40 protein-coding genes, 2 tRNA genes and 2 pseudogenes (2 of these 44 cut by a window edge) are annotated in these 57,671 nt (G+C 60.1%); 19 read left to right on the top strand and 25 right to left on the bottom strand.

The window, feature by feature from the left end; translation table 11 throughout:
* The 5 genes from ABEB25_RS15800 to ABEB25_RS15780 all read left to right on the top strand — a co-directional run.
* Positions 1-264, top strand: the 3' end of a protein-coding gene (locus ABEB25_RS15800; RefSeq protein WP_345737385.1) for a hypothetical protein. It extends 690 nt beyond the left edge of the window; only the last 264 of its 954 coding nucleotides appear in the window; its start codon lies off the left edge, out of view; it ends in the stop codon at positions 262-264.
* Positions 265-364: 100 nt separating this feature from the next.
* Entirely contained in the window at positions 365-1,111 is a 747-nt protein-coding gene (locus ABEB25_RS15795; RefSeq protein WP_345737384.1) for an RraA family protein, read from the top strand.
* Between the two features lie 77 nt (positions 1,112-1,188).
* Positions 1,189-1,518 carry a cupin domain-containing protein gene (locus ABEB25_RS15790; protein WP_345737383.1) on the top strand — a complete coding sequence of 110 codons (330 nt, stop codon included), beginning with the start codon at positions 1,189-1,191 and terminating at the stop codon, positions 1,516-1,518.
* Positions 1,519-1,548: 30 nt separating this feature from the next.
* Positions 1,549-2,844: a hypothetical protein gene (locus ABEB25_RS15785; protein WP_345737382.1), complete on the top strand. Its 1,296-nt coding sequence runs from the start codon at positions 1,549-1,551 to the stop codon at positions 2,842-2,844.
* 53 nt (positions 2,845-2,897) lie between these two features.
* Positions 2,898-3,809 carry a hypothetical protein gene (locus tag ABEB25_RS15780; RefSeq protein WP_345737381.1) on the top strand — a complete coding sequence of 304 codons (912 nt, stop codon included), beginning with the start codon at positions 2,898-2,900 and terminating at the stop codon, positions 3,807-3,809.
* Positions 3,810-3,819: 10 nt separating this feature from the next.
* On the opposite strand, the gene ABEB25_RS15775 is transcribed toward ABEB25_RS15780, so the two are convergent.
* Positions 3,820-4,824: a mevalonate kinase family protein gene (locus ABEB25_RS15775; protein WP_345737380.1), complete on the bottom strand. Its 1,005-nt coding sequence runs from the start codon at positions 4,822-4,824 to the stop codon at positions 3,820-3,822.
* Between the two features lie 272 nt (positions 4,825-5,096).
* Here ABEB25_RS15775 and rpmI point away from each other — a divergent pair, with 272 nt between their 5' ends.
* Complete coding sequence (rpmI, locus tag ABEB25_RS15770) at positions 5,097-5,315, top strand: 50S ribosomal protein L35 (protein ID WP_133795685.1); 219 nt, start codon at positions 5,097-5,099, stop codon at positions 5,313-5,315.
* A 118-nt stretch (positions 5,316-5,433) separates the two neighbouring features.
* Positions 5,434-5,820: a 50S ribosomal protein L20 gene (rplT, locus tag ABEB25_RS15765; protein WP_345737379.1), complete on the top strand. Its 387-nt coding sequence runs from the start codon at positions 5,434-5,436 to the stop codon at positions 5,818-5,820.
* Positions 5,821-6,116: 296 nt separating this feature from the next.
* Here rplT and ABEB25_RS15760 read toward each other — a convergent pair whose 3' ends face one another.
* From ABEB25_RS15760 to ABEB25_RS15750, 3 genes are read right to left on the bottom strand one after another with little or no spacing between them, the layout of a single operon-like run.
* Positions 6,117-7,151, bottom strand: coding sequence for an aldo/keto reductase (locus tag ABEB25_RS15760; RefSeq protein ID WP_345737378.1), 1,035 nt, complete (start codon positions 7,149-7,151; stop codon positions 6,117-6,119).
* Between the two features lie 33 nt (positions 7,152-7,184).
* Positions 7,185-8,204 (bottom strand): LLM class flavin-dependent oxidoreductase, encoded by a 1,020-nt coding sequence (locus ABEB25_RS15755; RefSeq protein WP_345737377.1) that lies wholly within the window; start codon positions 8,202-8,204, stop codon positions 7,185-7,187.
* Positions 8,201-9,250, bottom strand: coding sequence for an alkene reductase (locus tag ABEB25_RS15750; protein ID WP_345737376.1), 1,050 nt, complete (start codon positions 9,248-9,250; stop codon positions 8,201-8,203). The genes ABEB25_RS15755 and ABEB25_RS15750 overlap by 4 nt, the downstream gene beginning before the upstream one ends.
* A gap of 148 nt (positions 9,251-9,398) precedes the next feature.
* Here ABEB25_RS15750 and ABEB25_RS15745 point away from each other — a divergent pair, with 148 nt between their 5' ends.
* Positions 9,399-9,659, top strand: a complete 261-nt coding sequence (locus ABEB25_RS15745; RefSeq protein WP_345737375.1) for an ArsR/SmtB family transcription factor — start codon at positions 9,399-9,401, stop codon at positions 9,657-9,659.
* A 6-nt stretch (positions 9,660-9,665) separates the two neighbouring features.
* Positions 9,666-11,120 carry a DHA2 family efflux MFS transporter permease subunit gene (locus tag ABEB25_RS15740; RefSeq protein ID WP_345737374.1) on the top strand — a complete coding sequence of 485 codons (1,455 nt, stop codon included), beginning with the start codon at positions 9,666-9,668 and terminating at the stop codon, positions 11,118-11,120.
* A 217-nt stretch (positions 11,121-11,337) separates the two neighbouring features.
* On the opposite strand, the gene ABEB25_RS15735 is transcribed toward ABEB25_RS15740, so the two are convergent.
* From ABEB25_RS15735 to ABEB25_RS15725, 3 genes are all read right to left on the bottom strand, one after another.
* Positions 11,338-12,375 (bottom strand): Gfo/Idh/MocA family protein, encoded by a 1,038-nt coding sequence (locus tag ABEB25_RS15735; RefSeq protein WP_345737373.1) that lies wholly within the window; start codon positions 12,373-12,375, stop codon positions 11,338-11,340.
* A gap of 189 nt (positions 12,376-12,564) precedes the next feature.
* On the bottom strand, positions 12,565-14,280 hold the full coding sequence (gene lnt / locus ABEB25_RS15730) for an apolipoprotein N-acyltransferase (protein ID WP_345737372.1): 1,716 nt from the start codon (positions 14,278-14,280) through the stop codon (positions 12,565-12,567).
* Between the two features lie 742 nt (positions 14,281-15,022).
* Positions 15,023-16,660 (bottom strand): S10 family peptidase, encoded by a 1,638-nt coding sequence (locus ABEB25_RS15725; protein ID WP_345737371.1) that lies wholly within the window; start codon positions 16,658-16,660, stop codon positions 15,023-15,025.
* Between the two features lie 120 nt (positions 16,661-16,780).
* On the opposite strand from ABEB25_RS15725, the gene ABEB25_RS15720 reads away from it, so the two are divergent.
* A tRNA-Val gene (locus tag ABEB25_RS15720) sits at positions 16,781-16,855 on the top strand.
* A 218-nt stretch (positions 16,856-17,073) separates the two neighbouring features.
* Here ABEB25_RS15720 and ABEB25_RS24525 read toward each other — a convergent pair.
* The 6 genes and pseudogenes from ABEB25_RS24525 to ABEB25_RS15695 form a co-directional block, all read right to left on the bottom strand.
* A pseudogene (locus ABEB25_RS24525) lies at positions 17,074-17,904 on the bottom strand (tyrosine-type recombinase/integrase); the annotation flags it as partial.
* A 171-nt stretch (positions 17,905-18,075) separates the two neighbouring features.
* Positions 18,076-18,261, bottom strand: a complete 186-nt coding sequence (locus ABEB25_RS15715) for a helix-turn-helix domain-containing protein (protein WP_345737370.1) — start codon at positions 18,259-18,261, stop codon at positions 18,076-18,078.
* Between the two features lie 474 nt (positions 18,262-18,735).
* Positions 18,736-19,362 (bottom strand): DUF4145 domain-containing protein, encoded by a 627-nt coding sequence (locus tag ABEB25_RS15710; RefSeq protein WP_345737369.1) that lies wholly within the window; start codon positions 19,360-19,362, stop codon positions 18,736-18,738.
* Between the two features lie 61 nt (positions 19,363-19,423).
* On the bottom strand, positions 19,424-20,659 hold the full coding sequence (locus ABEB25_RS15705; RefSeq protein WP_345737368.1) for a rolling circle replication-associated protein: 1,236 nt from the start codon (positions 20,657-20,659) through the stop codon (positions 19,424-19,426).
* A 338-nt stretch (positions 20,660-20,997) separates the two neighbouring features.
* The gene (locus ABEB25_RS15700) at positions 20,998-21,438 is read right to left on the bottom strand and encodes a hypothetical protein (RefSeq protein ID WP_345737367.1); all 441 of its coding nucleotides are present in this window, start codon (positions 21,436-21,438) and stop codon (positions 20,998-21,000) included.
* Between the two features lie 226 nt (positions 21,439-21,664).
* Positions 21,665-22,399, bottom strand: a complete 735-nt coding sequence (locus ABEB25_RS15695) for a DUF695 domain-containing protein (protein WP_345737366.1) — start codon at positions 22,397-22,399, stop codon at positions 21,665-21,667.
* Between the two features lie 431 nt (positions 22,400-22,830).
* Between ABEB25_RS15695 and ABEB25_RS15690 the strand changes: the two genes are divergently transcribed.
* Positions 22,831-28,941: a fibronectin type III domain-containing protein gene (locus ABEB25_RS15690; RefSeq protein ID WP_345737365.1), complete on the top strand. Its 6,111-nt coding sequence runs from the start codon at positions 22,831-22,833 to the stop codon at positions 28,939-28,941.
* A 591-nt stretch (positions 28,942-29,532) separates the two neighbouring features.
* Here the strand turns inward: ABEB25_RS15690 and ABEB25_RS15685 are convergent.
* Entirely contained in the window at positions 29,533-30,066 is a 534-nt protein-coding gene (locus ABEB25_RS15685) for a hypothetical protein (RefSeq protein ID WP_345737364.1), read from the bottom strand.
* A gap of 273 nt (positions 30,067-30,339) precedes the next feature.
* Positions 30,340-31,119 carry an SDR family oxidoreductase gene (locus ABEB25_RS15680; protein ID WP_345737363.1) on the bottom strand — a complete coding sequence of 260 codons (780 nt, stop codon included), beginning with the start codon at positions 31,117-31,119 and terminating at the stop codon, positions 30,340-30,342.
* Positions 31,120-31,260: 141 nt separating this feature from the next.
* On the opposite strand from ABEB25_RS15680, the gene ABEB25_RS15675 reads away from it, so the two are divergent.
* The 4 genes from ABEB25_RS15675 (at position 31,261) to ABEB25_RS15660 (ending at position 34,789) form a co-directional block, all read left to right on the top strand.
* The gene (locus ABEB25_RS15675; RefSeq protein ID WP_345737362.1) at positions 31,261-31,632 is read left to right on the top strand and encodes a hypothetical protein; all 372 of its coding nucleotides are present in this window, start codon (positions 31,261-31,263) and stop codon (positions 31,630-31,632) included.
* Positions 31,629-32,321, top strand: a complete 693-nt coding sequence (locus tag ABEB25_RS15670; RefSeq protein ID WP_345737361.1) for a hypothetical protein — start codon at positions 31,629-31,631, stop codon at positions 32,319-32,321. The genes ABEB25_RS15675 and ABEB25_RS15670 overlap by 4 nt, the downstream gene beginning before the upstream one ends.
* Before the next feature lie 28 nt (positions 32,322-32,349).
* Positions 32,350-33,939, top strand: coding sequence for an ammonium transporter (locus tag ABEB25_RS15665; protein WP_345737360.1), 1,590 nt, complete (start codon positions 32,350-32,352; stop codon positions 33,937-33,939).
* Between the two features lie 541 nt (positions 33,940-34,480).
* Complete coding sequence (locus ABEB25_RS15660) at positions 34,481-34,789, top strand: hypothetical protein (RefSeq protein WP_345737359.1); 309 nt, start codon at positions 34,481-34,483, stop codon at positions 34,787-34,789.
* Between the two features lie 1,023 nt (positions 34,790-35,812).
* Here the strand turns inward: ABEB25_RS15660 and tnpA are convergent.
* From tnpA to ABEB25_RS15645, 3 genes are all read right to left on the bottom strand, one after another.
* The gene (tnpA, locus tag ABEB25_RS15655) at positions 35,813-36,265 is read right to left on the bottom strand and encodes an IS200/IS605 family transposase (RefSeq protein ID WP_345737358.1); all 453 of its coding nucleotides are present in this window, start codon (positions 36,263-36,265) and stop codon (positions 35,813-35,815) included.
* A 671-nt stretch (positions 36,266-36,936) separates the two neighbouring features.
* Positions 36,937-40,476, bottom strand: coding sequence for a pyruvate carboxylase (locus ABEB25_RS15650; protein ID WP_345737357.1), 3,540 nt, complete (start codon positions 40,474-40,476; stop codon positions 36,937-36,939).
* A gap of 298 nt (positions 40,477-40,774) precedes the next feature.
* The gene (locus ABEB25_RS15645) at positions 40,775-42,244 is read right to left on the bottom strand and encodes a sulfatase family protein (RefSeq protein WP_345737356.1); all 1,470 of its coding nucleotides are present in this window, start codon (positions 42,242-42,244) and stop codon (positions 40,775-40,777) included.
* 441 nt (positions 42,245-42,685) lie between these two features.
* Here ABEB25_RS15645 and ABEB25_RS15640 point away from each other — a divergent pair, with 441 nt between their 5' ends.
* Positions 42,686-43,477 (top strand): PIG-L deacetylase family protein, encoded by a 792-nt coding sequence (locus ABEB25_RS15640; protein ID WP_345737355.1) that lies wholly within the window; start codon positions 42,686-42,688, stop codon positions 43,475-43,477.
* Between the two features lie 45 nt (positions 43,478-43,522).
* Here ABEB25_RS15640 and ABEB25_RS15635 read toward each other — a convergent pair whose 3' ends face one another.
* The 3 genes from ABEB25_RS15635 to ABEB25_RS15625 form a co-directional block, all read right to left on the bottom strand.
* Positions 43,523-43,963, bottom strand: a complete 441-nt coding sequence (locus ABEB25_RS15635; protein ID WP_345737354.1) for a host attachment protein — start codon at positions 43,961-43,963, stop codon at positions 43,523-43,525.
* 81 nt (positions 43,964-44,044) lie between these two features.
* Positions 44,045-49,996, bottom strand: coding sequence for an Ig-like domain-containing protein (locus ABEB25_RS15630; RefSeq protein WP_345737353.1), 5,952 nt, complete (start codon positions 49,994-49,996; stop codon positions 44,045-44,047).
* A gap of 39 nt (positions 49,997-50,035) precedes the next feature.
* Positions 50,036-50,935 carry a tetratricopeptide repeat protein gene (locus ABEB25_RS15625; protein ID WP_345737352.1) on the bottom strand — a complete coding sequence of 300 codons (900 nt, stop codon included), beginning with the start codon at positions 50,933-50,935 and terminating at the stop codon, positions 50,036-50,038.
* 396 nt (positions 50,936-51,331) lie between these two features.
* Here ABEB25_RS15625 and ABEB25_RS15620 point away from each other — a divergent pair, with 396 nt between their 5' ends.
* Positions 51,332-52,489: a hypothetical protein gene (locus ABEB25_RS15620; protein ID WP_345737351.1), complete on the top strand. Its 1,158-nt coding sequence runs from the start codon at positions 51,332-51,334 to the stop codon at positions 52,487-52,489.
* A gap of 183 nt (positions 52,490-52,672) precedes the next feature.
* On the opposite strand, the pseudogene ABEB25_RS15615 reads toward ABEB25_RS15620, so the two are convergent.
* A pseudogene (locus ABEB25_RS15615) lies at positions 52,673-52,978 on the bottom strand (GNAT family N-acetyltransferase); the annotation flags it as partial.
* Between the two features lie 801 nt (positions 52,979-53,779).
* Positions 53,780-53,869: transfer RNA gene (locus ABEB25_RS15610), tRNA-Ser, on the bottom strand.
* A 134-nt stretch (positions 53,870-54,003) separates the two neighbouring features.
* Here ABEB25_RS15610 and ABEB25_RS15605 point away from each other — a divergent pair.
* Positions 54,004-55,413, top strand: a complete 1,410-nt coding sequence (locus ABEB25_RS15605; RefSeq protein ID WP_345737350.1) for a TonB-dependent receptor — start codon at positions 54,004-54,006, stop codon at positions 55,411-55,413.
* A gap of 70 nt (positions 55,414-55,483) precedes the next feature.
* Here ABEB25_RS15605 and ABEB25_RS15600 read toward each other — a convergent pair whose 3' ends face one another.
* Positions 55,484-56,365: a peptidylprolyl isomerase gene (locus ABEB25_RS15600; protein WP_345737349.1), complete on the bottom strand. Its 882-nt coding sequence runs from the start codon at positions 56,363-56,365 to the stop codon at positions 55,484-55,486.
* Positions 56,362-57,468 carry an aminopeptidase gene (locus tag ABEB25_RS15595; protein WP_345737348.1) on the bottom strand — a complete coding sequence of 369 codons (1,107 nt, stop codon included), beginning with the start codon at positions 57,466-57,468 and terminating at the stop codon, positions 56,362-56,364. Before ABEB25_RS15595 ends, ABEB25_RS15600 begins: the two co-directional genes overlap by 4 nt.
* A gap of 51 nt (positions 57,469-57,519) precedes the next feature.
* On the opposite strand from ABEB25_RS15595, the gene uxaC reads away from it, so the two are divergent.
* Positions 57,520-57,671 carry the start of a glucuronate isomerase gene (gene uxaC / locus ABEB25_RS15590; protein ID WP_345737347.1) on the top strand. Its footprint extends 1,261 nt past the window's final position, so 152 of the gene's 1,413 nt are visible here — the first part of the coding sequence; the start codon lies at positions 57,520-57,522; the stop codon falls past the right edge of the window.

Genomic DNA, 57,671 nt, shown 5'->3' with positions numbered 1-57,671 from the left:
GCGGCCGGCCAGAGACTCGGGCTGTCTATGGGCACCTATACCGGTGGGGGCAGCAGTGGCCGATACGCCGTTTCGCCTGGGCCGCTGCTGGTCTTCCCGCCCAAAGGTGAAGCTGGCCAAACCCCATCCTCCATCTTTTCTCCCGCAAAGGACATTCGCTATCCCGTCACCCTCAGCCTGAAGCTGCCCCGGAAGTATGAGAGCGAGCAGGTCATCTTCGAGTTTCAGGATGTGCCTCTCCCGGCCTTCAATCCACGGGGCTGAAAAAAGTGCAGAACTGAAAGCGGTCAGCAAATGTGACCAGTGACAGCTCGGCTGTCGCAAGCGTTAACTGCGCACTGCCTCTAACACCCACCTCATTCCCATGCCCATCTCCCACGCCGACATCCTGCAACTGAAACGCTGGAACACCCCCACGATCTACAATGGCTGGGAGCACATCACCCAGGCTGATGTCGCCGCCGATGCCTTCAATCTCGAAGAAACCCGCGACTTCATGCCGCAGATGGGGCCGATGGTGGGTTACGCCGTCACCGTCGTGATCCAGCCTTCAGACAAAAGCCACCGCGAGTCGAATCCCAATGCCTGGGCCGAATATCGTCGCTATGTGGCCAGCGTGCCCGGGCCCAAGATCGTGGTGGTGCAGGACCTGGACAAACCGCGCGTCATTGGCTCCTTTTGGGGCGAGGTGAACAGCAACGCCCACCGCGCCCTGGGCTGCGTGGGCAGCATTGTGGATGGGGCCATCCGCGATGTGGATGAGATGACCAATGCGGGCTTCAAGGCCCTGGCACGGCGCTTTTGTGTGGGCCATGCCCACGTGCATCCCATCCGCTGGGGCTGCGAGGTGGAGGTCTTTGGCCGCAAGATCCAGCCCGGCCAGCTCATCCATGCCGACAAGCACGGCTTTCTCGCCATTCCTTTCGGCGATGAGGACCGCCTGCTCGACGCCTCCCGTTTCATGGATGCCAATGAATGCGAGACCGTCATCCCCGCCGCGCGCGGCAGCGTGGGCCTGCCGCTGGAGCAGGTGATCGACAACCTCAGCGCTGCAGGCCAACAGTTCGGTGAAAACGTCCGCCGCAAATTCCAGCGGGAAGGGGAATGGTGAGTAAGAGGTTGAGCGGTGGTTGAGCGGTGGTTGACCGTCCTTGACTCACCTTGACCATTCCCCCACCCTTACCCTCCATGTTCCAATACATCGCCCTCGCGGAAGACAAGCCCTGGCAGCCCGGCCCCTATGCAGGGGTGGAGCTGAAGATCCTGCATAAAAACGAAGCGACGGGCGGAGTGGTGGTGCTGCGCAAATTCCACGCGGGCATGACCATCCCGGCCCACACCCACCCCGCTGCCAATGAATGGGCCTGGGTGCTTTCCGGTGAGTGGGAGGAGGATGGCGTCACTTACACAGCGGGGACTCTGTTTCATGCCCCCAAAGGCCAGCCACATGGGCCACACATCGCGAAGACGGAAGTCATCAGTCTGACGATGTTCGACGGTCCGCTGACTGTGGCCTGAGTCGTGGGATTTTCTCATTAAACATACTTTATGTTAGTCCGATTCGTGTGTCTCTTCACTGTCGCCCTGTTACTGGGCTGCATCCTCCCTGGTCATGCCCAGGAGGCCGGACGTGCCGCACGAAAGTTCCCGGACGGGGAGGTGTCTTCTCGTTCCTTTGTGGACCAGGCCGCCCTCATCAGCCAGTTCACGGTGGAGCAGTACGCACACCAGTCCTCCCTGCGCATCGTGCAGGGCATCGGTTACGCGGTTTACCAGTGCAATGAAAAGACCCCGGATGAAAACAAGGCCGGGCAGGTGGCGCGCATGGCCGTCTTTAACATCCTGAATCCCACTGCCACCGCCCGCTGGGTGGATATCGCCGCTGCGGAGGAAGCCTCCAATGGCATCACCCTCGGCGGCACCTTTGTCTCTGCACCGATGCTGCATGCGAGGGATGACAAGACGCTGCGCATCTTTTTCACGGCGCGGTTGGCGGAGGACAAGGTGCCCGCCTATCGCGCCTTCTACAAAGATTACGACATCGCCACGGGCAAGCTCTCCGGCCTGCACGCCCTGCGCTGCACCATCGCCAAAGACCCCGCGCAGATGATGGACCTGGCCGTGCCCGCGATCCAAAAGCATCTCGATTTCCTCCACGGTCCAGGCTTCGGAGCCCAGTTCGCCAAGGGCATCAGCACTGCCGGGGATTTTCTCGAGTTCGACGGCCAGCTCTACAGCACCATCCAGATCAAAAACTCCACCGAGGGAGTCACCCGCCTGCTCACCAACGTGCTCATGCGCAGCGCCGATGGCGGGGCCACGTGGGAACTCCTGGGCGCACCGGACCCGCGCCTGCTGACCACGGAGGTCAAAATCCTGGCCGAGCCTGCCATGACGCAGGATAGCAAGCATGTGTATCTGCACCTCCGCACCAATGTTGTGGAGGGTGGCTACGTCCTCTGCAAAGCCAAAAAGTCCGATCTCTACAGCTTCGATGCCCCGGTGAAAAAATGGACCTATGGCATCGGCCGTCCTACCATCGTGGATTATGGCAAGCCCATCGGCACCGTGGCGATGTTCACCGCCCCCAGCGTGAGCATGGGCGGCACGCAGATGTCCCGGAACAAGTGCGATGTGGTGCTCATTGATCCCAGCTACAGCCGCTACACCCGCGCCTTTTCCATCGTGGATTACAATGCCGTCAACACCCCCTTCCTCTGCCTTTACCGGGATGAAGTCTATGTCACCTACTCCACAGGGCGGCGTCGTCTCTTGCCGAAGTTTGGCACCTCGGAAATCGTCTTTAGCAAACTGCGGCGGGAGTTCTTCGTGCCGGGGCAGTGAGCCATCTCTGCAAGGCGCTGACCGAATTGATAAAGCGCGGAGTCGCCCACAGTATGCCCTCTATGCCGCCACCCATCTCCGACTATGAACGGCAGGAGACCTACCGCCACAAGCGGGGTTGCCTGATTACCTTGGGGCTTTGGATTTTATCCCTGGTCTGGATCTTCGGGTTTTCCAGGCAGCCAGGTGTCGAAGAGGGAGCCTGGAAATGGCTGACGATGCTGGCCTGGGTGCTACTTATTTTTGTGGTGCCCAGCCTTGGGTTTTTGCAGGGGATCGAGCTCAAGCACTACCTGGACTGGAAAAACGAACGGACAGCAGGCTCGTGGTTCTTTCGCACCCTCATTTGGCTGGGCTGCTGGTTGCTGGCCCTGGTCTCGGGTTTCGTGGGGGCTTTCATGAGTGCCGCGACCCTGAAAGCTTCTGGGGGCAGCAATGCACCTTCATGGATGGAATCCGCGGGAATGTGGGGCTTTGGTCTGGGCTTTTTGGTCCTGGCAGTCATTCTTTTGTGGCTGCCTTTCAGGCGTCTTTCCACCCCCACCGAAGCGGAGGAGCAGGCCCTGGAAAATCTGCGGGCCGAGCAACTGGCGCAGCCGGATTTTGATGTCATCGAGCAGCAGACCGGCAAAAAAGTGCCTGAGGATTATCGCAACCTGTTCCGCCCTGGTTCCATCTGGATGGACCGTTCTTGGACGCTGTATCCCCGGGGATTGGAGGACGATGAGACGGTGCATGAGTTCACCCGGCTGATGCCGGCAGGAGCCAGTGCCCTGCGGAAGCATCCGGCGCAGACGGGCGAGTGGGTGTGCTTTGCCGAGGGCGATGAAACGGAGTTTTGGTTCCAACTGGGGGCGGAAGATCCTGCGGTCTTCGAATGCCTCGGGGATGCCGGTTCGCCGTCGCTGGTTCAGATCAGCCCACACCTGTCGGAATTTTTGGCCTGGCCCCGGGAGGAGTCATGAGCTTTGCGGCTTAGGCCGTGGCCACAATCTGCGGCTTGATCACGGCCACATTCATGGGCTCGAGGGCTGCTTGCAGGCGCTGAAACATGGCCTCGTCCTCGTAGGTGCCCACGATGGCTCCGCCACTGCCGGTGAACTTGGCACTGGCGCCGCAGTCGCGGGCGGCCTCCACCATGTCCAGATTGCCCTGGCCCAGTTTGTACAGGCGGCGGCGCAGGTCGAAGTTCTCATTCAGCAGTGGGCCGATCTCATGGCCGCGTTTTGCCAGCAGCATGTCGCGCACCCGCTGGGCGAGATTGGCCCACTGGTACATAGCGCTCACGATTTCCCGCTCGCCCCGGTTCCAGCGGCCGCGGATGTCATTGTGAAAGACCTCCGTGCCCTCGCTCAGCTTGGCCGTGTAGGCCACATACACGGGTGGTAGCAGGGCGGGATCGATCTCTTCATAGATGCCGTAGCCAAGTTTTTCGATGGAGGCCCGGTTGAAGTCCATGTACACCACGCCCTCATAGGCCTGGATCACGCGGTCCTGCAGGCCCGCCGGGATGCACAGCTCATCATTTTCCACGCTCAGGACTAGGCTGGGCAGCACGTGCTTCGGGATCTCCACATTATAAAAGGCCATCAGTGCCCGCCAGCAGGCCGTGATGATGGCGCTGCTGCCCGCCATGCCCACCTGCGGTGGCACGTTGCTGTGGTAGCGCAGGGTAAAGTTCCGCCCATGCAGCGGCAGGCCCTGCTTGGTGCAGTAGTCAAAAAAACGCTTCACGCTCGCCTTCAGCAGGCGGATACCACCGTAGTAGCCGTTTTGGCGCACATCGCGGGCCAGTTCCTCGATGCTGCCAAACACGGAATGGTCCCGCTGGTTCGGCTCGATGGTCAGCTCCGGCGTCTCGAACAAGGTGATCTCCGCCGCAAAATTGCGGATGATGAAGGAGATGGTCTTGCCAAAGTAGCCGTCCGAAGGGTTGCCCACCAAACCGGCGCGGGCATAGGCTTTCGTGGTGATGAGCATGAGGTCGGGAGAAAAAAGAAGGTCTGAAAGCTAAGAGGCGGCAGCGAAACTGGCAACCTGAATGGCATTCTTTCCGTAAACGACCCGGTATTTTGGTCCAAAGCACTTTCTGGCAGCCCGGTCCTTTGGGGGGCCCTTTTGCCAATGGGGTGGGGTTTTGAGGGCGGCGAAGCCGGAATGTTCCTGGAAATCGCCTAAATCTGCGCCCTTATTCACATCTCGGCTAAAAAAACCTTGCCGTTTGTGCATTTGCCGCCACCTTCGCGGCCCCTATGTCCAAAAACGCTGGTATAGCAAAAACGAGAAAAGCTTACTCTAAACGGTTCAAAGTAACTGCAACAGGTAAGGTGCTCCGCCGTAAACAAGGCAAGCGCCACATCTTGCAGAACAAGAGCCGCAAACGTAAGCGCAACCTCGGTAAAGTCGCCCTCGTGGCAGAAGTGGATAAAGCAGGTGTGCTGGCAAATATGCCATTCTCACATCGCGGTTAATCCACGGTCCCCTAGCGGGACCACGATGCTCCGGTCTGGTTTCACGCGTGTGAAAGCCTCAGATCAGGTGAGGCCGGTCATCGAATCCATAACAACAGCCTGTTCAGAGAAATAGAAAATGCCAAGAGCCACAAACGCCCCCGCTAGCCGCAAACGCCGCAAGCGCACACTCGCGAAAGCCAAAGGCTTCCGCGGTTTCCGTTCCACCCACTTCCGTTATGCCAAGGACGCTGTCCGCAAGGCCATGACGTATTCCTACCGTGACCGTAAGGTGCGTAAGCGTACCTTCCGCAACCTGTGGATCCAGCGTATCAACGCCGCTGCGCGTAACGTTGGCATCACCTACAGCCGTCTCATGGAAGGTCTGAAGTTTGCCGGAATCGAAATCGACCGCAAAGTGCTGTCCGACATCGCCATCAAGGATGAGGCCGCCTTTGTCGCCCTCGCCAACCAGGCGAAAGCAGCGATCGAGAAGAAGAACGAGCAGGTCAAAGCTGCCGCTTAATTCTCAATCCACGATTCTTTAACCAACGCAGCCGGAGCTCACGCTCCGGCTGTTTTGTTTTGGTGGGGCACAAGTGGCGCAGTGCACCCCTCGATGGGCAGCCATGCTCCGCAAGCTCTGCTGGTGTCTAGCCTTTAGGCGACTCTGGAAACATCGAAGCTACCCAAGCCTCGCCTAAAGGCTAGACACCAGCAGAGCGAATCAGGCGCTGGGATTTCCCGAAATCTATTTTGAGATTCGCTATAAAAAAGCCACGCCCTTTCAGGCGTGGCTGGGGAGGAGCCAAAGCTCCTGACTCACTTCACGGGAAACGGGTTCCGCTCTTCAAAGCCGACCTGGTGCCAGTAGGGGTAGGTCTTGGGTTTGTCGCTGGCGGCGTCCAGTTTCGCCACCTGCTCGGTGGTGAGGTTCCAACCGACGGCACCCAGGTTCTGGCGCAGTTGTTCCTCATTGCGGGCACCGATGATGACGGTGGAGACGGTGGGGCGCTGCAGCAGCCAGTTCAGCGCCACCTGGGGCACTGACTTGCCGGTTTCCTCGGCCACTTCGTCCAGTGCATCCACCACTTTGTAAAGGTACTCATCATCCACCTGCGGACCATACTGGTTGCTCAGCGTGTGGTTCAGGCGGCTCGTCTCAGGCCGTGGCTGGTTGCGGCGGATCTTGCCTGTCAGGCGTCCCCAGCCTAGGGGACTCCAGACAACGGCGCCGATCTTCTGGTCCAGGCCCAGGGGCATCAACTCCCACTCGTAATCGCGGCCGATCAGCGAGTAGTAGGTCTGGTTTGCCACATGGCGGGAAAGGTTGAACTTCTCCGCATAAGCCTGCGCCTTCATGAGCTGCCAGCCGGAGAAATTGGAGGCCCCGATGTAGCGGATCTTGCCCGCGCGCACCAGATCATCCAGCGTGTTCATCACCTCTTCCACCGGAGTCATGGCATCAAAGCCGTGGAGCTGGTAGAGGTCGATGTAGTCGGTGCCCAGGCGCTTCAGGCTGTTTTCCACGGAGCGGATTAGGTGCCAGCGGGAGGAGCCGACGTTGTTTGGCCCTTCGCCCAGGCGGAAGGTACCTTTGGTGGAGATCAGCACTTGGTCTCGTCGTCCCTTGATGGCGGCCCCCAGGATCTCTTCTGCCATGCCGTCGGAGTAGATGTCCGCCGTGTCAAACATGGTTAGGCCGTTTTCCAGGCTGATGTCAATGAGGCGGGAGGCTTCGGCCACATCGGAGGCACCCCACTCCTTGAAGAATTCCGTGCCGCCGCCGAAGGTGCCTGTGCCGAGGGTAAGGGCGGGGACTTTGAAGCCGGAGCCGCCGAGTTGTCTGTATTCCATAATTGTCTTGTTGTGTTTTTAGTTAGGGGAAAGTCAGGCGCGTGCTTTTTGCAGATCTTGGAAGACCTGGGCCGCGATTTCAAACGAACGCAGCCGGGCCTGCGGATCGTGAATGTGGGCCGTTGCTACGATTTCATCGGCTCCGGTTTCGTCCAGCAGGGATTCGATTTGCGCGCGCAGGGATTTCGGGCTGCCCACGGCGGAGCAGCGGGTCATCCGGCTCACCTGCGCCTCCTCCACCGGATTCCACAGGGCATCAATGTCATCCACCGGCGGTTGCAGTTGCTTCGGCCAGCCCCGGATCAGGTGCAGAAAGACCTGTTGCAGGGAGCTGAACAGCCGGGTAGCCTCCTCATCCGTATCGGCGGCAAAGACATTCAGCCCCACCATCACATGCGGTTTGGCCAGGGCGGCCGAGGGGCGAAAATGGGTGCGATAGATGCCAATGGCCTGGTGCAGCATCTCGGGTGCGAAGTGGGAGGCAAAGGCAAACGGCAGGCCCAGCTCTGCCGCCAAACTGGCGCTGAAGGTGCTGCTGCCTAACAAATAAAGCGGCACGTTCAATCCCTGGCCCGGAATGGCCCGCACCTTTTGTCCAGGCAGGGCAGGGGAGAAGAAGCCTTGCAGCTCCTGCACATCTCCAGGGAACGTATCGCCACTGCTACCCAGGCCCCGGCGCAGGGCGCGGGCGGTGGTCTGGTCCCCACCGGGCGCACGGCCCAGCCCCAGGTCAATGCGCCCCGGATACAGCGACTCCAGCGTGCCAAACTGCTCGGCAATCACCAGCGGCGCATGGTTCGGCAGCATGATGCCGCCGGAGCCCACCCGGATGGTGGATGTGCCGCCTGCGATGAAGCCAATAACCACCGAGGTGGCCGCGCTGGCCACGCCGGGGATGTTGTGATGCTCCGCCAACCAAAAGCGGTGATAGCCCCATTTTTCCACCTGCTGCGCCAGCTCCAGCGAATGGCGGAACGAGTCTGCCGCTGTCTCGCCCTGCAAAATGGGGGCGAGATCCAGAACGGAGTAAAGCAGGCGGGAAGGAGTCTTCATAACGCAGGGTAATCGGTGTAGCCCACCGGACCGTCCGCATAGAACGTCGTCGGGTCGGCGGGATTCAGGGCGGTTCCTTGGGCAAAACGTTCCGGCAGGTCTGGATTGGCAATATAGGGGACTCCGTAGGCCACGGCATCCGCATCACCTGTGGTCAGGATCGCATTGCCGGATTCCAGGGTGAACTTTTCATTCGCCACATAGAGGCCGCCAAAGGCCTTCTTCAGCTCCGGCCCGATGCTGTCTGGGCCCTGACGCTCGCGCGCACAGATGAAGGCGATTTTCCGCCGTCCCAGCTCCCGGGCGACATAACCAAAAGTTTCGAGCGGATTCGCATCGCCCATGTCATGCGCATCGCAGCGCGGGGCCAGGTGCATGCCCACACGGTCTGCGCCCCATACCGAGATCACCGCATCGGTCACTTCCAGCATCAGCCGCGCCCGGTTTTCCAACGGACCGCCATACTCGTCCGTGCGCTGGTTGGTGCTGGTTTGTAGAAACTGGTCGAGAAGGTAGCCATTGGCCCCGTGAATCTCCACGCCGTCAAAACCGGCCTCCAGGGCATTTTGTGCGCCTTTGCGATAGGCTTCGATGATGCCTGGCAGCTCGGCCAGCTCCAGCGCACGCGGCGTTACAAAGGGCTTTTCAGGACGTACCAAGCTCACGTGGCCTGCAGGGCGCACAGCGCTCGGGGCCACAGGCAGCGCCCCGTCCAGAAAGAGCGGGTCCGAGACACGGCCCACATGCCAGAGCTGCAAAAAGATGCGGCCACCTGCCTCATGCACCGCCTGGGTCACCAGCTTCCATCCAGCCACCTGGGCTGCGGACCAGATGCCCGGTGTGTTGGCATAGCCCACGCCCATCGGCGTCACCGAGGTGGCCTCGCTGAGGATCAGGCCGGCAGTAGCACGCTGGCGGTAATATTTGGCCATCAGCGCATTCGGCACACGCTGGCTTCCAGCCCGGCTGCGGGTGAGGGGAGCCATAAAAATGCGATTGGGCAGGAGCAGGGGACCGACTTGGAGCGAATCAAAAAGTGTGGGCATGAGGTTTGTTCCTTTGTTCATAAATACGGAACTAAAGAATCATTGAACTGCAAGCAAAATTGTGTAGAATGTTTTTATCAGACCGCTCCACCATCCTCCCGTCGAAAGCATCACCGTCGCAGGCGTCCTTCATGCCCTGTCGGATCCGGTGCGTCTCAGCATCGTGGCGGAGCTTCGCAAAGCCGAGGACGGCCTGAACTGTGTAGAGACCACCAGCCGTCTGAAGTGCCCCATGCCCAAGTCCACCTGCTCCCAGCACTATCGCATCCTGCGGGAATCGGGCGTGATCCACAGCGAGCGGCGCGGGGTGGAACTGACCAGCCGTGTGCGGCGTAAGGAACTCGACAGCCGCTTTCCTGGCCTGCTGGACTCCATCCTGAAGGCTTGGAAAAAAGAGAACGAAGTCTGACGCCCCATGACACCCGAGACCGCGCCTCCTGCTGCCTCACCGGCCGCTCCTTCGCCGTCTCTGGCCATTCTGCCCTGGCTCGTCGCCGTGGCCCTGTTCATGGAAAACCTGGATGCCACCATCCTGAACACGGCCGTGCCCACCATGTCCGCCAGCCTCGGGGTGGAACCGTTGAGCCTGAAGTCCGTCCTCACCAGCTACACCCTCAGCCTCGCCGTCTTCATTCCCGTCAGCGGCTGGATGGCGGACCGTTTTGGCACCAAACGGGTTTTCTCCCTGGCCATCGTCCTCTTCACCATCGGCTCACTGCTGTGCGCCGTGGCCTACAATCCGCCCATGCTGGTGGTCTCCCGCATCATCCAGGGCATGGGCGGTGCCATGATGATGCCGGTGGGCCGCATCGCCCTCGTGCGCTCCTTTCCTCGGTCGGAGATGCTGCGCATCACCACCTACGTCATCATTCCTGCGCTCATCGGTCCCTTGATTGGTCCCTCGCTCGGTGGGGCCATCATCCACTGGTTTTCCTGGCGCATCATCTTCCTGCTGAATGTGCCCTTTGCCATCATCGGCCTCTGGCTGGCCCATCGCCACATGCCGGATTTCAAGGACACCCAGGCCCCGCCCTTGGACCGTGCCGGCTTCCTGCTCTTCGGCGCAGGCATCGCCCTGCTTTCCTATGTGCTGGAGGTCTTTGGCGAGCACTCGCAGCCGCCCCTGGTGCTCGCAGGTATGACGCTCGTCTCGGTCATCCTTCTCACGGCCTACTGCCGTCATTCCCGCCATGTGGCCCGGCCCCTCTTGGCCGTGCATCTTTTTGCTATCCGCACCTTTCGCCTCTCCGTGCTCGGCGGATTCATCACCCGCCTGGGCGTGGGCGGCATGCCGTTTTTACTGCCCTTGCTCTACCAAATCGGCCTCGGCTTTCCTCCCTGGCAGGCCGGTTTGCTCACCATCCCTCTGGCCCTGGCTGCCATTGGCATGAAGGTCATCAGCCGCCCGCTGCTGGCCCGTTTTGGCCATCGCACCGTGCTCATCGTGAACACCGTTTTGTTAGGTCTCACGATCACTATTTTTACCCAGGTGGGCCCTGGCACTTCCATCGCGATGATCATCCCGCTCAGCTTCGCCCAGGGCTTCTTTTCCTCGCTCCAGTTCACCAGCATGAACACCCTCATCTTTGCGGATGTGGATGACCGCGAAGCCAGCAAGGCCAGCAGCCTCGCCAGCACCGGCCAGCAAATGTCCGCCAGCTTTGGTGTTGCCCTCGCCTCCATGCTCACCGCCTGGTTCCTCGGCGGGCTGAATCAGACCGACCCTGCGCAAACGGTGCCCGCCCTCCATCATGCGTTCCTGACCATGGGCATCCTCACGGTGCTCTCCTCATTCACCTTCTGGGGGCTGAAGAGCAGCGACGGCGATAACGTCAGCCTGCATCATTCCCCCTCTCAGCCTGAGGCCTAACAGGAGGTGTTGTTAAGCGCAGTCCACCATCACCCCAAGGAGCGGGACTTGGGTCTCTTCATCATCCCAATCTTTTTATTCCCCTTCCTGTCAATCCTGCCAATTATGGAATCCTGTCTAAAATCCCAGCATTTGCTGAACCGCGTCCCGTTCTCGCCTAACAAAAAAGGCAGGAAAGGCCTGGGCCCTTCCTGCCTTTGTGGGATCAGTCTTTCGCTCAGCCCAGGTCGGCGATCGTCACCGGCTTGCCGCCTTGTTCCGCGCTCTTGTCGGAGGCAAAGATCACCTCAAAGGTGCGCAGGGATTCGGTGAAGCTTGTCAGCGGCATGTCCTTGCCCTCATCCAGCGCATCAAAGAAGGCCTGGAACTGCGTCTGGTACGGATGGTCGTTCACATCGCCGGAGTCCAGCATGTGCATGGAAAGATTTCCCCAGGCCTTCTTGTCAGACTTCAGCTTGTTTGAGTGCAGCTTGTTGTCCAGCAGGCTGCCTTCGCTGCCCACCAGATGCGTGTGGAAGTAGTAGGGCTGCAGGCAGTCAACCACGGCCGCCGTTTTGCCCACGGCACCGTTCTTGAACTTCACCAGTGTCACGCTCGTGGTGTCATACTCATAGGGGGCAAAGATCTCGCTCTTCGACTTCGTGCTGAAGCTCGTCACGCTCTCCACCTCGCCTGGCATCACCATCAGCAGGGCATCCAGCGCATGGCAGCCCGCCGTCAGCAGCGCACTGCCGCCATCCTTTTTGCCGATGTTCCAGCGGAACTGGCCGTACCAGGGCCCGATGCCGTGATAGTAGTCCACCTCACCGTAGTGTACCTCCCCCAGCAGACCCTCGTCCAGGATCGCCTTGGTGGACTGGAACTGGCCGGAGAAGCGGCACTCAAAGCACACGCAGCCCTTCACGCCATTGGCCTTCGCCGCCGCCACGATTTCCCGTACTTCCTGCAGGGAATTCGCCATCGGCTTTTCCAAAATCACATGCTTCTTTGCATTCGCCGCCGCCACCGCCTGGTTGCGGTGCTGGCTCGGGTAGCTGGTGATGTCCACCACGTGGATGTCCGGGTTGGCCAGCATCGCATCCAGATCCTGATAGGCCGTGATGGTGCCGCCGTGCTTTGCGCTCAGTTCCGCACTGTCCAGAGGGCGGGAGGAGTAGATGGCCGTCACTTGCGCCTGCTTGCTGGCATTGATCGCATCAATGTGCGCCGTCGCCGCCCAACCGTAACCGATGATACCAACATTGTATTTTTTCATGGGGAAGAAGTCACATAGCTCCAAAAGACCGGAGCCGTGTCAAATCAATACCCACGCTGGTGAGGAAGACTTTCACCCACGCATGTCAGAAACACGTACTTCTGTGGTGTTTGGGGGGCAGGGGAGGGGGAAGTCAAGCGGTCAACAGTCAAGAGGGTCAATGGTCAAGAGGGGGACACCGAGCTGCCCTCACGCCCTTGACTCTTTCAGCGTTGACCTTTGACTCCTTGACCCTGTGACTCCTGCCCCCAACGCCAGCAGCAGACATCCCGCAGAAAACACATCTCCATAGCGGGCATACAGCGTCATTTCGCCGACCTTGGGCACCTTCACCTCGCCCGGCAGGCAGCCTTCGATGAAGGTGTTGCCCGTTTCCGGCGCATCCAGTCGTGACTTCACCTGGCCGTTGCTGTCAATGAAGCAGCTCACCCCCGTATTCGCCGCACGCACCATGGGCCGGCGCAGCTCCACCGCGCGGAATTTTGCATTCGCCAGGTGCACCTCTGTCTCCACACTGTCGAGGAACCAGCCGTCGTTCGTGATGTTCACCAGGATCTGCGGCCCCGGCCTTACAAAGCGCCGCACCAGCCGCCCCACCGTGTCCTCAAAGCAGATCATCGGGATCAGGTCCACCTCGGGCTTGGCCAGCCGCAGTGGCTCCGTCGCCACCCCCGGCTGAAAGTCCCCCTGAAGCACCCCTTGCAGGAAGGAAAACGGCGGCACATTCCGGTAGGGCAGGTACTCGCCAAAGGGCACCAGATGCACCTTGTGGTACTCCTGCCGCTGCTCATACCCGCCGCGAAATAGCACGGCGGAGACATGCCCCACCCGTGGTGTCTCGTAGATTTCCGTCCCCGTCAGCAGGCTGTAGTCGCCCGCGCCTAACAAATCATTGAAAAAATCCGGGTGCCCCGGCAGCCCATTCACCGCCTCCGGCAGCCCGTGCAGATGAACTGGCAGCGCGCTCTCCGGCCAGATGACGAGGTCCGTGTGCGACACCCCGTCGCGGGCCTCCGCGTAGAGCCGGGTAAAGTCATGCAGCCGCTTGTAAACCTGCGGCCCCAGCGCGCCAGACCACGCATCCACCTGCGCCACATTCGGCTGGACCAGCACCGTGCGCACCGTCACCAGGTCCGCTTCGGCTTTCGGCACCAGCCGCATCATCCCGTAGCCCGCAACCCCTAGCAGAAGCACCATCGCCAACGTGAAGTCCAGGCGGGACCGGCACGTGCCCTCACCGCGATACACCCACACCACCCGCGTCACCGCATTCCACGCCGCGCACACCACAAAGACCGGCAGGAAGGACAGCCCCATCACCCCCACCACATCCGCCACCTGCATCAGCACCGCGTTCTGGTGCAGCCCCACGCCCAGCCCATTCCAGCCAAAGCCAGAGAACAGCAAAAAGCTACGCACCCACTCCAGCCCCGCCCACGCCGCCGCCGCCATCAGCGCACAGCGCAGCGAATGCAGCGTGCTCGCCTGCCACGTCCCCGTTGCCAGCAGTCGCGCATCGGGCCGGGCAAACCGGGCCACAAACCAGGCCCACACGCCAAAGTACAGTGCGCAATACAGCGCCAGCCCCACCACCGCTGCCACGCCCAGCAGCTCCGCCTCCCAGCCGCACCACGTCCCGTCCCGCGCCCCTGCCCGCACGCGCGACGAATGCCGCAACCAGCTCAGGTTAGGCACCCAAAAGGCCACACCCGCCAGATAGCCCCACAGGAAAGGCCGCCGCCGTCCCTCCGTCCCTGGGCGTGCCACGGGCCAAAGCAAAAACAGCAGCGGCAGCAGCCAGGCCCACACCATCACCTCCAGGTTCCACCCCGGATACGCCAGCGACAACGCCGCACCGCTGAGCAGCGGCAAAACAACAGAAAGAACACGCGAAAAAGCAGCCATGAAAAGATACCTGCAAGACATGTCCACCCCCGCGCCCCTGTCCACGCCTTATTCCTGACAAAGCAGCCTTCCTGGTCAGCAACTATTCTGCTAAAAAGGCTATCTAAAATCCTTCTTGTCTGCGGTAGCTGCGCCCGCCAGTGCGTGGGGTTTGGGGGCGGACGAAGGTGGATAAGCTGTCGAAAAACTCTATTGTCCACGCTGGCCAGCCCAAGGAGCGGGACTTGGCAAGTCCCGTGGTTTGGGGGGGAGGCGGATGCAGATCAGACGAAAAGTGCGGACTTTTTTACAGGATTAACAATCCCGCAGTCGCGGGAAGGATTTACAAGAACTGAGGCAAAGGAGCGAACGAAGGCGGGTGAGCTTTCGGCCCCTCCACCCGCTGGCGCGGGCAGCTACAGACTGTGGCTGCGCCCGCCAGGGCGTGGGGTTTGGGAGCTAGCGAAGGCGGATGAGCCTACGCAAAGCTCTGTCGCCCCGCAGGCCAACCCAAGGAGCGGGACTTGCCAAGTCCCGTGGTTTGGGAAGCCCGATGCGGTCATGAATGCGGCATGATGAGACTACACACCTTTTTGTTAGGCTGAATGCCCCGTCTTTTACCTGACATCTTTTTGCCATCCTCTGGGAAGGCTGCTCTTGAAGGCATTCGCAGGTCCAGAGACCGGGACTTGGCAAGTCCCGCTCCTTGGAAAAACTTGATGCTCGCGACCTCCCTCGCGATTACTGGGTATCCTGGCGCGCCCTACTTCTGCGAAGCGGAGCGGATGAACTTGGCGAGGTCTTCCTTCTGCTTTTTCAGGTCGGGGAGGTTCAGGTACATCATGTGCCCGGCAGTGTAGTCATCCTGGGTGATGTTCTTCATCAGCTCGGGGTGGATGTTGAGGTGGGAGAAGGTGTAACGGGCCGCGTAGTAGGGCGTGGCCATGTCGTAGAAGCCGTTGGAAACATGGACCTTCAGGAAGGGGTTGGCGGTCATGCTTTCAGCCAGGATTTCGGAGACGTTGGCAAACTGGTTCTCGGCATCCCAGTTCCATTTGCCCACACCGCCGAGGATGTTGTAGGGGCGGTCGTCTTCGAATTTCAGGTCGTGGCGGACATAGTGATTGAAGGTGGAGGCGAAGGCGCTGAAGACAGCATCCGCGCTCGGGTCGCGCTCGGCCTCATTGCCCAGGCGGTCGCGCATGTAGCTGGTGTAGCGGCTGTCGAAACGGCCGGTGACGAGGCGCTGATCCCGCAGCAGTTCGGCATTGAAGCGGCTGAGGGTCACGCGCAGGTCTGAGGCGGCCACGAAGGCGTCCGAAAGGCCAGTGAGACGGGCCATCTGCTTCACCACAGCGGCGCGCTGCGGGGCTGGCAGGGCGGCTCCCAGGAGGAGCGCCTGGTTGTAATCGCCACTGGTGAATTTCTCGGATTCCTTCAGGACCTCGACCAACGGTTTCTTCTGCAGGTCGGCAGGCAGTTTTTGATGATACCAGGCAGTGGCGGTGAAGCTGGGCAGGAAGAGGACGAAGGGCAGGTCATTGCCCTCCGCGCCCCAGATGGTTTGGAAGTTCAGCACGGTGGAGACCAGCATGATGCCATTGAGGTTCATGCGATGGCTGCGCAGCAGCTCACCGCTGAGGGCGGCGGCGCGGGTGGTGCCGTAGCTTTCGCCGATGAGAAACTTGGGCGAGGGCCAGCGGGTGTTCTTGGTGATGTAGAGGCGAATGAATTCGGCGATGCTGCGCGCATCTTCATTCACGCCGTAAAAGTTTTTGGCCTCGTCCGGCTTGCTGGCGCGGCTGTAGCCGGTGCCCACAGGGTCAATGAAAACGAGGTCGGTTTCATCGAGCAGGGAGAACTCATTCTCGACGAGCTGGTAGGGCGGCGGTACCGCAAAGCCATCGTCGCGCAGTTTCACGCGCTTCGGTCCCAGCAGGCCCAGGTGCATCCAGACCGAGGAGGAACCAGGGCCGCCATTGAAGGAAAAGGTGAGCGGACGGCTGGCGGGATCGGCGACGTCTTTCTTGGTGTAGGCGATGTAAAAGATGTCGGCGGTGACCTTGCCTTCCGCATCCTTCAGGCTCAGCATCCCCGCCGTGGCGGTGAAGTCCACCTTCTGGCCGTTGATCACCAGGCTGTGGTCCGTGCTGGTCTTTTTCTCGGACTTGTCCTCCGGCTTATCACCCTTGGGCTTCTCCTCCTTACCGGCCTCAGGCTTGCTAGCGGCCTCCTTTTTGTCAGCCTTCTCCTCCTTGGCGGACTTGCCGCCAGGAGCTTCGTCGCTCTTGGCTTCTGGGGCCGCAGCCTTGGCCGGATCTGCATGGGGCTGAGCTGCCTGGGCCAGGGCCGAGGCAGTGGTGAGAGCGATGAGGGAAAGGATCCGCAGAGAGGTGGGCATCTGGAACATGGTCAAAGCATAGACGGATACGTGAGGGACTCCTTTGAAACCTTCATTTCTTGAAAAAAAGAACTGGCAAAGGTTTCATATCATGATTAACTCCGCGTCCCCCACCACAACGCGCGGTTAGCTCAGTGGTAGAGCATTGCCTTCACACGGCAAGGGTCGCAGGTTCGAACCCTGCACCGCGCACCATTTGCCTCTTTCGCCACGTCGCGACATTCTGAGACAAACGGTTCACTTTCAAGGTGTTGAGTCGAATTACCTGCATCACCCCTCGGGACATCTCGCGACACGTTTTGACAGCTTTCGCCGACTTTTTGACACGTATTTTGACCGGGTGATTTCAGGCCTGGAAGCCCAGGCAATGAGGCCACGGTTTCAGCAAGAGGAAGCTGGCCCGCATCGGTGTAAACCTTCGCGGTCAATCGCATGTCGCTATGCCTCATCAGCTCCATGATTTCACGCTGAGGCTTGCCGTTGAGAGTCAGGATCGTGGCAAAGGTATTGCGCAGCGAATGAAAGTCCACCACACGGCCCTGGGCATCTTCTGGGGCGATGCCGGCTGCCTTCAAGTCTGCATTGAACCGCGGCATGCGAGGAAGCAGGCCCTTAAACACCTTGTCCCCTTTAGCGACGGCTGCAGGCCGGATGGATTGCAGCACCTGGACCACGTTTGGATGTAGGGGCAGCAACGCCTCCTTTCCGTTCTTCGTGGTCGAAGCTCGGGCGCGAATCAGAGGGTTCACGGCATCAAGCTCGATGTCTCGCCATTCGAGCTTCTGCAATTCACCCCGACGCAGGCCCGTGAAGGCCGCAGCCACATAGACCACCCCACGGTTGCCGGATACGTGCCGGAGCCGTTCCAACTCATCCAGGGTGAAGGCACGACGCTTTCTCGATTCGGCGCCCTTGGTGGTCACCTTCGAAATATAGGCCAGAGGATTCACAGAGATGCGGCCACTACGCAGCAGCCAATTCACAAAGGCCGAGAGCGACCAAAGATATTCGTTCAACGTCTTCGGGTGATGGCTTTGCCGCCCGCGCCAGGCTTCGAAATCATCGCGGCGAATGTCCCGGATCAACTGCCACCCACAATCGAGAAACAACGTCTTGAGCTGCTTTTCCAGGCCTTTCACATACTTCAAGGCCCGCCCCTCTTTCTCGCGTGAATCCAAGAATTCATTGAGGTGCAGCAGGAGCCCTTTCTTGCTGGCCTCTCGCTCTGCCTTGGATGGCCCCATGCCATCACGTTCAAGCAAGGCCTCGTCAAAGAGCTGCTTGGCCACCTTCAAAGCGGCTTCCTTCGTGGTCCTTCGGGTTGATCCCCGGACACGGTCAGAGGAGTCGTCGAAGTAGTAATAGAAACGGAAATACCGTTCTCCCTTTGGGCGATGGACTGAGAAAGGCATGGCTCAAAAATTGGAAGGGAGTTTCTTCAAAAAACGGTCCAGGTTTTCAGGTGTCACCACCCACCGCCCGCGCAACTGATGTGCCTTCAGTTGATGGTCATGGATCAGACGGAGAACGGTGCGGCTGCTGCGGTCAATGACGGCACCAACTTCATGGAGATTGAGGAATGATTTGTTAGGCGATTGCATGTTATCACGATTCTAGGTGACGCATGCCCCGAGCACATTCGAACGATGTGGGCATGCATAGCCCCACTTCGTTTCCGTGCTCTGGGGTATGCTGTGCATCACACCAGTTGCTCTGGGTCGCAGACTACTCACTGCTCATCACAGCTTCGACGTTCGAATTTCCCAGATGTCCTACAACCGTGCTCAGAGACTTTTCCTTTTCAGGATCGGCGAGTGATAACTGCAACCGTGACACTATCCCGTAAGAGTCGTGTTTCTCCGCTGGTCAAAGAAAGCCATATTCACCTGAACACGTCAAACAAAAAATCACCTGAAAGAATTTCGGGCGTTCAGGGAGGTCAGGAGGTGGGGGGCGGATGGCCTAGCTAGCAGGCGAAACGAAAACGCCCCATGTAAATCATGGGGCGTCGAAACGGGAGGGCGCTGCGCTTGGCAAGTCCCGGTATCCCCTCTGGCCGGGGAGGGCCTGATACTTTACGGAGCATCTCTTTTCGCAATCGCTGCGTGGGTAGAGGGAGCAAGCGATGAATAAATGCCGCTCACGCGTTTTGGCAGAGCGATCATGTATTCAATAATGATGTTCACCAAATCAAACAACTGAGCCACTACCTGCTGATTGTCGGTGTCAATTAAACCAGGGTGCACTGCATCGTTACCTGTTACGCGGACAATATCCAAAGATTGCTGCACCACCTCCGGCAGGCCTTTTGATACCAGCGATTTGATATCGTCATTAATGTTTTTCCCCTTCTCACCAAGATCTACACAAAGGACTTGGACAGAAAGTCTCAAAAGAGCAGCAGCACCTCTTGGCGACTGGGTCATAATGGAAGCTGCCTCATGATACAGTTTCAGGACGTTATCTGGCATTTCACTGTTTGGAGTTGGCGCTGTCCCTGTAGAGGGATAAAGCATCTGCTCCTCGAGCCACAAAGTGAATTTTTTGCAATGATAGCATTTACCTATCCTGAGATCATTGTTGGCTAAGTTGCCGTAACATCCGTCATCCCAAGTGCGTCCCCACCACTCTTGTTGGGATATTGCTGCGCAGTGAGGACAAGTGAAGCTTCGTGCAAGTGCGGAGGGTGGAATGTGTTTCATTTGAATCGTTATACTTTATATTATATTTCGGATCAGACAAATCCCGAAGCCCCTTAATCTGTCAAGTTAGGATGCGCCCGCCTCTCAGTCGTGCTACAAAAGCTGAGGCCTCACACATAATGCGAACTCGAGCATTATTTTTGGCCTTCCACCGCTTCGGCAATTTTCGCACATCGCTCCTGAGAAGATCGACCGAAAAAGGCAGGCTTACCCAAGAGTAATCAGGCTTGTATTTGACGCCGTCAACCTCGATGGCGGTTTCGTCCTTGAACATCCAGCTAAGACACCTTGGAGCTGGGTAGCCCTCGCTATCAATCCGAGGTTTTAATCCGTGGCGCGCTGATTTGAGAGTTTCCCAAAAAAAGCGCCCTCCCACGCGCCAATACTGCTCATTTTCCATCTTCAAAAAACGCTGCCATCGGCTGTGCTCTACGTCCTTCTGCACCTTTTTGCGGGCTATGCGCCGAAGCTGGTTCGCTGTCTTTTCGTCCAGTTCTTCCGTTTCTGGCTCCACTGTGGGTAGGAGCTCCTGATTGTGCTTTCCCCAGTAGCGACCGCTGAAATTGCCGGGTAAGGTCTGGTCCCCTTTATTCAAGTACTTTACCAGATAGGACATGGCACCGCCTGCATGCTTGATGGCGTCCACCTGCGTTCCCGCAACGCCGAGATGCTTGTCCCCATTATGGGCGATTCGGTACCAGGTTTCCCTTACCCAGGTGCGCACAGCTTCCAGTTCCACGCCAGCCAGGCCAAAAAGCATCAAATGATAATGGGCCGCTCCCCGGCTCTGAAATTCCAATTTCCAGACGCCGGAGCACTCCGACCATTTCCGCCGAAGGTAGATTCGGAACTTGTGCAGGTGTCCCTTGTAAACTTCGTGGTCATCGGGGGCGGGAAACTCGTTGGGATAGGTCAAGGTGACGACCAGGGCACGGGCCAATTCCTCGCGTTCTATGGTGGCAAGAAAGCGTTTGAGGCGTCCCCGACTGGTAGCACTCCATTCCGTGATTTTGCCGCGTGGCTGGGCGTCTTTCTCGGGCTGCGGCGGGCGTTCCCGTGGTACATGGATTTCGACTAAAGAAGCCCCAGGATACCAAGTGATTGAAGGTTTGGGCTTCTGGCACGCCCCTCCTGTTCTAATATGCGGCTTAGACAAGCCCGCCGCATCTGGCGTGCCGCCACCGGGGCAGGCGGTCGGGCACGCCCGTTCCGCCTGTCCCGGTAGCTGGCCCGCTTTGGGTGCCCACGTTTTGTATCCAGGCGCAGCACGGCCCTGGAGGGTGTATTCCTTGCCCATGATTTTGAAGGGCTAGGATTGGGCGCCTTGATGGCTACGGATGAGAGCCAGGACCGCAGAACGCAGCGGCTGAGGCAATGACGGCCACGCCGCGACGACCTCCGCCAAATCCGTCAATTCTACGCAAGGGCACGTATTTTGACCGGGTAAATCGCTCCCGGCCTTATGGGATAAGGGAAGGCTTCCAGTTCGAACCCTGCACCGCGCACCATTTAAGGTTTGGAGAGGCAGTCAGATTTGATTGCTACATAGATCAAAACCTTCGCTCAAGGCGATGTCGTGGTTTGAGAACAGACTGCGCTTTTTGTCTGTGGATGCTGTGCCTCCTGCCGAACCGATTAAGTTAGCGCATATCGGGATTTCCAGCTGGCCGGGATGGTCAACTTTAAGGCGTAGAGGTAGCGGATGAGCTGGCCGTGGTGGGCGGCTTCGTGTTCCAGGAGATCAATGATGAGGCGGTTCTGCACATCGGTGTAGGTCTCGATGGATTTCAGGGCATCTGAAACTGCCTGGGCGGAACGGACGAGGGCCTCGGCGACGGGAGATTTGACGGAGGCTGTCTCCAGCGAGCAGGTGAAGCCGGACCATTGATTGGCCTGGATGGCCCGGCTGTAGCTTTCCCGTGCGCCGACCACGCACCAGAGCTGAAGGCCCAGCGTGTTGGAGGGGATCTGGGGCAACTTGGAACTCAGCGTCGTCTCCTCCAGCGACTCGATGAGATCCCGATAAAGGGTGAATGACCGATCCAGGCTGTCGGCAATGATGTGGGTGATGGGCATTGTGGAGCTTTCTACCTCATGGGTGATGTTTAACTGGAAAGACCATGCCAGGTCCTTGGCTCAGCCATTCATGGAGCGGGTGGTATTCGATGCCGTATGTATGGCAATGGATATCACCCAACACTTCAATTTTCAAGGTGCAGCCTAACGTGTTATGCGTTTAAAGGTGGGCTTTGATGGCCTAATCGCCGATTAGGCTTCATTCAGGCAGGTCACCCCAACCCCTTCATGACACCACGGTGGCTCCCCAGCCGTTGTATTCGAGGCCGAGCTGGGCGCATTCGTCTTTGTGGGCGAGGCTTTCACCAAAGATGGCGGAGACATCGAGGGGGAGGGATTTGGCCATGACGAGGCGGGACTGGTCGGGGGCGAATTCGTGGAGGCGGTAGCCGCGGGATTCCAGGCGGGGCTGGAGACTGGCCAGGGCGGTGGGATCACCGCAAAAGACGAATTCGAGGGAGTGCTCCTTCGCGGCATCGCTGCCGGAAGCGACCAGCTCATCCACCACGCGGCGGTCCATGATGAGGAGCCAGGAGTTCTCCGAAGGCCAGACGGACTCAAAGAAGAAGTCCCAGCCATCGTGCTCGGAGACGTCGATCTCATAACCGGGCTGGGCCTGCATCCAGCGGCCCACGGGCGGGCGGAAGGGGGCGTAATCGGCCACCTGGAAGATGAGTTCGCGGATGCCGCCGTGGGTGAGGCGACCGATCATGATGCAGGGCACCCGCGCGGCATCCAGGGCGGCCACCAGCGCATCCTCCATGGCCCACAGCGCCTGGACTTCATCCCCGGCCGGGCCGCCCTGGGGAGTGGGGGCCTGGATGGGAATGAGCACCCGTGCGCAGTAGGGATGGGCCGCGCGATCCAGCCGGGGAGCCTCGGTGTAAAAGCCGACGATGACGGGGCCTTCTTCGGTCTGGTAGGAGTAGGATTCCCAGGGGGCTTCGGGGCAGATGCTCATGATTCTTTCCGGGGGCGTGGGTAAATGGTTTTTTTCAGGCGGCGAAGCGGTGAAGAACCTTCCTGGGTGCCTGCCGCGTCGGGGGTTTGGGCACCCGCCCGTCCAGGCTACGCGGAGGCCTGGGGTCCGCAAGGGAGATTGGATCGGTGGGGGGCTGGTGGTGAAGTTTCGGGACTCCAACGCGGCCCTTGGCAGAGGGGCTGGGGATGGAATCCCAGCCCCCATCAGAAATGCCTGCACTTTTTTGGCGATTCTCATTCTTAATAAAATAGCCTCCATGAGGAGAAAGCTCTTGTTAGAGAGAGCACCCGACGCCAGCCTTACATCAATCCCGCATGCGATCCTCTTTTTTCGCCCTTCTGGCACCCCTTTTCCTGCTTGCCGCCTCAGCCTTGGGCAGCCCGTTTACTCTCGGGCCCACCACGAAAAGTGTGGTCCTGGCGCCTGGCTTTCATCATGCGGATCTCTCGCTGCCCATCGTGCCTAGTGGCGGTGGCTTCACCTACAATCAGGTGACGGTCACCTCCGATGCTTCCTGGGTGACGCCCGAGGTGGACAGTGCGGGGCAAAAAGTGGTGCTGAAATTCACCACCGCCGCCCTTGCCAATCCTAGCTACACGGCCACTATCCGGGCCACGCATGGTGGCAATACCGCCATGGTCAGCGTGAATGCCAGCTCCTCGGCGCTGAATGTCTTCAAGCTCATGGATGATCCGTATCGCTCGCGGATGTATGGCCTTCATTTCATCGGCGTGCAGGCAGGCTGTGTGCTGGTGATGGACCCGCTGACGGGCAGCGCCATCAGCAGCATCACCGTGGGCAAACGGCCCACCGGCATGGCCATCTCCAATGATGGCAGCGAGCTCTTTGTCATCAACAGCGTGGACAAGACGATCTCCGTCATTGACCTCCAGACACTGACGGTCACTCAAACCCTCACTTTGCCCGTCTTTGGCACCTGGGGCGATGGCAGCGAGACGACGGCCAACCTCCAGGTGGGTGCCGGAAACATCCTGTATTACACCGACACCTCCTGGGCACCTGTGCTGCATGTGTACAATCGCAGCACCGGCCTAGTGATACAGTCCGTGGTCATTGTAGCGGGTAGCTTCGGGTTCGGCGACTTTGCCCTCAATTCGAGCAAGACCCAACTTTTTGGTTGGGCGCAGTATGGATGGAGCGCAGGCAGCAGTGCCAGCTATCTGGCCCGTTTTGAGGTGAGCGGCACGGGCACGCTGACCGGCAGAGAGACCTCTTCGGGCACGATTAATTTGTCTCGCGATCCGTTGGAGACTCCCGTCCTGGTTGCCCATGGCGACGGCAAAGTCTTCGCGAAAACCGTGGCGGTTCCCACGGAGAATGTCGCCTCCGTCATCCGGTCCTTCCCGACGGATGTTTATTCCATCAGCCCCGGCGGAGAAATTGCTGTTACTGAGAGCGCCATTTTTCAACAATCGACGGGCAACCGGCTGATGACTCTGCCGGTCACCACCTCCATCCATGCCATCAGTTCAGACTACGCCCGGCTGGTGTATTTCAATCCAGGAACGCGGCAGATCGGGACGGTAGATCTTTTCACTCAGATCGGGAACGTGGTGCTGGATCGGGTGCTTTCCCCCGCCCATCAGTCCACGGTACTGCAGCCTGAGACGCTTTCGTGGTCCAGCCAGGCGGGGGCATCGTCTTACCAGCTCTATTTTGGCACTTCCTCAGCCCAGGTAGATGCGGCGACTTCTGAGTCCCCACTGTATCTCGGATCTTCCTTGTACCCCACCTTTGCAGCTCCCGGCGGCCTCATCCCCGGCACCACTTACCACTGGCGGGTGGATACCGTCATTGGCAGCCAGATCAGCAAAGGCAGCGTCTATTCCTTCACCGTTTCGCCCGTCTCCACCAGCGTCAGCAAGGTGGTGACCTCCACGGTGCAAAGCCACGCGGATCACCGAGTGAAAGTTCAGTTCAGTTCGGCCAGTCCGGTGTCCTGGTCTGCCGTGGCCGACCAGCCCTGGGTGACTTTTACCAGCAGCACTGGCAGCACCCCGGGAGAGCTGGAGCTGCGGCTCAATGCTGGCAGCCTCGCCGTCGGCACGCACCAGGCTATCATCACCCTCAGTGGTACTTCAGGCACGCTTTTGAGCCTTCCCGTTCAGTTTACCGTCGCTCCGCTGAAGATCACCCATCTCAAGTCGCAGCCCTCCAGCTCCCTCATCTACGGCATCAGTGAAGACACGGCCACGTTGGGTGCCAAAGCCTATTTGGTGGAAATGGATGCCACCACGGAATCCATCCTGCGAGTGGTGCCTGCGGGTATCTCGGTGACGGATCTGGCCATTCATGAGGCGGACAACCGCATCTACGTGCCTAACTGGAAGATTGGCGATCTCCTGGCCTTCAATAAAACCACCCTCGCACTGGAGCGCACCTATGCTTTCAGCGCCTTTCAGGGCACAGGATACGGCATGAACGACGTCTATCGTGTGGCCGCAGGAAAGTCGGGCCGCCTGGTGGTGGAGGAGGAGGATCAATGGATCGACATCTCGATTTTCGATACCGTCAATGGAGCTAAGAAGGGCAAAATCGGACTGCGGGAAGGCGGGGGTGCCTTTGAATCCACCGGCCAGTTTTACTACCATGGCGAGAACAACAGTTCCGGCGCCCAACTTTACAAACTGGACGTGACTGGCGACGTGTTTACCACCCTGGTAAAATCCCGCGTTATCGGCTACGGTTCCCGCGTGGTGGTGGTGTCTGAAAATGGGCAGGCCGTCTTTTGGAACGGCTCCCATTTCAATGCCAACCTCGTAGAGCAGGGGACCCTGGCAGATCAAATCTACAGCACGACCGGGGATGGAGGTCTGGCCTTTGGCGAAGCGAAAATCTATGACACCGCTTCCCGCCAGCAGGTGCTGACCATGCCCGTCAGCACCCGGGTGAGCGCCTACAACACGACCACCCGGAAGCTGGTCGTTCAAAACGGCACGAGCCTGCGTTTTTACCCCCTGGAGCTGCCGATCACCTTGCCAGCGCCCGTCCTTTCTGGTGGCGAGAGCACCGCGATCACCACCAGCCGGCTGCCTGTGAAATGGACGGAAGAGTCTCTGGAAGTGGGCTTTAACCTCCAGTATCGCCCCGTGGGGGATGAAAACTGGACGAATGCCAGCCCTGCCCCTGCGGCCAACCAGACCTCCGCCACCCTGGCCGGTCTGGCGATGAACACGCCTTATGAGATCCGCATCCAGGCCACCAGCCCTGCCGCCAGCTCCCCATGGAGCAACACCATCGTCATGCGGACGGTGGACCTGCCTGCGCCGACCATCTTTCTCAGCCAAGCTTATGTCGACGGTCTGGGCCTCCAACTGACATGGACCTCCACCAACAGCCCGGCCTCCCTCATTGTCGAGCGTGCCACAGATGCCGCAGGCCCCTGGACCCCCATCGCCACCCTGGCGGGCAGTGCCGCTAACTATAAAGATAACAACGCGCAAACCGATGTCGTCTATTACTATCGTGTGCAGGCCATTCGCGGCAGTATCACTGTTTACTCCGGAGTCAAAAATACGGTGCTTCCTAGCCCCACCCTTTTTCTCGCCACTCCCTATGAGCTGGATGAGTCGTTGAAAATTGCAGCCTCCAATGGCAACCCTGCATTCAGCACCGTGTTGCAGCGCAGCCTGGGCCAGTCTGGAATCTGGGAAGACCTTACGACTTTTAAGGCGTACTCATTGACTTACACGGATGCCCTTCCGGAGCCAAACGTGACGGTTCATTATCGGCTGAAGGCCCTGCCCGAGGTCATCACCAGCAAGCTGTCTAACGTCACCTCCTTCACGATGCCGCCAGCCACGGTCCCGGTCACTCCGGCCAATTTTGGCTTCAGTAGCATCAGTGCTTCTGAAATCGGTCTGGTCTGGAACAATGTGCGAAACGAGACTGGCTACCTGCTGGAGCGCCGTGCTGCCTCCGTGCTGTTGTGGAGCCCGCTGGCCACGCTGAATGCCAACGTCACCACTTACACGGATGCCACCCCCACTGCGGGCATCAGCTACTATTACCGCCTCAAGGCCTTCAATGACGAAGGCGAAAGCCCCGCCGCCCTCAGCGTTATGGTGACCGCCAGGGAACTGCCCGTGACGCTGGAGGATGACTTTGATCCCTCGCGGGATGCGGAGCAGTGGACCTACTCGTCCGTCACCACTTCCACGAACGGGGGCTCTGGCTTCAACGGCACCAAGTCGCTGTGGTTCGGCCATTCAGGGACACGCCTCACCCAGACTCGTGCTGTGGATACCAGCGGCGGCGGCATTATCGAGTTTTCTTTCCGGGCAGGGAACAGCCTTCAGGATGGCACGACCTACTGGGATAACTCAGAATCGGGGGAAGAGGTCGTCTTCGAATATTCCACGGACGGCAACCTTTGGAACACCCTTCAGACGCTCAACACGGTTTACCCATCTCTTTCAAGTTGGACCAATTTTGAGGTCGCAGTGCCCATGCAGGCCTGCACCCCGGCCTCGGTTTTCCGCTGGCGTCAAAAGTCACACTCCGGCAGCACCTTTGATACCTGGGCGCTCGACAATGTGCGGATCCGCTCGGCCTCTTCGGACACGCTCAAGATCAATACCCAGCCTGTGCCCCAATTGGTCATGGACGGATCTTCAGCTAGCTTCAGTGTCTCCGTCAGTCAGCCTTCGGCCACCTTCCAATGGTTCAAAGATACCACGGCAATTCCTGGCGCCACCCAGCCTTCTTACTCTGTGGCCGCCGCACGCCCCAGCCACAGTGGCCGCTATTTCTGCCAGATTCAATATGGCCAGATCATCCTGGAGACAGAATCCGTCCTCCTGGCCGTGTTCCGGAATACCGGTATTGCCGGGCCCATTGTGGTGCCCATGGGCGGCACCTTCGGGCTGGAGCTGGAGGTGCACCCGCCGGAACTGGCCAGTGAACTCACGTTCTCCTGGACGCGCAGCCCCGAGGCAAACCTCGCCGGGATTGGAACTGTCAGCGGTGCCGAAACCTCTGCACTCGCCGTTACCGGGGCGACCTCGGCCGCCCAGTCCACCTATTACTGTCGGGTGACCTACCAGACGGATTACGCCCTCAATGCGGGGCCGTTCCCGGTCAGGCTCCAGCAGCCTCCCTTCATCTTCCCCATTGGAGATGCCGAAGTCGTTTCTGGCAGCCCTGTGGATATTGCCGTCGTGACCACAGACTCCACGGCGGTGATCCGAGTGAGCGGCCTGCCCAAAGGACTGTACTATGATCCCACTGCACGGCGCATCCGGGGGAGCACGACCCTCGGCAAAATCCACACGATTTACATTGATGCCGCCAATGCCTATGGCTCGGCCACCTCGGTGCGTTTTCTGCTGGATGTGGTTGCCTTTCCCCAAGGGTTCGCAGGCACCTATCGCGGTGTCTTCCTGGAAACTGACCAGGCCTTTCATCATGGCGGTCAGGTCACCTGCCAGATCACCAACAAAGGTGCAGTCAGTGGATCGGTGCTGATCCGAGGCAAAAGCTACCGCTTTGTCTCCACCGCTTCAGCCGATCCTGACGGCTCCTGGGCTCGCGTCCAGGCCCCCTTTAAAGATGAGGACGGCAATCCACTCGTTGTGGGCATGGAAATCCTCGCAGGTGCAGACCTTCACGGAGCCTATGTGGGCCTGAAAATGGGTAGCACCATTCAGGTCCTGACTGAAGGAAACATCGTCCGCAATGAATGGACAGCGGCCAACCTCGCGCCCGGCGCTGGCTTGATCAATGCCGGTCTGTTCCCGGATGATTTGGGCACCTTTCCAGACCCTGCTGCGCCCCAGGGCACGGGTTTCCTGACGCTGACGCTGAGTCCGCGTGGGCTTGTCACCTGCAAGGGCCGCCTGGCCGATGGACAACTGGTGACGGGCTCCACCCATATGGGCCCAGGCGGGCACATCCCGGTCTACGTCAATCTCTATCGTGGTACGGGGGCCTTCGTCTCGCTCGTCTCTTACGAGTCCCAACTGGCCACCGGCACCGCCTACTGGAGCAAAGACGACCAGGGCAATGCCTCGAAGGATCGCATCCACAAAAACGGCTTTGCAAGGCATGCCTTGACGGTGGAAGGCGGGCGTTATGAGCGCCCGGCGGTGAACACACCTTTGTTGCCATCCATGCTAGGCCTGCCATCACAGGCCGTGCTGAACCTCACCGATGCGGGCCTGAATGCGGCAATCTTCCAATCCATCAACTTCAACGGCAAACATCAGGCGGTGCTGCCGCGTGAAATGGAGCCGAATCTCTACTTCGTCACCTTCAGCCTGAATGCCACCACCGGCGTCTTCACCGGCAACTTCAAACTTTATGATCCCAACCCGCTGAAACCTGCTGTGATGCTGCGCCGCATCGTCACCTTTCACGGCTGCCTGCTGCCCACCAGTGACCGTGGTTGTGGTTACTTCCTCCTCCCAGAATTGCCCTCGACGGAAGTCCCCGGAAGCAGCTTGAGCAATACTCCCACCTGGTCAGGCCGTCTGGATCTCACCCCCGCTGGCAACAACTGATTTCCACAGGCGTTGCAGGTGATGAGTGAAGGGGTCAAGGGGTCAAGGGGTCAAGGGGGCAAGGGGGCAAGGGGGCAAGGGGGCAAGGGGGCAAGATCGCGCGGAGCGTCCTGGAGTGCGCCAGTCCTCTGGCGCTTTCGAAAAGCTCACCCAGCCTGCACTTCCCCAACACCCCCAAGGAGCGGGACTTGCCAAGTCCCGGCCCCTGAACCTCCGCATGCCCTCAAGTACAGCCCTCCTAGAGGATGGTAAAAAGAGGTCGTGTCAAAGATGGGATATTCAGCCTAACCAAAAGGTGTGTGATATGATCATGCCGCATCCTCGACCCATCGGCATTCTTCCAAACCACGGGACTTGGAGCTGCTTATCGTGGCCGCAGGTCCGTCATGTAGCTGCCTGCGCCAGCAGGTGGCCGAATGGCCTAGTGTGCCGAGCTTTCCAACACCCAAGCCCTAGTAGCCGCAGCGACATTCGGGCTGTGAAGCACCATCCTGACCTCACACATTGTTAGGCATTCCGCATCCTCAGGGCATGCATCTCCTGTGAAGCTTCGATATCAAAAAAACGGCCCCCAAAAAGCGCCGTTCGCCCTCAGCTCTCCGGATACACGGCCACGGCCATCACGCCTTCGCTCGGCAGCCAGCCCACCACTTCCACGCGGCGCGGGGTCTTGGAGGTCTTGTTGCCCATGCCCTGGCTCACGGTATCCAGCAGTTGCTTCTGCGTGTCCGCATTCACATCGCTGCCAAAGAAATTCGCCAGATTCGTCAGGATCGGGGCCGGAGCATCCATGCCCACGATGGTCACCGGCGTGCGGTTTTGGCCGCTGGCCAGGATCTGCTCGCGCATCATTTCCGGGGACAGGCCACCCGGCATCAGGATGAGTTTGCGCAGGCGTGCGACGGTCGGGGCATGGATCTGCGGCTGGGCCATCGCAGCAGCCGGGCTGGTGGCAGCAACCGGCGGTTTGATGGACTTCGTGGGCTTCAGAAAGCGCGTCTCGGCGGGCACTTCTTGGACGGGAAATTCAGGGCCTCCCTCGGGCAGGGGCAGCAGACTGTCCTGCGCATAAACGCTGGCGCAGAGGAGGCTGAGGAGACTGGAAAAACGAACCGGGGAAATCACGAGGGCGCGGTTTTATCAGCCCACCCCTTTTTTAACAACAACTATTTTGACCCGATTTTCGAAAAATACGGCTTTTCCCCCGTGGTTAGCGCTCCGCAGTCCCTGCTACCACGTCCGCGCAGGCAGGGCAGGGGGGCAAACCAGTCTTTCCTCCCAGGCAACCTGACGGACCTCCCAGGCCGCACCAAAGCACAAAAAAGAACCCGCCGACTGGCGGGTTCTTGAAGCATCTTTGGTTAGGTGGCCCAGCACCGGGCCGTCCCAAAACACACCTCAGATCGTCATTGAGCTGTAGCCGCCATCCACCACCATTTCTTGGCCGGTGATGAAGCTGCCTGCGCCATTGGCCGCCAGCAGCAGTGCCGCGCCCACCAGTTCATTGGCCGTGCCAAAGCGGTTCATCGGCGTGTGGCCCATGATCTTCGCCACGCGGTCCGGTGTTAGCACCTTTTTATTCTGCTCGGCTGGGAAAAAGCCGGGCACCAGCGTGTTCACGCGGATGTTCAGCGGAGCCCACTCGCGGGCCAGGTTCTTGCTCAGATTGTGCACCGCCCCTTTGGACATGCTGTAGGTGAAGACACGGCTCAGCGGCAGGAGGCCGGACATGGAGCCCAGATTGATGATGGAGGCAGGCACCTTCTGCTCCACAAAATATTTGCCGAAGACCTGACAGGCCAGGAACACACCCTTGGTGTTGATGCCCATGATGCGGTCATACTCTTCTTCCGGGATGTCCAGGAAAGGCGTGGCAGAGTTCACGCCCGCACCATTCACCAGGATTTGGCAGCCGCCGGAGCGCTCCAGCACCTGGTCCAGCAGCAGTTGCAGGTCCGATTTGCGCGAGGCATCCGCGCTGACGAAGTAGCCCTCGCCACCGGCGGCGTGGATGGCCTCCAGCCGCTTTTCAGCCTTGGCTGGGTCGCGCCCCACCAGCACCACCTCTGCACCGGCGCTGGCATAGCCTTCGGCGATGGCACCGCACAGCTCGCCAGTGCCGCCGATGATCACGGCAGTTTGATTCTGAAGGGAAAAAAGTTCAAAAATAGAGGACATGGGGAGAGAAGGAAGGGGAGAAGAATACGCCCGGAGTTAGAGCGAGGCTTCAGCCGATGTCGAATACAGAACGCCCGTCAAGGAAGAAGTGCGGATTGCAGAGTGCATAAAGATGGCACAGCACATGCTTAATTAATGGACGTGGAAGCAACCAGAATCATTCCCATCTCAGCCAACCGTCCCCAGCAAGGGCAGCAACCCGCCAATGTCATTCGCATGGAGCCAGACCCTGGTTTTATCAAAATGGATACCCAGCAGGGCCGTGAATCCCTCACCGGTGGGGATACGGAATCTGCCCAGCGCTTTGCCAGCGAGGTGAAATACGTCACCTACTTTGCCCAAAAGCTGGCCGATACCCTCGGCATGCACCAGCTCCAGCTCGGCATCGTCGAGGACCGCGAAGGCCAGACCGCCTTTCACCATTCCGCCAGCGGCTGGCATGGCGTCGTCAGCAGCAACCGCCGCTCTCTGAAGCAAGTGCGTGACTCCCTGGCCCGAAGCACTGCGCCATGACACTGAATTCCCTCATCGCCGCCGTGGCTGCCCTGCAACGGCTGGAAGGCGTGGCAGGAGTCATGCTCTTCAAAGGCCGCAACACCATCCACCGTCAGATGCCCTTTTCCGAAGGTCGCGCGCTGGACCTCACGGACATCCTCAGTCAGATGCTGGATGGCTATCGCCAGGTGCGCCGCAAGATGCGCCAGATCTACCTGGAATTCGATGGCGGTGTCCTCCTCGTCCTCATTCAGGAGGAGAGCGTGCTCGTCTTCCTGCTCACCGCCCGGGGCGATGCCGACCTCGCCGCCAGCGCCGCCACCGTCATGCTGACGGACTACGCCGCCCTCCTCACCAGCCTTTCTGCCGAACCCGGGGCCTCCACTCCGCGTAACGAAGACGGCATTGAGGAACTCGTCGTCACCAGTCCCCGCCGTCTTCAGGAAATGACGGACAAGGCCGAAGTCGTCGTCAACAACTGGGGCCAGGTGCGCAAGCAGGTCGAAAGCATCCTCGGCAAGGTCATGGGCCGTGCTCAGCTCACCCTGATGATCGACCGCGTCATGGCCCGCAATGGCATCCAGGACCCCTACCGCCTGCCCCCGGCCGAGGTGCGCAAACTCGCCGAAGCCCTCATCGGCCAAGTGCCCAACACCACCAAACGCCAGGCCCTCCTCAGCGAGCTGCACACCCTCCTGGCCGACTGACCCTCCTTCACCCTTTCTCCCACCGTTCATGATCCGCCTCCTCCGTCCGCTCCTCCTCCTGGCCGCTGCCCTCGCCGCCCCCCTCGTGCCCGCTCAGGATAGCCCTGCCGCGTCTCCCCCCATCGAGCAAAAGCTGGATGGCATCCTCGGCAGGCTGGAGGCCAATGAGCGCGTCAATACCCGCCTCGACACCATCTTGGAAAAGCTGGATGCCAATGACCGCGTCACTGGCCGCCTTGATGGCATTTTGGAAAAGCTCAGCCAGCATGAAAAGGCCCTGGAGACCCTCGCCACCGCCCCACCCGCCCCGGCACCTGCTGCTGCGCCCGCAGCCCCTGCATCCGCCGCCCCTGTGGCCACCGCCGTGCCCGCAGGCGCGCTCGAGGCCCTCCAGTCTAACATCAACTATGTCTGGATCGTCATTACCGCCGCCATGGTTTTCTTCATGCAGGCCGGATTCGTCATGCTGGAGATCGGTGCCTGCCGGGCGAAAAACACGATCAACATCGTGATGAAGAGCTTCCTCGACTTCTGCATCTGCGCCATCGTCTTCTTCTTCGTCGGCTTCGGCCTCATGTTCGGCAGCAGTTGGCAGGGACTCTTTGGCATGGATGGTTTCTGGCTCTCCGGCTTCGCCGCAGACCATCCCGTCTGGGTCTTCTGGTTCTTCCAGCTCGGCTTTGCCGGCGTCTCCTGCACCATCCTCTCCGGGGCCGTGGCAGAGCGCACCAAATTCATGGGCTACCTCCTCTACTGCGCCCTCTTCACCATCTTCATCTACCCCGTCGTCGGCCACTGGGCCTGGGGCAGCTTTGGCGGCAGCTTTGGCCTCGGCGGGGAAAAGGGCTGGCTAGAGGCCATCGGCTTTGTGGACTACGCAGGCTCCTCCGTCGTCCATGCCTGCGGCGGTGCCTGCTCCCTCGCGGGCATCCTCGCCGTCGGCCCGCGCGTTGGTCGTTTTGGGAAAGATGGCACCCCGCGCCTCATCGCCGGGCATAACATCCCCTTGGTCGCCCTTGGCGTCCTCCTCCTCTGGTTCGGCTGGTTCGGGTTCAATGCCGGCTCCTCCCTCAGCGGCAGCGGCGTTATCGGCCGCCTCGTCGTCAATACCACCATTTCACCCGCCGCCGCCGGTCTCGCCGCCATGGTGGCCATGTGGTTCATCCAGGGCCGGGCCGATGTCAGTATCGCCATGAATGGGGCCCTTGGCGGGGCCGTCGCCATCACCGCCTGCTGTGGCAATGTCACCCCCGCAGCCGCCGTCATCATCGGTCTTCTGGGCGGCATCATCACCACCATCGCCACCATCGCGCTGGAGCGCCTCCGCATCGACGATGCCGTCGGCGCTGTCCCCGTCCACCTCGCCTGCGGCTGGTGGGGCACCCTCTGCGTCGCCCTCTTTGATGAAAAAGGCTTCAGCATCGAGCGGCTCGGCATCCAGGCCCTGGGCACCTTCAGCATCAGCCTCTACGCCTTCATCACCTGCTCCATCATCTTCGCCTTCATCAAGCTCATCGTCCCCACCCGCGCCACCGAGGAGGAGCAGATCAACGGCCTCGACTTCTCCGAGCACGCTGCCAACGCCTACCCCGACTTCCAGACCACCGAGCAGGCCTAAGGTTGTCGTTTTCACCCTTTGCCCATGTCAGGCGGTGGGCGTGGGCCAGGAGATGTTTGGCACCGGCACCATCGCCAGATCGTGGGTTTGCCGTGCCAAAACGATCCCGTTTTCCACGAACGCACGGTCTCATAGAGCTTTCTCCACGCCTTCAAAACGTGGTCTGAGCATGTCCGCTGAACGATCCTTCGCCCTCGGGCCTACCTTTTCATAGTCTGGCAGCCCGGCAGTCCGGCAGTCCGTTTCATCATGGGCTCCATTTTTATCATTCGTTGTTAGGCCGTGCTTGTGCCCCTATAAAAGTGGGGAGGGCTCATTGCCGTCTCACTGACTTCCCATGCATTTTGCTCGCCCAAGTCTCCTGATAAAACATCCTCAATCCACACCCAAACCCGCCCGTTTCCTCCCCAAGCAACAATCCCGTCACTCATTCACCAACTACCGTCCCTGATTATGACCGCTATTGGTCCGTTTGAGACCCTTTCGTGGTGATTTGCCTAGATTGGCACGAATCTTGGTGCTTCATTAGGCTCCCCCCCCTATGACAGACACAGATCTTTCAACAAAGTACACCCGCGTCGTGAAAACCAGCCTTGGCCAATGGGTCCAGGCCATGGTGGTCAAGGAACCCTTGGCTGCCACTCCTCAGATTCACTGGAAAGGCGTCGGCCGCATGCTTCCCGTCCGTGCCCTGCCGGAAAACGTCGAGCAGGCCCGCCGGGCCGCCCTCAAAGACCGCCGCTTCTTCCGTCAGTGCGAGCGCTGCAACGAAGTGCGTCCCGTCTCTCTCATCCTCGAGGCCGGCGTCTGCATGGACTGCATCCACAAGATGCAGGCCGTCGCCGCCTGATCCCCATCGGCCCGTGCATTCCCTCACCGCTGGAAGCCCCACCCCGGGCTTCCAGTTTTTTGTGCCCAGGGGTTGCGGCGAGAGACAGGTCCCCGTGAGATGAGTATCTAGAAAGGCCGATAAGCCCGCGCCCCGAAGTTCAGCAAGGCAGGCCCCAGAACACGTGGCTGAAGGTGGGCCGTAGGCAAGTCATTGCGGCGTGCTGCAGTCGCGACGTGAAGAGTTAGGCCGCCCCTTCAGGGCTCTTGATCCTGAGTGGGGGCATGCACGCATTTTCCCAGGGCGTTGCCCTGGGCTACGATAGGTCGCGCCGATGGCGCTGATGCATGGGCGCGGCTTGGCTGTGTTCAGGATGTTTAGACCGCCCTTTCAGGGCTCTCGAATTACCTGAGCGGCATCGGCACGCATTTCCCGGGGCGTTGCCCTGGGCTACGATAGGCCGCGTCGGCACTGCAGGTGGGAGTTGATGAAGAGGATCGGTTTGAAGCCGTCGTATTCTTGAAGTCCCACGGTTTTGGTTTGGATGCGACTAGGGATAGTCAGGTAACGACGGCCTGGATAGGATGGGTTATTGTCCATCACTTGGGGGCATGTAAGACATCGTTTGTCTTTTGGATGTGACCGAGGTTCGGTGAATTAGGCCGCCCTTTCAGGGCTCTTGATCCTGGGGGGGCGCTGGCACACATTTTCCAGGGCGTTGCCCTGGGCTACGATAGGCCGCGCCGATGGCGCTCGGCTTGGCTGCATCCACGATGTCGTTTCGATTGCGATGAGGCACACGTTCGGTGTTGATAGCGGACTGGGCTGGGAATTCGATCTTCGCCCCAAAGGGGCAGCCTATCGTAGCCCAGGGCAACGCTCTGGGAAATGCATGCCGATGTCGCCCAAGCGAATCGAGAGCCCTGAAAGGGCGGTCTAACTCATCACGCCTCGAAGAACAAACGCCGCCTCCCGTGCCTTGCGCGTTATTGACTCCCCCTGACTACCTCTCCATCTCTAAAACTAAGCGCGCTCATCTTCAGATCAATCCCACACATAGCGTTCATCATATGGAACTTTGTGTTTCTCTAAAAACTCCCGGTACTCCTCCTGAAACGTCTTCACCCGGTGATGCTCCTCCTGGTTGCGAATGTAATTCGCCACCTTCGGTACGTTAGACTCGCTCACGGAAAAGCCCCCATACCCTGCCTGCCATGCGAAGGTCGCAAGATTCGGCCCCTGTGTCTTGATCCATTTGGAGGACGATTTCTTCACCTCTTCCACCACCTGTGCCAGCGTGACGGTGCGGCTCATGTTGAAAAGAATATGCACGTGGTCTTCCACCGAATTGATGAGCACCGCAGGGGAGTTTAAATTCGTCAGCACCGTTGCCAAGTATGCGTGGAGGTCAGGACGCACTTCCGGAGACAAAAACGGCAACCGTTCCTTGGTGGAGAAGATCAGGTGAACGTAGAGATTGGCGAGTGATTGTGGCATGGGACTTAGGTCGCCCCTTCAGGGCTGTGCGAGGGTGCTGCACCGATACCCAGGGCGTTGCCCTGGTCTACGATGGGCTGCCCTTTTGGGGCGGAGAACCGGACATCAAGCCCTGACCTCCATCAACATCAAAGGCGCAACATTTCGGGAGTTAGGCCGCCCTTTCAGGGCTCTGGATTCGCCTAGGCGGTATCGGCATGCGATACCCAGGGCGATGCCCTGGGCTACGATAGCCTGCCCCTTTGGGGCGAAGAACCGGACATCATGGTTCCGGTGTCCATGAATATCCAATCGCCACCCAATCCTCATGGCCCAAGGCATCACCCCATCGCATCTGTGCCAAAACCGTGCGGCGTCGCCCAAACAACGTCTCCAACCACGTCACCTTCATCAGCGCCAACGGCGCGACCTATCGTAGCCCAGGGCAACGCCCTGGGAAATGGGAACCGATATCCCTCACCGGATCAAGAGCCCTGAAAGGGCGGCCCAACTCATCTCGCCTCCTTCACACCCAAATCATCAATGCCGTCTCCACAGACTCCACGCAAAAGATCAAACCCATCACCACGATACCTTTGTTACCCCAATCCACCCACATTCACCCACCAAAACAAACGTCCCCAGACCTCATGGGTCTGGGGACGCTCATCATTCACTCGGTTCCGGGCAGGCTACTTCGCCAGTCGCACCAGGAGGTCCTTGCTTTCCACGCTTTCGCTGATCTTCACGCAGATCTCCTGCACGGTCCCGGAAGTCGGGGCGGAGACGGCGGCGAACATCTTCATGGCCTCCAAGGTTACGAGGGTTTCGCCCTCCTTCACCTTCTGGCCCACGCTCACGGCGATGCTGGCCACCATGCCGGGCATCGGCGCGCCCACCTGGGTCGGGTCAGCCGGATCGGCCTTGGTCTTCGTCACCGCATCCTTGGCCAGCAGCTTGTTCGTCACCGTGGTGTGGCGTGGATAGCCGTTGAGCTCAAAGATGGCCGTTTGCTGGCCATTCTGGTCCGGCTCCGTCATGTTCAGCAGGCGCACAAAGAGGGTCTTGCCCGCTTCGAGCTCGATATTGATCTCTTCCTTCTGCTGCAAGCCGTAATAATAGGCCGGCGTCGGCAGGGCCGAGACATCGCCATAGGTCTTGCGGAACTCCGCAAACTTCAGGAACACATCCGGATACATGAGGTAGCTCCACACATCGTCCTCGGTGGGCTTCTTCTTCATCTTCTGCTCCAGCTCAGCACGCACCTCATCCAGCTTGATCTTCGCCGCGTGCGTCCCTGGGCGGCCCTTGATCCGCTTGCCGCCCTTGCCCACGATGGCATCCGCCAGCGCATTCCACTTCTTGCGGCTGTCGGCGGCTTTGTCGGCCTCCATGCCGTAGAAGGGCTCGCCCAGCCAGCCTTCAAACATGCTCGTCACATCCTTGCTCCACTTCGTGCCTGTGAGCTGGAAGATGTCGCCCGGCTTCACGCCACGCGCCACGCACTCGATGGCTAGGTCGCCCACCACCTTGGAAGAAGGCGTGACTTTCACGATGTCCCCGCAGAGCTGGTTCACCTCCGCATAGGCGTGGGCGATCTCCGGCCAGCGTGGCCCCAGGCCCATGCCGATGGCCTGCTCCTTGAGGTTCGTGTACTGGCCGCCGGGCATCTCATGCAGATACACCTCGGCGGTGCCGTACGGTTCGCTCGTGTCGAAGGGTTTGTAAAAGGCGCGCACGGCAGCCCAGTAGTCGCTGAATTCCTGCAGCGCTTCCGTATTCAGCCCTGTGTCACGCTGCGTGTGCTGCATGGCGGCGACGATGGAGTTCAGGTTCGGCTGGCTGGTGCCGCCGGACATGGAGGCAATGGCCGCATCCACCACATCCACCCCGGCATTCGCCGCTTCGATGATGCTGGCCGCGTTCAGGCCGCTCGTGTCATGCGTGTGGAAGTGGATGGGGATGCCCACCTCGTCCTTCAGCGCCTTCACCAGCTTCTTCGCCGCGTAGGGGCGCACCAGGCCGGCCATGTCCTTGATGCACAGCATGTGAGCACCCATTTTCTCCAGCTCCTTGGCCAGGCGCACGTAGTACTTCAGGTCATACTTGTCGCGTTTCGGGTCCAGGATGTCGCCGGTATAACAAAGAGTGCCTTCACAGATGGAGCTCGTGTCCTCGCGCACCGCCTGCATTGCCGCCGTCAGGTTGGGCAGGTAGTTCAGGCTGTCAAAGATGCGGAAGATGTCCATGCCGTTCTGGGCGGCATGCTTGATGAAGCCCTTCACCACATTGTCCGGGTAGTTGGTATAACCAACAGCATTGCTGCCGCGGAAAAGCATTTGCAGCAGAATGTTCGGCACCTTCTCGCGGATGTCGCGCAGGCGCTCCCACGGATCTTCGCGCAGGAAGCGCATCGTCACGTCAAAGGTCGCCCCGCCCCACATCTCCAGGGAGAAAAGGTCCGGTGTGCGCCGCGCCACGGCATCCGCCACGGCTAGCATGTCATAGGTGCGCATGCGTGTGGCCAGCAGGCTCTGGTGCGCATCGCGCATCGTCGTGTCCGTCAGCAGCAGGCGCTTCTCTTTGGCCACCCAGTTTTTGCAGAATTTCTCCGGGCCCATCTCCGTGAGGAGTTGCTTCGTGCCGGCAGCCGGGGCTACCTTGTGGTCCCACTTCGGAATCGGCGCGGCGATGAAGGCCTTGCTGATCTTGTGGCCCTTGGCAAACGGGTTGCCGTTCACGACGGTATCCGCCAGATAGCTCAGCAGCTTCGAGGCACGGTCCTTGCGCGCCACGAACTTCAGCAGGTCCGGATTGTTATCAATGAAGCGTGTGGTCGCCTGGCCGGTCTTGAAGTCTTCATGGTGCACCACGTTCATCAGGAACGGGATGTTCGTCTTCACGCCGCGAATCCGGAATTCGCGCAGGCCACGGTCCATCCGGTCCAGCGCCTGCTGATAGGTGCGGCCATAGACCGTCATCTTCACCAGCATGGAGTCATAATACGGCGTGATGACCGCATTCGTCGCGCCCAGTGCCCCGTCCAGCCGCACGCCAAACCCGCCCGCACTGCGGTAGGTGAGGATCTTGCCAAAGTCCGGCGTGAAGCCGTTCTCCGGATCTTCCGTGGTGATGCGGCACTGGATCGCGTAGCCGCTTTTCTCGATCTTGTCCTGTGCCGGCAGGCCCAGTGGCTCTTCATGCACCTGGTAACCCTGCGCGATGAGGATCTGGCTGCGCACGATGTCGATGCCTGTGATCTCCTCCGTCACCGTGTGCTCCACCTGGATGCGTGGGTTCATCTCGATGAAGAACCACTCGCCCGTTTCGTGGTCCACCAGGAACTCCACCGTGCCAGCGTGCGTGTAGTTCACTTCCTTCGCCAGCTTCACCGCCGCCTCGCACAGACCGTCGATGATCTCCTGCTTCACGCCATAGCTCGGTGCCTGCTCGATCACCTTCTGGTGGCGGCGCTGCACGGAGCAGTCACGCTCATGCAGGTGCAGTACATGGCCGTGCTTGTCCGCCAGGATCTGCACCTCGATGTGCTTCGCCTTGCCCACAAATTTTTCCAGGAACACCGCGCCGTTGCCAAAGGAGCGCAGTGCCTCCGTCTGCGCCTCGTCCAGCAGCTTCTCCAGATCCTTCGCCTCGCGCACCACGCGCATGCCGCGCCCGCCACCGCCGAAGGCCGCCTTGATGATCAGCGGAAAGCCGATCTTCTTCGCCACCGCCACCGCTTCCTTGCGGTCGCTCACGGGTTCATCCGTGCCTTCCAGGATCGGCACGTTCAGCTTGCGTGCCACATTGCGGGCAGCCGTCTTGTCGCCCATCATGTCCAGGATCTTCGCCTCTGGGCCGATGAAGATGATGCCTGCATCCGCGCAGGCCTGGGCAAACTGCGGGTTCTCCGAAAGGAAGCCGTAACCGGGGTGGATGGCGTCCACGCCCTTTTCCTTGGCCAGGGTGACAATGCCCTCAATGTCCAGGTAGGCACCCAGCGGGCCTTTGTCCTTGTTCAGTTCATAGGCCTCATCCGCCTTGAAACGGTGCGGGCAAAAGCGGTCCTCCTGGGCATAGATGCCCACCGTTTTCAGCCCCAGCTCCGTGGCCGCCCGCATCACGCGGATGGCGATCTCAGAACGGTTCGCGACCATCAGCTTTTTGATCGGGCGGATGCTCGATGCAGGAGGCTCGGTGCGGGAGGCTTTGGCGGCGGCTTTCTTGGGCATGGTTGTGGGGTTGGGAAAATGAAAAGACAGCCGATTTTCAACGTCAGCCATCCTTTTGCAAGGCTTGGCGCAGATTGGGCGCTTAATTTCATCAAGCAGTCGCGTAAATGCCCAAACAACTTTCAATGTTTTCGGAACCCTCTCGGTTCAGAATGGCTGGGGCACTCTTACATCAGCCCTTGCACCAATACTTTGTGTTCCTTGACTCCAGGTTGTTATCTCAAGAGACGCTGTTTGACTAGGCTTTGACTGATCCCATTTTCCGCGGGAAATGGGATTCTTGCTGCAATGGCATTCGTTACTTCGGCTTATTCTTTTTGGGACGCTGGGATTTTCTTTCAGCGGAGGAAGGCCACCGAGGGCCTTTTTCAAAGAAGCGAGCTCCGGTGCCGGGGCCAGTGAAGTCGCCGAGGTAGGCACGGGATTCGTCAGTGAGCTTGGCCAGGGATTGCATGACGGCGGGTTGATCTGTGGCGAGGTTCTTAGTTTCACCAGGGTCGGTGCGGAGGTTGTAGAGCTGGTTCGTGGACAAGGCTTCGATATGGCTGGTGACGAAGCTGGGCATGTAGGGCATTTCTCCGCCTTCGGGGCGCGCAAAAACTATTTTCCAGTCCTTGTGACGTACGGCGGTGAGGCGTGTGCCGTTGTGGTAGAGGAAAGTTTCACGTGGACTGCGTGCATCTGACTTCGTAAGGAAGTTGGTGAGATCAAGACCGTCGAGTTGAGTCGCGGGGAGTTTTACTCCGGAGAGTCCGGCGAAGGTCGGCAGGAGGTCAATGGTGGCGGCGATGCCATCACTGGTTCTGCCAGCGGGCACATGACCAGGCCAGCGTACAATGCCCGGGACTCGCCAGCCACCTTTCCAGGTGGTCATTTTGGCTCCGCGAAAAGGCTTCGGGCTGCCTCCGTGGTCACCGATTTGTTTGTCGGTCCAGGGGCCGTTGTCGCTGGTGAAAACAACCAAGGTGTTGTCATCAATGCCTAGCTTTTTCAGCTCTGAGAAGATGTCTCCGATGGCGGAGTCGAGTTCCTCAATGGTGTCGCCATACAAACCGCGCGCGGACTTCCCACGAAAATTCGCTGACACACCCAGCGGCACATGCGGCATGTGGTAGGCAAGGTACAGAAAGAAGGGTGTCTTTTTCTTGGTTCCTGGCTCTTCATCGGCGGCACCACGCAGGAACTCCAGCGCCTCGCGGGTGCAGTCGGCGGTGAGCGTGTCCATATCTGCCTGACTCTGGATGGTGCGCACGACCTCTCCAGGTTTGCGCATGAAGGGCACAACGGCTCGGGGCTGGATGTCCCTTGTGGCTCCGTTGAAGGCGGGAGTAAAGTAAGCGTGCTGAAAGCCTTGCGCGATGGGATCGCACCCTTCGCTCATGCCAAGATGCCATTTGCCGACGATGCCCGTGCGATAGCCTGCGTCCCGTAGCATCTCGGCGATGAAGATTTCCTTCGTGTCTGGCAGCGTGTGGCCGTTTTTGCGGTTACCCACCTCGCCGATTCGGTTGGGATAACTGCCCGTCATGAGCGCGGCTCGGCTCGGTCCGCAAATCGGTTGCGCATAGAAGGAGGTGAGTTTCAAACCCTCCGAAGCCATCCTGTCGAGATGCGGGGTGCGGATGTCCTTTGCACCGAAGCATCCGACATCCCCGTATCCCATGTCATCGGCAAGGATGACGATGATGTTGGGCTTCGAGGGGACGTCAGCGCGGATTAAACCACCCAGGGCAGAAAATACACAGAGGATGAAGAGGATAAGTTCCATGGTGGAGTGTGCTCTGAGAACGGCGTACCCGCATGAAAGTGCATGGCAGCTTTCCTCCTGCGGGCGACTGAAATCCACCTGGGGGGCGGAATAAGGAGTCATGGCTTCTTCGTCTTGACCAGCAAACGGAAAAGAGAGCAGGCGACGTCAGCCCTGAGAAACGAGATCCACGGTTAGCCGGGGCCGCGATCTCTGACGGTTCCTAGGGGGGCTAGCGAGCATGATATCTTGGCGGATTTTTAGGCGGCCGAGGGAGCTGATGGCCAGTCCATGCATGAGGAAGAGTTGACGCGTTTCCGGGGTGGAAGCTTTCAGGGAAAAGGGGCTTTATCCCAGACACTGCTCTGATCGCACTCATAGGAACTAGGAAACCAGTCCATCTGCATGCAATTCTGTGACAACAGCATGGGAAATCTGACGTAGCATGCTGTCCATCCCATCATGCCCTCCGTCCTCGCTCTCTTTGCCCACCCAGATGACATTGAATTTGTTGCCGCTGGCACCATGCTCCTCTTGCAGGAGCGGGGCTGGGACCTGCATTACATGAATATGTGCACGGGCAACGGTGGTTCGGTGCAAATGGATGGGCCCACCACCTCCCGTACTCGCTTGGCGGAAGGGCAGGAGGCCGCTCGCATCCTGGGGGCCACGTTTTACCCGCCTATCGCCGATGACCTGGAGCTTACCTACAGCGTGCCACTCCTGCGCAAAGTCGCCGCTGTCGTCCGCGAGGCCCAGCCCACCATCGTCCTCACCCACTCGCCCGCCGATTACATGGAGGACCATCAGAACGCCCAGCGCCTGGCCTGCACGGCTGCTTTTGCCCATCCCATCCAGAACTTCGTCACCGATCCCCAGCGGCCCTCCTTCCTCCATGACGTAACGGTCTATCACGCCATGCCTCACGGCCTGTGCGATCCCCTCCGCAAGCGCATCCACGCCGGGGCCTATGTCAACACCACCCGGGTCCACGCGAAAAAGCGCGAATCCCTCGCTGCCCACGTCAGCCAGAAACATTGGCTGGATGTCACGCAGGGCATGGACTCCTACCTCGTGAGCATGGACGAATCTTCCCGCAAGGTAGGCGCTCTTTCCGGCCAGTTCGACTTCGCCGAAGGCTGGCGTCGTCACCTGCATCTGGGCTTCAGCGCCACCGCCGTGGATCCTCTCAAAGATGCCCTCGGCGACGACTGCCTCATCAACGATGCCTATGAAGCCTCGTTGAAGGAATGATCTAGACGTGGCCCGCTTCTTCAGAAGGAGCGGGCCGCGGTGTCCTCAGGCCTCCGCCAGCCGCTTCAGCAGCTCTTCCGGCGTCTGGTTGTTCAGGTTCTTTTTCACCCGCAGCACCAGTTTGTCCCGCATCAGCGGTGGCACTTGGTCCACGATGGCCCCGTGAATTTCGGGGGCGGCCACCAGTCCCCAGGTATTGATGTCGTGCTCGTCGATCAGCTCGCCGATGCGCTGGCCGATCTTACGGATTGAGCGCAGTTCCAGCTCGGCTTCCAAAGGCAGCCGCTCGGCGGAGGAGTTGCCCTGGCCCATGGATTCCATGGCGGAAAAACCACCCGCTTTGTCCGTCACCTGGTCGCTCAGCTTTTCCAGGGACTCGGGAATGTCCATGGCATCCAGGGCGGTGAGTCGCCCCTGTGCATAGCCACGGTAGGCGATGAAGTGTCCGCGATCAGTAACGATGAGTAGTTCAGGCAATGTTTTCATGGTGGAAGGGGGTTGCTACTCAAATCTTCGCTTCCGCCTTCCCATCTGGCCCCCACGAACTCATCGCAGGCCTCGTCATGCTCACTCCACCTTCAGCCGGAAGAACACCCGGCCCGGCAGCGCACCGCCCTCCGCATTCGTGGCGATGCCCTGCATCACCTGCGGGTCCTCTTCGGGTGCAGACCCCGTGGTGACCTCGATGTTCAGCCTCAGGCCGTCATGACTCTGCCCGCTGCGCAGCCAGTGGATCAGATCCGGAGACCACTCGACCACCGCCGTCACATCTTCCCGGTTTAAGGCCCGGTTAAACCAAAACGTGGCGCTTTCACGGGTGGCCGTGATGGCGGTCCCGCCTATGCTCTGGCCATCCTCCGGCAGGCTGCCCATGAAGTATTCCAAAAGGTTCAGCACCCCATCGCCATCCGCATCTTCATAGGGGCCACGTTTCGCCGGGTTACCGATGTTGGCAAACGACCAGCCCTGCACGGGCCTGTCGGCAATGTCCGCGCTGGCGCTGTTTGCTGCATCCAGCGTGTAGCTCGCCTCCGCCACCACGGTGATCTGGATCGTCTCCATCCCTTCGGCAAGGTTGTCCGCCAGAACCGCCAGCGGCAGATTCACCGAAGACTGCCCCGCCGGAATCACCACGCTGGTTTGGAATCCCGTGTAGTCCGTCCCTGCCGTCGCGCTGCCGGTGGCCGCGAGCGAAACCGTCAAGGCTTGGGCGGTGCTGCCGCTGCGCGAAATCGTGAAGTCCAGGGACTGATCCCCGCCCGCCTCACCCGCCGTGGCATCCGGGGCCGTGATCGTGACCACGTTGCCCCCGCTCGCCGTGGCAAAGGGGATGACGAGGATGCGTACATCAATCGGCTGATGCGTGCCACCGACCTGCGGCAGATCTTGCGAGAACACACGGAATGCGTTCCCATTCGTGGACCACGCCACCAGGTTGTCCTCCGCCGCCGCATTGCGGGAAGAATCCGCCGTGATGAAAAGCGCCGCCGTGGCCGGATTGATCACCGTGCCATCGCCGAAAAGCAGGTCCAGCCCTTCGGCACCTGGCGTGGTCGTCATGCCCAGTTCACCCAGCTCCGCATTCATCCTCGTCACCGCTCCTGTGCTACTGATGGCCGCTGCTAAAACACCCGGCGTATCCGCAGGAATGTACACAAAGCTGAACGTGCCGTTTTGCCCCGAGGCATCATTGTCCCGCACATCCACCACCCAGCGGCCATCCGCGATGCGGACCGAGCAGACGTTGTCACCCGCAGTGCCACCGTTGCCATTCGTCACAGCCAGCAGATTCCCTGCCGTGGAGAGTCCATCAATCGAGTAGGTCCCAGGTTCTGAAAGGGCTGCCACCGTCACACCCGCAGGCAGGTTTCCGCTCAGCACCGCCGCATTGCTGTCCACACTGGCCCCTGTCCACCCCGCCGCATAAGGTAGGTAGGCCACGCTGATGCCGGAGGTCTCTTCCGTCGTGGCCGGGTTCGCGGTGGAGGCATTCGCATTGGCATTGTCCAGCACACTGACATTCGCATTGCCATCCGCCCCGGCATAAGGCAGCGCCAGGTTATCCAGCGCAGGTACCCCCGCAGCGATGCTGGCAGGGCTATTCCAATTTGTCGCCAGGGTAATGCCGCCATTGAACGGCACCGCCGCCCCTGCGACCTTCAGGGACAGATCGCCATCATTGTTCCCTGGCAGATTGAAATCAAAGGGCGGGGGACTGGTGCCCACCACCGTCCAGGCGGGCGGATCAAACAGGCCCACCGAACGCTGCGTGGGGGCCGTAGGCGCGGCAGCCTCCACAAAGACGGATACCAGCACGGAGTCCGAGGTCACCACCTGGCCCAGGCTGTCGGTCGCCTTGGCAGTGAAGGTGTAGGTGCCTGCGGCCAGATTCGTCAGACTGAGGCTGAACGGAGCCTGCGTATCCACGCCCAGGGAGGTCAGCGTCGTGCTGCCGGAGAAGAACTCCACCTTGCTCACCGGGGCCTCCACATCCTGCGCATTGGCCGTCAGTGTCACATTCCCAGGTGCCGGGATGGCCGTGCCGTTGGCAGGGGCGGTGATCGCGACCGTCGGCAGCTCATCGCCCACCTGCACCGTGATGCGGGCGATGTTGGAAAGCGTTGCCACATTGGCATTGTCCACCGCCACCGCCGAAAGATTGTGCGTGCCTAACGTTGGATTCGTCCAGGCAAAAGCATACGGCGCAGTGCTGTCCTCTCCCAGCTTCACCCCTTCACGGTAAAACTCCACGCGCCTGATGGAGCCGTCCGCATCCGCCGCTGTCGCCGTGATCTGGATCGTCACCGGTGTGGCAAAGGCAGCTCCTGCGACAGGGGTGTCCAGGGTCACGGTTGGGGCCACGTTCGCCACCGTGGAAAAACGTCTTGCTGCCGAACTGCTGGTTAGGCTGCCGTCGGAGACCGCCGCGTACCACTCATAGTTTTTTCCAGGCTCCAGGCCCGTCCAGTTCAGTGCCGCCGTGCTGCCACCCGCAGGCACGCTCACCGTCCCCAGAGGCACCCAGCCCATCACCGGGGCCTGCATGTTGTAGGGTAGCTGCACCGTGGTTTCCCAGGATGGGATGCCATCGCTGGCATTCACGGCCCGGTCCAGCGTGGGCGAATAGCTTTCCAGTCGGATGGAATTGCCCGCCGGGGAGAAGGTCAGCGTGCGCAGAAAGCCATTGCCGCCATTGGCTGTGCCCTGGTAGTCTGAAAGCACGGAATACACCGTCCTGCCCTGATAAACATCCGCCCGCCGCCCCTCGGCATGGATGTGCCCGCACAGCATCAGGAAGAAGTTCGGGTTGTCCTTTAGCGCATCATAGATGCCACGCCCCTGCGAGCTAAAAGTCGCCGGGTTGCCACCACCAATGATGGAGTGACTCGTGGCGATCGCCCGCCGGTGTGGGTGCGCTTTCAGCAGTGCATCCGCCCAGTTCAGGATGGCCGCATTCGGCGTCGTGTCATAGGCAAAGTGGATGGCGATGAAGTCCAGCCCGCTGGCGCTGAAAAGCTGGTAATTGTTCGTGTTGTCCGTGCCGTAGTTGCCACCCCAGTAGGTGCGTTTGGCAAAGCGGCTGATCCCGAAATACTCATTGTAAAAGGAGGTGGAGCCTCCGTCATAATTGCCGATGGGGTCGATGTCATGGTTGCCCGGTGCCAGGCCAAACGGCACCCCGTGGGCAAGCAAGGAGGTCACCGGATTTTCCAATCTCGACATGGCGGCGGAGGCCCGGGTCCACTCAATGTCATTGCCGCCATTGTTGCCCTTTTGCACGATGTCCCCCATGTGGCTGACAAAGGCGATATTGCGCGCAGTCCGGTTGTTCACCACCCACTTCGTCTGTTCGCCAAAGGTGGCGATGAGCTGCTGCACGCTGATGGTATCCGCATGGCCTGAGGCCCCCTCCGAATAGAACTGTGTATCCGGAATCTGAACGAGGTTGAAGTCCGGCCCTGGTGTCACCGGAGTGGTGTGGCGGCCATAAAAAGTCACGCTCATCGCATCCCCGTTCGGATCAAAAACATTCGCCTGCAGATTCACGCTGCTACCTGTCACCGAAGCCTCATCGGTGGGGGAGGTCAGCACCACCGCAGGGTGGTTCGCCGTGGCCAGTACATGCAGGGTGGCCACCTCGCTTTCGCCCCTGCCGCCCAGATCATCCAGCGCCCGTGCCTGCACGGCATACTGGCCGATGGAGGGTGCCGTCCAGGTGAAGCTGTACGGCGCGGTTGCGTCCTCGCCTACCTTCACGCCATCCACCAGGAACTCTACCTTGATCACCGTGCCGTCCGCATCGGCTGCTGTGGCCTCAAAGGTGGCCGGCTCCGCCACAGCGCTGGTGGAGACATTCGCTGGCCGCGTCAGCGTCACCGTCGGCGGTACATTCGTGATGCCAAAAGGCACCCCTTCCACCCACAGCGGCCCGTTCGTCAGCGTGCCTGTGTGCGCTCCGATGGCGCTCGCCGTCGTGCTTCCCGTGCCTTCATTCATGCCAAAGCGCCCGATCAGGCCCGTGGCACTTTCGATGGCCTGGTCTTTGCCCGCCAGGATCTCCGCTGCACTGCGCGCATGGTTCCACACCCGCGCTTCATCCAGCCGTCCCCGAAAGGCCCCTTCCGCCACGCCCGTTGAGTTCAGGGCCGTGCCGATCCCGAAATGCTGGATGCTGTCAAACCGGGGTCGTGCATTGGCCGTCACGGTCGCGCTGCCCACCTCGGCTCCATCGAGGTAAAGTTTCCAGGTGCTCGTGGCATGATCATAGGTCACCGCCGCGTGATGCCAGGCATGGTTGCTCACCGGCTCATGGATCGCCGTGATGGGGAAGTTCTCCCCCGCTGCCACACCCGTCGCGGGCTGGGCTTCAAAGTCAGCCACCAGACGGCCCGCTGCATTGATGCCAAAGAAGATGTTGCAGTCCACCTCGCTGCCATCGCTTTCGCCCCGGCCTTTGCCGAACAAGGGTACCGCCGTGACACCTCCAGATCCCGAGCCCGAGGTCCGCCCCGCGCCCTCGCGGCGGAACCAGCATTCAAGCGTGAATCCCGCATCGCCCATCTGGCCCACATTCAGCGTGGGCGCAGCACCCGCCGTCACATAGTCGTCGCTGCCATCGAAGGACAGCGCCGTGTTCGCCGGGATGCTGGTCGGCTCCAGCGTCACCGTCACCTGGGCCACAGGTGAAAGCCCGATGTTCCCTTCATTGTCCGTGGCCCTCGCCTGATAGTCGTAGTGGCCCGCGCGCAGCCCGCTGTCCTGGAAGGAATAAGGAGCCGCGCTGTCTGTGGCGATGACCAACCCATTGCGCAAAAACTCCACCTGAACGACGCTGCCATCGGTATCCGTGGCCGTGGCTTCCAGGGCAAAGCCCGCAGGCCCTGTGGCCGTGGCCGCCGGGGCAGGGGAGGTCAGCGTCACCGTCGGCAAAACGGGGGCCGTGAAAAAGGCAAAGCTGAACATGTCATCCGTCGCCGCCGTTCCATTTTGCAGTCCTGGCGTGGCCCCTGGCAGGTCGCGGCTTTCGATCACCCATCGGCCATTCGCGGCATCCCAGGTGGAGGACACGATGTTGTCCGTGGTGTTGTCCACGCCGCCCGCCGGGCTCACCAGCAGCGTGCCCGTGCTGCCAGATTCACCGCTGATGGTGAGATGCCAGATCCCCGTGCCGCCTTTGCTCACGGTGACCGTTTTGCCAGGCACATGAGCGGAGACATCCAGGCTGGCATCGTCATTCACCCGGCCGATAGCCGTCAGGTGATCCGTGCCCACCTTGTCGGTCGGCAGATACACAAAGCCGATGCCGTCATTTTCATAGTCCGCTCCATTCACGCCATTGTCATGGCAGTAGATCGTGAAGCTGCCGTTCGCATTCGCCTGCGACAGCGCATAGTTGTCCTCATTCCGCGCCCCGGCCACCAGCAGGATGCCGTTTTGCGCCGCGCTGTTTCCTGTCAGCGCATTCAGATTCAGCGTGTACTGCCCGCTCGGCGTCGCCAGATCCGTGAAATGCGTGTTGATCACCAGCCCCGGATTTCCCACCAGCTCCGTCAGCTCGCCATTGTTCACCGTGTTGCGGGCGATGCCGCCGATCCAGCGGTTGTAGGGGAAAAATCCAAAGGCCACATCCATATTCACCTCCCCACCCGCAGGGGCGCTAAAAAGTGCGACCGTGTAATCCGCCAGTCCGTCATTCGGACCAAACGCCGCCGTCGCATAAAAGCGCCCAATGCTGTCTCCCTGCGCCGTGTTGTCGCGTGAAAGCTGGGCCACGCAGGGGATCATCACACCCACGCTGGGATCCACCCCGCTGCCAAAGTTCACCTCATAGTCACCCCGGTTGCCGCCTTCAAGGGTGAAGTAAGGCGAGCTACCCGCAGTTTTGGTTAGGCTGACGGAGGTCGCCGCGTTGCCCGCATCATTTTGGATCACCGTGATTCCGCCAAACTCCGTGGTTTGGGCAGGCAGGTTCAGGATTAAAAGAAAGGTGGCAGCCAGAAGGCAGTGCAGGCGAATCATACAATCGGGGGGGGAGGGGACTGACGGGAGTAAAATAGGTTAGGGCGTGGCAAAGGGGCGCTTGGCCTCGGCTGGCGGTGCCTGCACCACGGCAGGCACGGGGGGCTCACCCAGCGCCGTTTGCGCTTCTTCCAAAAGTCGGTTCAGGTGGGGCTGGCCACGCTCCAGATTTGGCAGGGCCAACAGGTGGTCTCGCAGCTCACGCCACATCGTTTGCGCCTCGTCCCGGCGGCCCGCCTGGGCCAGCAGACCGGCCTTCCGCGCCTGCCACACCTGCGGTTGCGCGCTCGTCTGCTTCAGCACCTCCAGATGGCCCATGGCCACCTCAAACTGGCCCTCCGCCACGGCCATTTCTAGCGCACGTTCCAGCAGCTCCGGGTGTGGGCCCAGCCGCACGAGGCCCTCATTCAAAACCTTCGCCGCTTCGGCCCGGTCTCCCTGCAAAACCCAAACCACCGCTGTCTCCAAAAACACTTCCATCTCAGGTTCGCGGGCACTTTTCAGCACCGCCTGAAAGTCCCGCATCGCCTCGTCTGGCCGCTTCAGTTTCAGCCGCACCCGCGCTCGTTCCGTCAGCGCCTTGGCATGGCTGGGATGCGCGGTGAGAAACTCTCCCAGCACCGCTTCCGCCGCCTGCCATTGCCCGCCTTTGGCCAGCGCCAGTCCCTGCACCAGCGCCACCGGATGTTTGCCTGGAGCCAGCCTTTCCGCCCGCTCCAGTGCCACTAGGGCCGAGCTCCACTCCCCATGCTCCTCACAGGCCACCGCTAGGCGGAAATGCAGCTCCGCATTCTCCGGCTCCTTCTTCAGCGCTGCCTCAATTTCAGCCACCACTTCATGGTAATCCCCATGCCCACAGGCCGATGTTGTCCAGCCGCAGACAAGGCTGAACATCAGGCCACGAAGGCTGATCGCAAAAAACTGGGGCAGAGACGCCATCACCCGCCTCAAACTCCAGATCGGCCAATTCCCAAGTGAAGGTTTCGACACAGGCCGTGCCCCTCCCAAGGCCCCTCTTGCCGCCCCCTTCTGAAATCAAGCCCTCAGCCTCGCTCCGCCGCCACGAAACCTCACTTGTGTGACAGTAATATCACGTGTCAAAATCAGCATCGGGAAGATCCAGGATGGGCAACCAGCCTCCATTCAGGAAGCCCAGCTCTCCCGGTGGCTAAAGAACATTCCCAGTTGGAAATCCCTCTTCGCGCCCGTACACATCTCCCGATGCCGTTTCGTTTTCTCCTCCCCCTAATTGTTCTGTTCAGTTCCCTCTCTTTGGCTGCCGAGACGGCCCCGACATCCAAGCCTCTTTCTCCCGCGATGGATCAGGCCTGGGACATGGCGTGGAGTCGCTTTTACCTCGACAAAGTACAGACCTTTGCCGACTACCTCAGCAGCTATGAAAAGGGCAAGGAGCAGGCCCATCTCCCAACGGCGGATGAGGTGAAACGCCAGTACCCCAACCCCTGCGGTTACGGCACCGGCATGGAGGATGGCGCGATCCTGGGCGGGGCCATGCTCAGCATCCTTTGTGATCGTTTTGCCGTGACCGGTGACGAGCAACTGCGCGACCGTGCGGCCAGCGCCTTTGCTGGCCTCCGCCGCTGCGTCACCGTGCATGGCGTGCGTGGTTTCGTCGCTCGCAATGTCTGCCCCCAGGATGGCACGGGCGTTTATATCAATTCCTCACGGGATCAGGTCACCCACTTCGTCCACGGCCTGTGGCAGTATTATCACAGCCCGCTCTCCACCGATCTCACTCGCCAGCAAATCCGCACCATCCTGGCCGATGTGGCCGAGCGGATGATCGAATTCGTCACGCCTGAAAACGACTATGACTTTTGCCGTGCCGATGGCACACGCTGTCCGCTCGGCATCTGCCGCATGTGGAATGTCCAGGCTCATGAGGCCGCCCGCCTGCCCATGATCTACGCCGCCGCCTGGGACGTGACCCGCGATGAACGCTACCGCAAAATGTGGCGACAGTATGTGGTCGAGGCCACCGCGCAATCCGCCTCGCCCGATCCCCACAAGCCCGCCTACGCCTTTCTGCAAATGCAGTGCTCGCTGGAGCTGCTGCATGATTTGGAGCCCGAGGCCGCTCTCAAAGCAACCCTCCATGCGCGCATCGCCCACGTCAGCGAGTTGGCCCTCAAGCGCTTCACCTGGGTCGCTGGAAAGATCGCCACCAAAAGCCCCGAAGAGATGCGCATGCTGGGCCCGGACTGGCGCAAGGTCGCCGTGTGGAAGGACCAAAAGGGCTACCAGGTCCCCCAGTGGGGCGCATACCGCGAGATCTGGCACCTCACCCGCGAAGCTGGCGAATCCGCCCTCGTCCTGCTCATGAGCAAGCCTGAAACCCTTTCTGCCGAGCAAAAAACCGCCCTGCAAAAAATGATCCAGGAAACCGACTACCTGCACAATTCCAGTTGCGGCATCCTCTACCACCTCGCCACCTACTGGAAAGCCCGCCGCCTCGCCCTGCTGGGTGAATGACCACCCGTTGGGCAAAACGTCCGCTGTCATCGAAGCGGAAGTTTTTCTGTCGAGAACGTGGTGACGCAAAGGATGACCTTCCTCCAGCGAAGGGTGCATGAAGTCATCGCGTGGATCGTGTGAAAAACCCAGGCGCTCCATCAGTTTTCGGGACCTTAGATTGCTCGCTGCCGTGAAGGAGACGAGCTGATCCAGGCGCAGAACCGAAAAGGCATAATCTGCCGCCTGCCGGGCCGCTGCAAAGGCGATACCCCGTCCCCAATACTCTTGGCGCAAACGCCAGCCGATTTCTACGCAGGGCGTAAAGTGCGCCGAAAATTTGGGTTCCGACAAGCCCGCAAAACCCGCGAATTTCCCATCGGCTTGGATGGCCCACAGGCCCCATCCCCGCTGCTCAATGCCCTGGTGAAACCGCTGCAAGGTTTGCCGCGATTCCTCAGCCGTCAGCGTGCGTGGAAAAAACCGCATCACTTCTGTGTCCGCATTCATCGAAGCAAACGCTTCCAAATCGGAATCCTCCCATTGACGGAGTATGATGGCGGGCTGCATGAGCTTGCCGGATAGGGTTGAAAGACAAGATTCAACTGCTGGCACCTTGGCGCTATGTCATGGTTGCTGCCCCTTCGATTGGTGAAGCAATCTTTCTCAAGCCGAAGTGATTCAAGGCTTGGCTGAGACAGTGGCGGTGAGAGAGGGACACTCCGGCACACCGCAAAAGTCATTGATTTTCAATGGTTAAAGAATCGCCACATCACGGCTTGTATCACACACGAGTATCACAAAGGCAAATTCTTTGTCGGCATCCGAGATGCAAAATAAGCATTACACTCCACTTCATGGTTGCGGACCTTGCCAGTTTCCTACTAAAGCAGGTTCTCTAAATTCTGAACTCGTCTAGGCTGCACATTTGCCGTTCATGTTCACATATATACGTCTGTTTATGTGTGAACGCCTGTACAAGGTCAGGCTGTTTTTGGAATCACCTCTTGCCGCCTCTTATCCGAGGTCGAACATTCAGACTCATCGGAGGGCCGGGGCGAACGGCTGCTTTTCGGCGGAGAGGTTTGTTTTGTTTCTTGTCCTCATTGAGCAATGAGAGTGCTTCATTTGCATACCGTTCATGCAGTTCCTTGACCGGATCAGCGAGGATAGATTTTCGCATGCGGTAGAATTTCAGCCGTTGAGTCAGCGTCTTTGCAATTACTGATGGCTCATCTGGGTGTGCCATTCTCTGATTGCAGGCGAAGCAAGTTTTGCGAGCCCTTGTATTTCAAGGCTTGACCGGGACAGTGGCGGTGAGAGAGGGATTCGAACCCTCGGTAGCGGTAAGGCTACGTATCTTTAGCAAAGATATGCTTTCGACCACTCAGCCATCTCACCAAAACTGTCTTCCCGCAGTGCGAGCAGGTGAGACTATTAGCGCGACACTGGGGCTGTCGTCAATTCAAAAGATGCACTCATGAAACAGAATCTCCACTTCCCCCTTCGCTCGTCCTGCGTACGCTAGCTTGTCTATGAATGGGAACCCCTCAGACCGCCCAGGCACCCTGGAAAAAGCTCTCAAGATCAATCTGGCCCACAAGGTCTATGGCACCTTTGCCGAAATCGGCGCTGGGCAGGAGATCGCCAACTGGTTCTTCCGCGCGGGCGGGGCCTCTGGCACGGTGGCCAAGACCATGTCCGCTTACGACATGACCTTCAGCGATGAGATCTACGGCAAAAGCGCCCGCTACGTCTCCCGCCAGCGCATGGTGGCCATGCTGGATCACGAATACCAGATCGTGCATGAGCGCCTCGCCGAAAAGCGCGGGCAGGGGACCACCTTCTTTGCCCTGGCCAATACCGTTCGCGCCAAAGGCTTTCGCGATACCAAGGAGGAGTGCCACGGCTGGATGGGCCTGCGGTTTCAAACAGACCCCATGGGGCCCTGCAATGACATCCAGCTCCACGTCCGCCTCACCGATGCCACCAATGCCCGTCAGGCCGAGGCCCTGGGCATCCTCGGAGTCAATCTCCTCTACGCCGCCTACCATCTGCGCGACCACCTGCCCACCTTCCTCCACAGCCTCATGGATGAGCTTTCGCGCTGGCGCGTGGAAATCGATATGGTGGACTTCAGCGGTCCTGCCTTCGAAGCCCCGGTTTTTCAAGACCGCCTCGTCGCCCTGGAACTCGTTCGCAGCGATCTTGCCGATGCCGCCCTTTTTGGAGCCAATGGCGAAATCTGCCAGGCCTCCGATGTCCTCTACAAACGCCCTGTTTTGCTGAATCGCGGCAGCTTTGATCCCATCACCCGCGTGAATCTGGACATGCTGCATCAAGGGGGGCAGGCTTTCGTCCAGGACTTCGGCCCCCTGGCCGACAACCACATCGAGATCCTCGAGATCACCATGCATAACCTCCTCTGCATGGAGGACTGCGCCGTCGAGTATGACAACTTCCTGGCCCGCGCAGACATCCTGCAGTCCCTGGGCAAAAACGTGCTCATTTCCAAATATGCCGAGTTCCACCGCCTCAGCGGCTTCCTCGCCCGGCACACCCGCGATCCCATCGGCATCATCCTCGGCCTGCCCCTGTTTGAGGAGCTCTTCAATGAACGCTGGTACACCGATCTGGAAGGCGGTCTCATGGAAGCCTTTGGCCGTCTCTTCCGCAATCAGGTGCGCCTTTACGTCTACCCCGCCGGTGATCCCATGACGGGTAAAATCCGCAATGCCTGGAATGCCCGCGTCACCCGCGAGCAGCAGCACCTGCTGAACTACCTGCTCGATACCGGCTCCGTCCACCCCATCAAAAACGGCCTCGATGACAGCATTTTCCAGACCAGTGCCGACGTCCGCCAGATGATCCTCCAGCGCGATGAAAACTGGCGCACCCTCGTGCCTCCCATCGTCCTTGAGCGTGGCCCCTGGACCCGCATGTGAGGACTTTGCTCCGCCATCATCCTGGCGTGAACATCCTTGAATCATCGCCAATCACACTTCTCGTTAGGCTTCATCGCTCCCTGGCCATCCGCCCCAGGGCAGCCTGCCGTTTCTCATCCTGCAGCAGGGCCGCCAGTTCCTCCCGCACCTCCGCCAGCGTCGGCAGGCGCGTTTCTTGGCGCTTCTGCACACGGATGAGGTGCCAGCCCAGCGCCGTCTTCACAGGGGCGCTCATCTGCCCCGGCTTCAGGCCCTGCGCTGCTTTGGTAAAGGCCTCCGGAGCCCGCGCTGCGCCCACCCAGCCCAGATCCCCCGCCTGTCGTTTGGTGCGGGCATCCTCACTGTGCGCCAGCACCAGCGCGGCCCAGTCCTCCCCAGCCAGCAGCCGTTGATGAAGCTGGCGTATCTCCGGCCCGCGATCCTTCGCCTGCGGCCCGCTCTGCGCCAGGAAAAGATGCGCCACGCGTTGCACCTGCGGCAGCCGCAGGGCCTCCCTCCGCGCCACGTAGGCGGCCTGGAGTTCCGTTTCACTCACCTCCGTCGTCGCTGCCATCTGCCGCTCCAGCCAAGCCTCATCCAATAGAGCCTCGCGCACTTGCCGTTCCATCTCCGCCTCCGTCAGGCCCTGGCCTGCCAGCCTTTGCGCGCGCTCCTCGCCCTTTTCCCACTGTCGCCGCCAGGCCTGCATTTCACGGCCCAGCGCCACACCCACATCCGCCTGAAAGGCCACGTCCGCCAGCCGTCGCTCGCGGATGCGTGCCGCCTCCAGCACCCGTGCCTGGGCATCCCCCTCCACCAGCCCACGAAACCGCAGCCGTGCCTGCTCTTCCCGCATTATCTCCGCCGGAATATGTGGTCCTCTGCCTAACAAAAAGCTTCGCAATGAATCCCTTTCTACGTACACACCAACGGTCAGCACGGCCAGCATCATGGGCAGCAGCCAGCGCTTCATCGGGCAGGGGAGGGCTGGATCTTTGCGCGGCGTTCCATTGGTGCCAGGGGCTTCAGGCCTTCCATCTCCTTCAGAAAGGCCTCGATGTCGCCCCCGTGTGCCCGCAGCCGCGCTTCAAAGGCGGGCACCAGATCATAGTAGGTGGCCAGCGTGTTCAGCCGCGCATTGTTCATCGGCTTTTGGAACCATCGGTCCAGTTTCAGCGACCCGCCCTGGCGGCGGTTCATCGCCTCCAGCCGCAGCTTCATGCGGGCAAAGGCTGCTTGCTTGCCCTCACGCATCGCCTTTTCATCCAGATCCTTCCGCGCATATAGCGCCGCCACCTCCGTGCGAGTCTGCAGCACCTCGCGGATGAATTCCTTTTCCACCCGCATCTCCTTTTCATACTGCGCTAGATCCTTCCACCGTCCCTGCGACCGCAGCCAACGCCGCGTGCCCTCGCGCCCCACCGCCGTGGCCAGCGCCTCGTTAAAGTCCGTGTCTCCCGCTAGATAGACGCGCTGATGCGTCAGCTCATGAAAAATCAGCTCCGCCAGGGAGGCATCGTCGCGGCCCAGGAAGGTGTTCAGCAGCGGGTCCCGCAGATAGCCCAGGGTGGAGTAGGCCTCCACCCCGCCCAGATACACATCCAGGCCCTGCGCACGCAGCTTTTCCGCCTCCTTTTCCGCCTTGGCCTCCTGGAAAAAGCCGCGATACTTCACACTCCCCACCAGCGGGTACCACCACCGCTTGGCCTCCACGCTGAATTCCGGCGTGGCAAAAATCACCCACACCACATAGCGGCGGCCCAGGTTGGTGTAGCGGTCATACTGCCCCTCCGCAGGCAGGCCCAGATCCTCCTGCGCATACTGGCGGATCTTCGCCACCGTCGTCAGCTTTTCCTTCAGCAGCGGTTTCGAGGTCGGGTCCGCCAGCACCTCTGCCACGGGCCGCGCCTTGCTCAGGATCTCCGTCTGTCCGCGCAGCGCCTGCGAGTAAAAACCCACCGTGGAGCAGGAGGTCAGCCCCACACTTAAGAGAAGGCCAAAAAACCATCTCCAGAGGTCTGATGTGTCTAAGTTGTTGCCTTTGCCCGTCATCGCGTCACGATGCAGTGAAATCACCGACCTACCAAGCCGGAACTTCACCCCCCACCTACTACCCAACCTCCGTCCATGTCCTTCATCCACGATGACTTCCTGCTGTCCACCCAGACCGCACGCCGCCTCTACCACTCCTTTGCCAAAGACGAGCCCATCCTGGATTACCACAACCACCTGCCGCCGAAGGACATCGCCGAAGACCGCCAGTTCCGGAACCTCCACGA

The organism is Prosthecobacter algae (genome assembly GCF_039542385.1).
Taxonomy (GTDB): Bacteria; Verrucomicrobiota; Verrucomicrobiia; order Verrucomicrobiales; family Verrucomicrobiaceae; genus Prosthecobacter; species Prosthecobacter algae.
The sequence above is the reverse complement of the archived record's forward strand: the minus strand, read 5'-3'. Positions and strand labels throughout refer to the sequence as shown.

Bases quoted from the DNA above. Each gene is read 5' to 3' on its own strand.
- ABEB25_RS15795 (WP_345737384.1), top strand. From the start codon at position 365: ATGCCCATCTCCCACGCCGACATCCTGCAACTGAAACGCTGGAACACC.
- ABEB25_RS15790 (WP_345737383.1), top strand. From the start codon at position 1,189: ATGTTCCAATACATCGCCCTCGCGGAAGACAAGCCCTGGCAGCCCGGC.
- ABEB25_RS15785 (WP_345737382.1), top strand. From the start codon at position 1,549: ATGTTAGTCCGATTCGTGTGTCTCTTCACTGTCGCCCTGTTACTGGGC.
- ABEB25_RS15780 (WP_345737381.1), top strand. From the start codon at position 2,898: ATGCCCTCTATGCCGCCACCCATCTCCGACTATGAACGGCAGGAGACC.
- ABEB25_RS15775 (WP_345737380.1), bottom strand. From the start codon at position 4,824: ATGCTCATCACCACGAAAGCCTATGCCCGCGCCGGTTTGGTGGGCAAC.
- rpmI (WP_133795685.1), top strand. From the start codon at position 5,097: ATGTCCAAAAACGCTGGTATAGCAAAAACGAGAAAAGCTTACTCTAAA.
- rplT (WP_345737379.1), top strand. From the start codon at position 5,434: ATGCCAAGAGCCACAAACGCCCCCGCTAGCCGCAAACGCCGCAAGCGC.
- ABEB25_RS15760 (WP_345737378.1), bottom strand. From the start codon at position 7,151: ATGGAATACAGACAACTCGGCGGCTCCGGCTTCAAAGTCCCCGCCCTT.
- ABEB25_RS15755 (WP_345737377.1), bottom strand. From the start codon at position 8,204: ATGAAGACTCCTTCCCGCCTGCTTTACTCCGTTCTGGATCTCGCCCCC.
- ABEB25_RS15750 (WP_345737376.1), bottom strand. From the start codon at position 9,250: ATGCCCACACTTTTTGATTCGCTCCAAGTCGGTCCCCTGCTCCTGCCC.
- ABEB25_RS15740 (WP_345737374.1), top strand. From the start codon at position 9,666: ATGACACCCGAGACCGCGCCTCCTGCTGCCTCACCGGCCGCTCCTTCG.
- ABEB25_RS15735 (WP_345737373.1), bottom strand. From the start codon at position 12,375: ATGAAAAAATACAATGTTGGTATCATCGGTTACGGTTGGGCGGCGACG.
- lnt (WP_345737372.1), bottom strand. From the start codon at position 14,280: ATGGCTGCTTTTTCGCGTGTTCTTTCTGTTGTTTTGCCGCTGCTCAGC.
- ABEB25_RS15725 (WP_345737371.1), bottom strand. From the start codon at position 16,660: ATGCCCACCTCTCTGCGGATCCTTTCCCTCATCGCTCTCACCACTGCC.
- ABEB25_RS15715 (WP_345737370.1), bottom strand. From the start codon at position 18,261: ATGCAATCGCCTAACAAATCATTCCTCAATCTCCATGAAGTTGGTGCC.
- ABEB25_RS15710 (WP_345737369.1), bottom strand. From the start codon at position 19,362: ATGAAACACATTCCACCCTCCGCACTTGCACGAAGCTTCACTTGTCCT.
- ABEB25_RS15705 (WP_345737368.1), bottom strand. From the start codon at position 20,659: ATGGGCAAGGAATACACCCTCCAGGGCCGTGCTGCGCCTGGATACAAA.
- ABEB25_RS15700 (WP_345737367.1), bottom strand. From the start codon at position 21,438: ATGCCCATCACCCACATCATTGCCGACAGCCTGGATCGGTCATTCACC.
- ABEB25_RS15695 (WP_345737366.1), bottom strand. From the start codon at position 22,399: ATGAGCATCTGCCCCGAAGCCCCCTGGGAATCCTACTCCTACCAGACC.
- ABEB25_RS15680 (WP_345737363.1), bottom strand. From the start codon at position 31,119: ATGTCCTCTATTTTTGAACTTTTTTCCCTTCAGAATCAAACTGCCGTG.
- ABEB25_RS15670 (WP_345737361.1), top strand. From the start codon at position 31,629: ATGACACTGAATTCCCTCATCGCCGCCGTGGCTGCCCTGCAACGGCTG.
- ABEB25_RS15665 (WP_345737360.1), top strand. From the start codon at position 32,350: ATGATCCGCCTCCTCCGTCCGCTCCTCCTCCTGGCCGCTGCCCTCGCC.
- ABEB25_RS15660 (WP_345737359.1), top strand. From the start codon at position 34,481: ATGACAGACACAGATCTTTCAACAAAGTACACCCGCGTCGTGAAAACC.
- tnpA (WP_345737358.1), bottom strand. From the start codon at position 36,265: ATGCCACAATCACTCGCCAATCTCTACGTTCACCTGATCTTCTCCACC.
- ABEB25_RS15650 (WP_345737357.1), bottom strand. From the start codon at position 40,476: ATGCCCAAGAAAGCCGCCGCCAAAGCCTCCCGCACCGAGCCTCCTGCA.
- ABEB25_RS15645 (WP_345737356.1), bottom strand. From the start codon at position 42,244: ATGGAACTTATCCTCTTCATCCTCTGTGTATTTTCTGCCCTGGGTGGT.
- ABEB25_RS15640 (WP_345737355.1), top strand. From the start codon at position 42,686: ATGCCCTCCGTCCTCGCTCTCTTTGCCCACCCAGATGACATTGAATTT.
- ABEB25_RS15635 (WP_345737354.1), bottom strand. From the start codon at position 43,963: ATGAAAACATTGCCTGAACTACTCATCGTTACTGATCGCGGACACTTC.
- ABEB25_RS15630 (WP_345737353.1), bottom strand. From the start codon at position 49,996: ATGATTCGCCTGCACTGCCTTCTGGCTGCCACCTTTCTTTTAATCCTG.
- ABEB25_RS15625 (WP_345737352.1), bottom strand. From the start codon at position 50,935: ATGGCGTCTCTGCCCCAGTTTTTTGCGATCAGCCTTCGTGGCCTGATG.
- ABEB25_RS15620 (WP_345737351.1), top strand. From the start codon at position 51,332: ATGGCGTGGAGTCGCTTTTACCTCGACAAAGTACAGACCTTTGCCGAC.
- ABEB25_RS15605 (WP_345737350.1), top strand. From the start codon at position 54,004: ATGAATGGGAACCCCTCAGACCGCCCAGGCACCCTGGAAAAAGCTCTC.
- ABEB25_RS15600 (WP_345737349.1), bottom strand. From the start codon at position 56,365: ATGAAGCGCTGGCTGCTGCCCATGATGCTGGCCGTGCTGACCGTTGGT.